Origin of the sequence: Bradyrhizobium genosp. SA-4 str. CB756, from assembly GCF_000473125.1 — a bacterium.
Lineage (GTDB): Bacteria > Pseudomonadota > Alphaproteobacteria > Rhizobiales > Xanthobacteraceae > Bradyrhizobium > Bradyrhizobium arachidis.
Genome location: NZ_KI421499.1, coordinates 7758458 through 7814096, shown reverse-complemented (window position 1 = coordinate 7814096; position 55639 = coordinate 7758458). Strand labels below are relative to the sequence as shown.

The following is a 55639-nucleotide window of genomic DNA, read 5'->3' as shown; positions in this document are numbered from 1 at the left end:
TGTCGGCCTGGGCGTGGTGGCGGTGATGGTGCGAGTGCCGGTGGTGATGCCGGGATTTGGCGGAAGCTTCGGTGGCAGTTCCACCGACGATGAGAGTTGCGGCAACAAAGGCAATCGCCGTGCGCGGCCGGGTCACGGTGCCCAGCGTCTTCAAAGACAGCATTTATCGGTCCCTAAGCTAGTATTGCCACATATGTGGCAAGTGGAGCCCCCATCAGTTTGTGAGCGGGACGGCGTTTCGATTCCCAATGAGGCGTGAATTGGGCAGTAAATCCATTATGTGTCGTCATGACATATCTTGTGACTGGCACCGATATTGCAGCGGATGTTCCGCAATTTTCCATTTTAATAATTCGTTAACCTTCAATTTACTTACGAATACTGTAAAGCGAAGTCGTTGTTCCCGATCTTTAGAATTCGATAAGTATTCGGAAGGGGGCGCAGGCCGGCCCGCTGTCACGCCTCTGCGATCCGTGTTCATGGCCGCTATGCGCTGGGGGCAGGAACGAAATGGCGAGATGTCGCCGTAAGGCTCGCGGCAATTCCGTGGCACGGCAGGTTGACTGGAAGGTTGCCTGAGAGCTCGTCATTCCGCGCGCGCGACTGCGACGAACTGGCGAACGAACCTCATGCCTTTAATTTGGCGTCATGTTGCACGTGCGCGCCTGCTATGTTAGCAAAGCCGCGATTTTAACGGACCCGGCACCTCCCGTGTCGGCCGAAAATCGAAGTCCCGCTTGAATTCCAAGGGCTTGGATCGCTAGGCGCCGCTTCGTGGCGACGGTTTTTCCCTTGCGAGTTTGACAGCAAAAAGAGCGCGTCTGTGGCTGCAGAAGATACGTCCGTTTCAGGTGTGTCGGGCCGTTATGCAACGGCCTTGTTTGAACTGGCCCGCGACCAGAAAGTGGTCGACGAGGTCAAGGCCGATCTCGATAAATTCGATGCCTTGCTGAACGAGAGCGCCGATCTCAAGCGCCTCGTCCGCAGCCCGGTGTTCGCGGCCGAGGCCCAGACCAAGGCGCTTGGGGCTGTGCTGGACAAGGCCGGCATCGCCGGCATCTCCGCCAATTTCCTCAAAGTGCTGACCGCCAACCGCCGCCTGTTCGCGGTGGCTGACGTCATCCGCGCCTATCGCGCCCTCGTCGCCAAGTTCAAGGGCGAGACGACGGCCGACGTGACCGTGGCGGAAGCGCTCTCTGACAAGAATCTCGACGCCCTCAAGGTTGCCCTGAAGTCGGTGACCGGCAAGGACGTCGCGCTGAACGTGAAAGTCGATCCCTCGATCATCGGTGGCCTCGTCGTCAAGCTGGGCAGCCGCATGGTCGATGGTTCGCTTCGCACCAAACTCAATTCGATCAAGCACGCGATGAAAGAGGCAGGCTGATGGACATCCGCGCCGCGGAAATTTCCGCGATCCTCAAGGACCAGATCAAGAATTTCGGCCAGGAAGCTGAAGTCTCCGAAGTCGGACAGGTGCTGTCCGTCGGCGACGGTATCGCCCGCGTCTATGGTCTGGACAACGTCCAGGCCGGTGAAATGGTCGAGTTCGAGAACGGCACCCGCGGCATGGCGCTGAACCTCGAAACCGACAACGTCGGTGTCGTTATTTTCGGTGCCGACCGCGAGATTAAGGAAGGCCAGACCGTCAAGCGCACCCGCGCCATCGTGGACGCGCCGGTCGGCAAGGGCCTGCTCGGCCGCGTCGTCGACGCGCTCGGCAATCCCATCGACGGCAAGGGTCCGATCCAGGCCGACAAGCGTATGCGCGTCGACGTCAAGGCGCCCGGCATCATTCCGCGCAAGTCGGTGAGCGAGCCGATGGCGACCGGCCTCAAGGCGATCGACGCCTTGATCCCGATCGGCCGCGGCCAGCGCGAGCTGATCATCGGCGACCGTCAGACCGGCAAGACCGCGATCGCGCTCGACACCATCCTGAACCAGAAGCCGCTCAACGCGCAGCCCGACGAGAACATCAAGCTGTATTGCGTCTACGTCGCGGTCGGCCAGAAGCGTTCGACCGTCGCCCAGTTCGTGAAGGTGCTGGAAGAGCAGGGCGCGCTCGAATACTCGATCGTCGTCGCTGCCACCGCTTCGGATCCGGCGCCGATGCAGTACATTGCTCCCTTTACTGCCTGCACCATGGGCGAATTCTTCCGCGACAACGGCATGCACGCCGTCATCATCTACGACGATCTGTCCAAGCAGGCCGTCGCTTACCGCCAGATGTCGCTGCTGCTGCGCCGTCCGCCGGGCCGCGAAGCCTATCCGGGCGACGTGTTCTATCTGCACTCCCGCCTGCTCGAGCGCGCGGCGAAGCTCAGCAAGGACCATGGTTCGGGCTCGCTGACGGCGCTGCCGGTCATCGAAACCCAGGCCAACGACGTGTCGGCCTACATCCCGACCAACGTCATCTCGATCACCGACGGCCAGATCTTCCTGGAAACCGACCTGTTCTTCCAGGGTATCCGTCCTGCGGTGAACGTCGGTCTGTCGGTGTCGCGCGTCGGCTCCTCGGCGCAGACCAAGGCCACCAAGAAGGTCGCCGGCAAGATCAAGGGCGAGCTCGCGCAGTACCGCGAAATGGCGGCGTTCGCGCAGTTCGGCTCCGACCTCGACGCCTCGACCCAGCGCCTGCTGAACCGTGGTTCGCGCCTGACCGAGCTCCTGAAGCAGCCGCAGTTCTCGCCGCTGAAGATGGAAGAGCAGGTCTGCGTGATCTGGGCCGGCACCAACGGCTATCTCGACCCGCTTCCGGTCAACAAGGTGCGCGCGTTCGAGGACGGCCTGCTGTCGCTGCTGCGCGGCAAGAATGCCGACCTCCTCAACACGATCCGCGACAGCCGTGACCTCTCGGACGACAGCGCCGCCAAGCTGAAGTCGGTGGTCGAAGGCTTCGCGAAGAGCTTCGCTTAAGAGGCCCGTCATGGCCGGGCTTGTCCCGGCCATCCACGCGTCGCCGCGTGGAGGGGAAAGACGTGGATGCCCGGGACAAGCCCGGGCATGACGAAAGGATAGGGTCGCGGTCGAGCCACAGGCTGATCGCTGGGGACGAAGAATGGCGTCACTTAAAGACATGCGCGTCCGCATCGCCTCCACCAAGGCGACGCAAAAGATCACCAAGGCCATGCAGATGGTCGCGGCCTCCAAGCTGCGTCGCGCGCAGACCGCGGCGGAAGCCGCGCGTCCCTATGCCGACAAGATGAGCGCGGTGATCTCCAACATCGCCAGCGCCGCTGCGGGTTCGCCCGGCGCGCCGACGCTGCTGGCCGGCACCGGCCGCGATCAGGTCCACCTGCTGCTGGTCTGCACCGGCGAGCGCGGCCTGTCCGGCGCCTTCAACTCCTCGATCGTGCGTCTTGCCCGCGAGCGCGCTTTGGCGCTGATCACGCAGGGCAAGGAAGTGAAATTCTTCTGCGTCGGCCGCAAGGGTTACGAGCAGCTGCGCCGTCAGTTCGACAAGCAGATCGTCGAGCATCTCGATCTGCGCAGCGTCCGCCAGCTCGGCTTCGTCAACGCCGAGGACATCGCCAAGAAGGTCCTGGCGCGCTTCGAGGCCGGCGAGTTCGACGTCTGCACGCTGTTCTATTCGCGCTTCAAGTCTGTCATCGCGCAGATCCCGACCGCCCAGCAGATCATCCCGCTGGTGGTCGAGGAGGGCGCTGCCGCCAACACGACGTCTTACGAATACGAGCCGGAAGAGGACGAGATCCTCACCCGCCTGCTGCCGCGCAACCTCGCGGTCCAGATCTTCCGCGCGCTGCTCGAGAACAACGCCTCGTTCTACGGCGCGCAGATGAGCGCGATGGACAACGCGACGCGCAACGCCGGTGAGATGATCCGCAAGCAGACGCTGGTCTACAACCGCACGCGTCAGGCGCAGATCACCAAGGAACTGATCGAAATCATCTCGGGCGCCGAAGCCGTCTAGCAAAGACGCATCGGTACCCATCAACGCAACATCCCGGTCAGCTGACCGTGGTCTAGAAGTTCGGATCGAAGGAGACATTCAATGGCAGCCCAGGTCGGTCGCGTCACCCAGGTCATCGGCGCCGTCGTCGACGTGCAGTTCGAAGGCCACCTCCCGGCCATTCTCAATTCGCTCGAGACCAAGAACGGCGGCAATCGCCTGGTGCTCGAAGTCGCTCAGCATCTCGGCGAGTCCACCGTCCGCACCATCGCGATGGACACCACCGAGGGTCTCGTCCGCGGCCAGGAAGTCACCGACACCGGCGCTCCGATCCGCGTTCCCGTCGGCGAGGGCACGCTCGGCCGCATCATCAACGTCATCGGCGAGCCGATCGACGAAGCCGGTCCGGTCAAGACGGAAGGCCTGCGCGCGATCCACCAGGAAGCGCCGACTTACACCGACCAGTCCACGGAAGCTGAAATTCTCGTCACCGGCATCAAGGTCGTCGACCTCCTCGCTCCCTACGCCAAGGGCGGCAAGATCGGCCTGTTCGGCGGCGCCGGCGTCGGCAAGACCGTGCTGATCCAGGAGCTGATCAACAACGTCGCGAAGGCGCACGGCGGTTACTCCGTGTTCGCCGGCGTCGGCGAGCGGACCCGCGAGGGCAACGACCTCTATCACGAGTTCATCGAGTCCAAGGTCAACGCGGACCCGAAGAATCCGGATCCGAGCGTGAAGTCGAAGTGCGCGCTGGTGTTCGGCCAGATGAACGAGCCGCCGGGCGCCCGCGCCCGCGTCGCGCTCACGGGTCTGACCATCGCGGAAGACTTCCGCGACCAGGGTCAGGACGTGCTGTTCTTCGTCGACAACATCTTCCGCTTCACCCAGGCCGGCTCGGAAGTGTCGGCGCTGCTCGGCCGTATTCCTTCGGCGGTGGGTTATCAGCCGACGCTCGCCACCGACATGGGCGCGCTGCAGGAGCGCATCACCACCACGCAGAAGGGCTCGATCACCTCGGTGCAGGCCATCTACGTTCCGGCCGACGACTTGACCGACCCGGCGCCCGCGACCTCGTTCGCGCACTTGGACGCGACGACCACGCTGTCGCGCTCGATCGCTGAAAAGGGCATCTATCCGGCGGTGGACCCGCTCGACTCGACCTCGCGCATGCTCTCCCCGCTGGTCGTCGGCGAGGAGCACTACGCGGTCGCCCGTCAGGTCCAGCAGGTGCTGCAGCGCTACAAGGCGCTCCAGGACATCATCGCCATTCTCGGCATGGACGAGCTCTCGGAAGAGGACAAGCTGACCGTGGCCCGCGCCCGCAAGGTCGAGCGCTTCATGTCGCAGCCGTTCCACGTCGCCGAAATCTTCACGGGCTCGCCGGGCAAGTTCGTCGACCTCGCCGACACCATCAAGGGCTTCAAGGGCCTGGTGGAAGGCAAGTACGACCACCTGCCGGAAGCTGCCTTCTACATGGTCGGCACGATCGAAGAGGCGGTCGAGAAGGGCAAGAAGCTGGCGGCCGAGGCCGCCTAAGCTGGCGAATAGCGAATAGGGAGTAGCGAATAGCTGCTCTCTCTTTTGCCACTCGCCATTCGCCACTCACCATTCGCAGGTTCTCCATGGCCACCTTCCATTTCGATCTCGTCTCGCCGGAAAGGCTCGCATTCTCTGGTGAGGTCGACCAGGTCGATGTCCCCGGCTGGGAAGGCGATTTCGGCGTGCTCGCCGGACATGCCCCCCTCGTGGCTGCTGTGCGGCCGGGTATCCTGACGATCATCACCGGCGGCCAGAAGCAGAAGGTCATCGTGACCGGTGGGCTCGCCGAAGTGTCCGAAGATCGCCTGACCGTGCTCGCCGACGTCGCAACGTCGATCGAGGAGCTGGATCGGGCGCAGTTCGCCGACAAGATCGCGGAACTGCAGGAAAAGCTGTCCGAGAAGGAAGGCTCCGAGCTGGATCTCGCGATCGCGCGGCTCGACCATTACAAGAGCATCCAGCACGAGCTCAACACCACGGCTATGCACTAAGCCCCGGGGCATCCGCTCCGGGGCTCAAGCTAAAATTCCTGAACAAGTTCAGCGCTCGTCACCGACCGTGGCGGGCGCTGAAACTTTGTTGCACCGCGCCGAAGATAGCGGCATTCTGCGCCCGCGAATTTGTTCCGGGGCTGGGTGCAGATGAAACGCAAGATCGCGGCGATTTTCGCAGCCGATATTGCCGGTTACTCGAGGCTGGTCGCGGAGGACGAAGAGGAGACGCTGCGGCGTCTCGCCTCCTATCGCGAGGTCGTCGACGATTTCATCGCCAAGGCGGGCGGGCGCATCTTCAACACGGCGGGCGATGCCGTGCTCGCGGAATTTCCGAGCGCGGTGGATGCGGTGCGCTGCGCGATCGACATCCAGGAGTCCTTGCGAACCCGCAACATGGCCTATCCACCGAGCCGCCAGATGTCGTTCCGCATCGGCATCACCATCGGCGACGTGGTCGAGCGCGACGGCGATCTGCTGGGCGACGGCGTCAACATCGCGGCCCGGCTCGAGGGCCTCGCCGAGGTCGGCGGAATCTGCGTCTCCCGCGCGGTGCACGAGCAGGTCGCCAACAAGCTCTCAGTGCAGTTCGCCGATATCGGCGCGCAAGAGGTCAAGAACATCCCGACGCCCGTGCACGCCTACATGGTGGCGATGCGGCGCGAGGACGGCACCTACGCCAAGCCGCAGCTGAAGAAGGCGAGTGCGAAGCTCGCCGCCGCGCCGGTGTGGATGTGGCCACTCGTGGTCGCCGTCGTCTCGATCGTCGCCATCGTTGTCTCGGGCTTCCTCTACAACACCAAGCTCAAGCAGACGGCGAACGCCGCATCGACGCCGGCGGTCACACCCAGTGCCGTGCCGAGCGCAACGCCGACTGCGACGGCCGCGTCGCCGAGCCCAACGCCGACCCAGATTGCAAAGGCGCCGATGGCCCGGATGGCGCCATCGAACGCCGGCGCTGCGATGGCGCCGATGCCGGCGCCGGCGCCGTCACCATCCGCCGCGCCGATGACGGGCAAGTTTGCCGCCGACAGCGTGCCTTTCATCAACGAGCGCATCCGCAATTACCTCGCCGGCGATTATTCGGCCGCTGGCGACTACAAGGCCTTCGCGCTCAATATCGGCGGCTTCACCGGCTCGGTGTTGAACCAGCCGAGCGAGGAGGCTGCGCGCAACGGCGCGATCGAGCAGTGCCAGAAACGCGCCGATGCGGCACAATCGCCACGGCGCTGCGAGCTCTATGCGGTCGGCAACAACGTCGTCTACGCCCACGGCAAGCCGCCGATGCCGCCGGCGCCGTACTTCCGGCATGACGCCATGACCGAACGGGCCTTCGCGTCGAAGGATTTTCCGATCGTGCGCGAACAGCAAAAGGTGCGGCTCGAGAACATGTTCGTGCCGGCGGCGAAATCCCGATCGGTCGCACTCGGCCCGGGCGGACAATATTTCATGGTGCTCGGTGCAGCCTCCGCCGAGGATGCGGCGCGGCGTTCGCTGGAATCGTGCGGCGCCATCGCCGGCGTCGCCTGCATGATCGTCGCGGTCGACGACAATTTCGTCGTGCCGATCCCGGCCCTGTTCAGGATCACCGGCTTCTTCCATGCCGCCAGCAATCCTTCGATCGTCGCCGACGCCCGCGACGACGTCGTGCGCAAGCTCGGCGATGCCATGGGCTGGAATGCGGTTGCGGTCGGTACCGCCGGCCGCCCGGGTCTCGGCCTGAAGGCCGCCGACGAGCAGACCGCCGTCAATGCCGCACTCGGCGAGTGCGCCAAGCGCGACAGCGATTGCCACGTCATTGCCATCGGCCCGTTCACGGTGGGACCGACGAATTAGGACTTGCCTGGATCAGCCCCGACTAGCGCGCCAGCGGAGGTGCGTTCCCTTTCCCCCCTTGCGGGGGAGAGAGCGGTGCCTCCCTTACACGCACCCCCGACAAAAAGATCTCTAATGATTTCAACCCCCGCTCTACTGTGCATGGGGTTGTTTTCGCAGGCTCAGTTTCCGAACGGCGCAAACTCTCGTGCCACGGCGCGATAGACCTCGCGCCGGAACGGCACCACGAGGTCGGCAACGCGGTCGAGCCGCTCCCAGCGCCAGGCGTCGAATTCGGCGGGCTGGTCGTTGCGCGGTGTCAGCGGATCGATCTCGTCGTCCTTGCCGGTGAAGCGCAGCGCGAACCATTTTTGGCGCTGGCCGCGGAATTTTGCCAGGCGATGCGTCTGCGGTCCGTCATAGGGCGGAAATTCGTAGGTGAACCAGTCGGTCTCGCCGAGATAGTCGGCGCTGACGACGCTGGTCTCCTCCCACAGTTCGCGCATCGCCGCATCGCGCAGGTTCTCGCCCTCGTCGACACCGCCCTGCGGCATCTGCCAGTCGAGGCCGGGCAGGACGATCTCGGGCCCGTCGCCCTTGAAGCGGTGGCCGATCAGCACGCGGCCGTCGGCATTGAACAGCGCGATGCCGACGTTGGGGCGGTAGGGTTTTTCGTTGGTCATCTCAGTCATTCCGGGGCGCGCAAAGCGCGAGCCCGGAATCCATAACCACAGGCCGCCGTCGGTTGAAAGCTCGTGGTTGCCATCCGTGGCAAAACTACTCCCTGGGGTTATGGGTCCCCGCCTTCGCGGGGACGACGACCGAGGGCGCGACGACTGATCTAGTCGTCCGCCAGCGCGGAAAATTCCTGCACCACGCGCTCGTAGACCGGGCGCTTGAACGGGATGATCAGCCCGGGGAGGTTCTTCATCGGCTCCCAGCGCCAGCTCACGAATTCGGCCTTGTGGCCGCCGCCGCCGGGCTTCTCGACATTGATCTCGCTGTCCTTGCCGGTGAAGCGCACTGCGTACCATTTCTGGCGCTGGCCGCGATAGCGGCCCTTCCAGGCGCGGCCCGCCACCGTGCGCGGAATGTCGTAGGTGAGCCAGTCCGGAACCTCGCCGAGCCGCTCGACCGAGCGCACGCTGGTTTCCTCATAGAGCTCGCGGCGCGCGGCCTCCCAGGTGTCCTCGCCGGGATCGACGCCGCCTTGCGGCATCTGCCAGACATGGCTGTCGTCGACATGCTCGACGCCGCCGGCGCGGCGGCCGATGAACACCAGTCCCTTTGGGTTGATCAGCATCACACCGACGCAGGTCCGGTAGGGCAGATCCTCGTAACGCGCCATTCCGCCAGACCTCTCCGCGTGCTGTCGGTAGGGCTCGAACAGGCCCCGCCGACCTCGTGCCGTACCAATCCGTTGATTTAGCTGGATTTTGATTTCAGCATCACGGTTGTCAATGGCACCAAAAGGATACCTCGGTCGCTCAATGTCCGGGTCCAGGCACTGATGCGCTCGATCGAGACAGGCAGGGCCGAGGCGGTGCCGATTGCGGCGCCGCGCTCGCGCGCTGCCGCTTCGAGCTTGTTGAGGGCGCGGTCGATCTCGGTCGGGGTCGGCACCGCGTCGATCGCGATGTCGCCCTTGCCGAACGGCATCGCCTGGCTCCCGGCGGCCTGCGGCGCGATGCTGCGCGGCGAGGAGCCGTCGTCGAAGAAGCCGAGACCGCGCTTGGCCGCCTCGCGGATGACCGGCTGCATCGCCGCGTCCGTCGCGATGAAGCGGGCGCCCATGAAATTGGTGATGCCGGCATAGCCCTGCATCCGGCTCAGGTGCCAGTACAGGCGGTCCATGTTCTGGTCGGTGGTGAGCGAGGTTAGCAGCGTCTGCGGCCCTGGATCGTTGTCCGGAAAGTCGTAGGGCTCCATCGGGATCTGGAGGAAGATCTCGTGGCGCTGGGCGCGGGCGCGTTCGGCGAGCTTGCCGGGATCGGCGCCGTAGGGCGTGAAGGCCAGCGTCACCGCGGCCGGCAGCTTCATGATCGCATCGGTGGTTTTTGCCGCGCCGACGCCGAGGCCGCCGATCACGATCGCGACCACCGGCATCTTGGCGGCCTTGGCGCGATCGGCGTCCGCCGCATAGACGTTGAACGGCTTCAGATCGCCGGCGACCACGGGGATCATGCCGTAGCGCGACTTCTCCAGCAGCTTCGTGTCGATCCCCGCCATGACGGGCGGCGGGGCTGATGCGGCCGCCGCGTCACCCTTGTCCGCGGCATCGCCGGCGCCGATCACGACGTCACGGCGCGCGCCGGTGGAGCCGTCGATCATGGTGACGGTCTTCTGCTCGCCCGCCGGCTTCGCCGCTTCCTTGGTCTCATGCTTGCTCGTCTGGGCCTGATCCTGCCCATGACCGGAGGCGACCGGCTTCTCGTCGGTCGCTTTGGGCTCGCGGATCGCGATCCGCGTCATCGGCTCGCCGCCGAGCGGATCCTTGTTGAAGATGGCGAAACCGGCGAAGGTGACGAGGAACAGGCCGAGCATGACGGCGAGGAGCTGCATAGCCGTGAACGGCAGCCGCAGCCGGCGTTTGCGGCGCGGCTTGTCCTGTCCGAGCGGGGCGCTCAGATCATCGGCCGTTTCAGTCATGCGAGATCCCGAATCACTCACCCCGACGATACCACGCCGGGGTCAAGTGGCGGCAGGCCGGGAGAGGCCGGGGGGCGTGATCGAATCGGATGGAGGTACGCCCCTCTCCCGCAAGCGGGAGAGGTGAGGAAGCGCCGCTCTTCCGGAGCCGCGGACCTGAGTTCCAAAGCAAAAAGGGCGGCTCTGGGAGCCGCCCTTTTCTTTGGATCGCTTGATGCGCTGCCTTAGTTCACCGACTTAGTTCGCGGCCTTGGGCCTGTCGGCCGTCGCCTTGTTGTCGCCGCCCGGCGTCGGCGCTGCGGAGGCGCTGTTCTTGATGCCGTGGAGCAGATCGTCGGCGAGCTTGAGCGCCTTGTCGTCCTTGGCGTCCGGCGGGACGTAGGACTGCGAGCCGGTCTTCTCGTCGCCGTCGTTCTTGAGATGGCCGCGCAGCGAAGCCTCGCCCTTGGTGTCGGTGCGCGACTTCAGCTCGTCCGGCACGTCCTGGAGCACTTCGATGTCGGGCACGATACCCTTGGCCTGGATCGACTTGCCCGACGGCGTGTAGTAGCGCGCCGTGGTCAGGCGCAGCGCGCCGTTGCCCGAGCCGAGCGGGATGATGGTCTGCACCGAGCCCTTGCCGAACGAGCGCGTGCCGACGATGGTCGCGCGCTTGTGGTCCTGCAGCGCGCCGGCGACGATTTCCGACGCCGAGGCCGAGCCGCCATTGACCAGCACGATGACCGGCTTGCCCTTGGTGAGGTCGCCCGCATGCGCGGTGCGGCGCTGGGTCTCCTCGGCATTGCGGCCGCGGGTCGAGACGATCTCGCCCTTCTCCAGGAACGAGTCGGAGACGGTGACCGCTTCCTCGAGCAGGCCGCCCGGGTTGTTGCGGAGGTCGATGATGTAGCCCTTGAGCTTGTCGCCGATCTGATTCGAGAGGTTGGCGACCTCGCGCTTCAGGCCTTCGGTGGTCTGCTCGTTGAAGGTGGTGATGCGGATGTAGGCGATGTCGTCGGCCTCGATGCGGGCGCGCACCGAGCGGACACGGATGTTGTCGCGCACCAGCGTGACGTCGATCGGATTGTCCTGGCCCTTGCGGATGATCTTCAGCTTGATCTTGGTGTTGACCGGACCGCGCATCTTCTCGACCGCCTGGTTCAGGGTCAGGCCCTGCACCGCCTCGTCGTCGAGATTGGTGATGATGTCGTTGGCCATGATACCGGCGCGCGAGGCGGGCGTGTCGTCGATCGGCGAGACCACCTTGATCAGGCCGTCTTCCATCGTGACCTCGATGCCAAGACCGCCGAACTCACCGCGGGTCTGCACCTGCATGTCGCGGAAGCTCTTGGCGTCCATGTAGCTCGAATGCGGATCGAGGCCGGTGAGCATGCCGCTGATGGCGGATTCAATCAGCTTGGTGTCATCGGGCTTCTCGACATAGTCGGAGCGGACGCGCTCGAAGACGTCGCCGAAGAGGTTGAGCTGGCGATAGGTGTCCGCAGTCGCGGCTCGCGCGCTGGAGCCCATGAACACTGCGCGCGGCTGGGTAACGAACAGCGTCAGCGCCGCACCGGTGGCCGCGCTGAGGAGAATAACTGAAGTCTTGCGCATCATCCGCGAACCTTCTCGCCTTCATTTGCGGCCCACCATGGGCCTGGATCGATTGGAGTGCCGTCTTTGCGGAACTCGACATACAGCACAGGTTGACTCGCGTTCGTGGCGAGAATGGAGGCGACTTGAGAGGTCGACCCCATGGTCGCGACTGGCTCCCCCGTGAGCACAAACTGTCCGATGTTTACCGAAATGCGCTCCATCCCGGCGATCAGGACATGATACCCGCCCCCGGCATTGAGGATCAAGAGTTGTCCATAGCTGCGGAATGGGCCGGAATAGACCACCCAGCCGTCACACGGCGTTGTGACCTGGGAGCCGGGCTTGGTGGCCAGGGAAATGCCCTTCTGGACCCCGCCGACCCCGTCGGAACCGCCAAAGTCCCTGATCTTGTTACCGTTAACCGGAAGCGGCAGGAGCCCCTTGGCCGACGCGAAGGCAATCGCAGGGGTGGTCCGGGAGCGGTCCTTGAAAGCGCCAGGGCCGGACTTTGCGCTGGCATTGGCGCTGGCGGCTGCCTTGGCCTCCGCTTGCCTTGCGGCCTCGGCTGCCTTCTCGGCGGCCTTGGCGGCGCTCTGCAGGTCCTGCTCCATCTTGGTGATCAGCCCCTGGAGATCGCCGACCTGTCTTGAAAGCGCGATGGCACGCGAGCTCTCGGCATCGAGGTCCTTTTCGCGCGAGGCCTGCTGGCGCTGCCGCTCGTCGATCAGGGCGGCGAGGCGGGTCTGGTCGTTCCTGACCCTGTCGCGGTCGGAGGCGAGCTGGTCGCGCTCGCTCGCGATGGTCTTGCGCAGCGCCACGAGCTCGCCGAGTTCGCTGGCGATCTTCTCCGCGCGGCCGCGTAATTCCGGCACAACCGCGCCGAGCAGCATCGCCGTGCGCAATGATTGCAGCGCATCCTCGGGCCGTACCAGCAGGGCCGGCGGCGTGCGCCGGCCGGCGCGCTGCAACGCCGCCAGCACCTCGACGATGTCGGCGCGGCGCGAATCGAGCGAGGAGCGCATCTCCTGCTCGCGACCGCTCAACGTGCGCAGCCGCGCTTCGGCCTCGTCGATCTTGGTCTCGACGGTGCGCACATTGGCGGCGGTATCGATCAATTGCTGATTGAGCTGGGTGCGGTCCTGGCCGAGCGAGGAGATCTCGGCCTTGAGCTTGGCCTGCGCCTCCTCCGCGCTCTTCTGCCTTGCGCGCGCGGCCTCGAGCTCCTGCTCGCGCTGCTTGATCGCGTCGGGCGAGACCGCCGCGGTCTGCGGCGCCGGCGCTGCGGTCTGAGCTTGCGCGAGGCTTATGCAAGCTTGCGCGAGGCTTGCGCCCGAGACGCTCGCAATCAGCAGCAGGTTAAGGGCAGGCGCTCGCATCGCGTTAGGCAAAGGTGCTCGTTGTGGCGCGCGTCACGCGCGGTGATAGGGATGGCCGGCCAGGATGGTGGCGGCCCGATAAAGCTGTTCCAGAAGCATGACGCGGACCATTTGATGCGGCCAGGTCGCAGCGCCGAACGCGATCGCGAGCTTGGCCTTACGGCGCAATTCGGGCGAAAGTCCGTCGGCCCCCCCGATCACGAAGATAGTATGACCGGCACCTTCGTCGCGCCAGCGCCCGAGATGCCGTGCGAATACGGTGGAGTCGAGATTCTGGCCGCGCTCGTCCAGCGCCACCAGGATCGATTTTTCGGGAACATGCGCGGAGATCGCCGCGGCCTCTTCGGCCATCCGTGTCGCGGCGTCGCGCGCGCGGCTTTCGGGGATTTCGTGGATGCTGAGCTCGCGGAATCCGAGCTTGCGACCGGCTTCGTCGAACCGCTCGAAATAGCGGTCGGCAAGCTCCCGTTCGGGGCCCTGCTTCAGCCGGCCCACCGCAATGACAGCAACGCGCATGATATCTTCAGAGTCGTTTTCGAGACCGCGCGCAGGTTGCGCGCGCACGACGCTAACATGCGCGTCAGCCGATTCGAAATCGGCTCGGTGAGCCTAGATCGCTTTCGCCGCCCCTGGGCCCTGCGTGTACAACCGCTCAAGGTTGTAGAACTCGCGGACCTCGGGTCTGAACACGTGCACGATCACATCGCCGGAATCGATCAGCACCCAGTCGCAATTGGGCAAGCCCTCGACATGGACGCTCTTGATGCCGTTTTCCTTGAGGCCCTTCGTGACGTTGTCCGCGATCGCGCCGACGTGCCGGTTCACCCGGCCGGTGGTGACGATCATGTAGTCGGAGTACGCCGATTTGCCGCGAAGGTCGATGGTGACCGTCTCTTCCGCCTTCATATCCTCGAGGCGGGAGAGGATCAGGCTCAGCGTCTTGTCGGCGTCGGGTTGCGCCTGCAAGGCCGCTTTGGTCGATGTTTTACGCGTAGGCTTGGCAACCTTGGGTAAAACAGACTTGGACAATACAGATGTGGTCAGGGACCATTCCTTTCACTGTATCGCGAACGCCGAATCCGGCGCCCACCGGTTACACTACATCATGTGGGGTTAAGGGTTTCAATATGCCAGACAGCCCCAAGCCCCACGCCGCTCCACACACGCCCTCTCACGTGGTTCCCTTCCAGCTCCCGTCCGGGTTCCGCAGGCCCGTTGAGGAGAGATTAAGCTTCAAACCGGTCAGAAAGACCCAGGCCGGCGCAGGCCGGTCCGCGAGCAATGCCGCCTTTTCCTCGGGCAGGCGGTAGCGCGCCAGGGCCCTGGCGGCGGGCGAGGCGAGGGCACGAAAACTCTTCGGCGGACGATCGATCACTGCCATCGGCACCTGGGCAGCGATGCGCCGCCAGTCCTGCCAACGATGGAATTGAGCGAGATTATCGGCGCCCATAATCCAGACAAAGCGCAGGCCCGAGAAGCGGCGGCGCAAGGTGTTGATCGTGTCGATAGTATAGCGGGTACGAATGACGGATTCGAGACAGCTCACCTCGATCCGCGGGTCATCAGCGACGTCGCGCGCGGCCTGCATGCGCTCGCCGAGCTCATGCAGATTGCCGTTCTCCTTGAGCGGATTGCCGGGGGTCACCAGCCACCAGACACGATCGAGTTGCAATCGCGTCAACGCGAAGCGGCTGATTGCGCGATGGGCCTGATGCGGCGGATTGAACGAGCCGCCGAGCAGGCCGATGCGCATGCCCTCGGTGTGGGGCGGGACCGCTTGCGCCACGAAACGCGGCACGACGAAATTGTTGCTCAATGCCCGCCCTGCGACTTTACGGCCGCGTCTGCCCGGTGCCGTGAACGCGATACTTGAAGCTCGTGAGTTGCTCGGCGCCGACCGGGCCACGGGCATGGAAGCGACCGGTGGCGATGCCGATCTCGGCGCCGAAGCCGAACTCGCCGCCATCGGCGAACTGCGTCGAGGCGTTGTGCAGCACGATCGCGGAATCGACCTCGCTGAGGAATTTTTTCGCAGCAACCTCATCCGCGCTCACGATCGCGTCGGTGTGGTGCGAGCCGTGATTCTGGATATGTGCGATCGCGCCGTCGACGCCGTCCACGACCTTCGCCGCGATGATCGCGTCGAGATACTCCGTATCCCAATCGTCATCGCTGGCAGGCTTGACACGCGCGTCGGCTTTTTGAACGGCATCGTCGCCGCGCACTTCACAGCCGGCCTCGAGCAGCATCTCGACCAGCGGCTTCAGATTTGTGCCGGCAGCGGCGCGATCGACCAGCAGCGTTTCGGCCGCACCGCAGACGCCGGTGCGGCGCATCTTGGCGTTGAGCACGATCGACTTCGCCATGGCGAGGTCGGCGCTGGCATCGATATAGACGTGGTTGACGCCTTCGAGATGCGCGAATACCGGCACGCGCGCTTCCTGCTCGACGCGCGCGACGAGGCTCTTGCCGCCGCGCGGCACGATCACGTCGATGGCGCCGTTCAATCCTGACAGCATCATGCCGACCGCCGCGCGGTCGCGCGTCGGCACCAGCGTGATCGCAGCTTCGGGCAGGCCGGCGTCGCGCAGGCCCTGCACCAGGCAGTCATGGATCGCGCGGCAGGAACGGAAACTGTCGGAGCCGCCGCGCAGGATCACGGCATTGCCGGACTTCAGGCACAGCACGCCGGCATCCGCCGCAACGTTCGGCCGGCTTTCGAAGATCACGCCGACGACGCCGAGCGGCACGCGCACGCGCTCGATGGTCATGCCGTTCGGCCGCTGCCAGCTCTCGGTGACGATCCCGATCGGATCGGCGATGCCGCGCACGATGCCGATGCCCTCGGCCATCGACTCCACGCGCGCCGGCGTCAGCGTCAGGCGATCGATGAAGGAGGCGGTCATGTTGCTCGACGCGCGGGCTTCGGCGACGTCCTCGGCGTTGGCGGCGAGGATCGCGGCGGAGTTCGCGCGGATCGCCCGCTCCATGGCTTCCAGAGCCCGGTTCTTCTGCTCCGGCGGCGCCAGCGCCAGCACGCGCGCGGCGGTGCGGGCACGGGTGGCGAGATCGGACATCAGCGCCTGGAGGTCGGCATTGCCGTCAACGGCTTTGAGGGGGGCGGCCATGGGGGTCAAAACCTTCTGCTAAGGCGGTGTCCTAGCACGGAAATCCCGCTTTTGCGAAGGGCGGGGAGGGTATGGCTGGGCTTCGGAACGCGGGTTCGGGCCTCGGCCACTGGCCCAGCCGCGGCGTCATGGCCGGGCTTGACCCGGCCATCCACGCACCACCTACGCCGTCATTCCGGGATGGTCCGAAGGACCAGGACCTCAGATGCGCAATTGCGCACCGGGGAATCTCGAGATTCCGGGTTCGGTGCTAGCGCACCGCCCCGGAATGACGGAGGCGGCCTTACCCGCCCACCACCAGATCGTCGCGGTGGATCATCTCCGACCGTCCGCTGATGCCGAGGATGGCCATCACGTCCGGAGAGGAGCGGCCCTTGATCCGCTCGGCATCGTCGGCGTCATAGGCGATCAGGCCGCGGCCGACCTCGCTGGTATCGGGGCCACGCACGATCACGGCGTCGCCGCGGGCGAACTGGCCCTCGACCTTGATCACGCCGGCCGGCAGCAGGCTGGCGCCGGCACGCAGCGCCGCGACCGCGCCGGCGTCGATGGTCAGCGTACCCTTCGGCTCCAGCGAGCCCGCGATCCAGCGCTTTCGCGAGGTGATGGGATTGGCCGGCGTCAGGAACCAGGTGCAGCGGCCGCCATTGGCGATCGCCTGCAAGGGATGCTCGATCTTGCCGGAGGCGATCAGCATATGCGTGCCGCCGGTGGTCGCGATCTTGGCGGCCTCGACCTTGGTGCGCATGCCGCCGCGCGACAGCTCGGACTCGGCGTCTCCCGCCACCGCCTCGATCTCGGAGGAGATGCTTTCCACCACTGGAATCAGTTTTGCGTTCGGATTGTTCTTCGGCGGGGCGTCGTAGAGCCCGTCGATGTCGGACAGCAGCACCAGGAGGTCCGCGCTCGCCATGGTGGCGACGCGCGCGGCGAGGCGGTCGTTGTCGCCGTAGCGGATCTCGTTGGTGGCGACGGTGTCGTTCTCGTTGATGACAGGGATCGCGCGCCATTCCAGCAGCTTGCCGATGGTGGAGCGGGCGTTGAGATAGCGGCGGCGCTCCTCGGTGTCCTGCAGCGTCACCAAAATCTGCCCGGCCCCGATGCCATGCGCCCCGAGCACCTCCGACCAGATCCGCGCCAGCGCGATCTGGCCGACGGCGGCTGCGGCCTGGCTCTCCTCCAGCTTCAGCGTGCCGCGCGGCAGCTTGAGCCGGCTGCGGCCGAGCGCGATCGAGCCCGAGGACACCACGAGCACGTCGCGGCCCTCGCGGTGCAGCTTGGCCATGTCGTCGGCGAGCGCGGCGAGCCACGAGGCCCGCACCTCGCCCTTGTCGGAATCGACCAGCAGCGCGGAGCCGACCTTGACGACGATGCGGCGGAATTGACTGAGTTCGGGGCTGGCCATGTGGGTATGTGCTGGCGCGTGTAACGAATTGCTCGGGAAACGGCGGAGCGACGGGCGGCGCCGATGAGCCCTGCTTTTGCAGCAGGATGGTGACCGGCGCAAGGCGGCCAGAATGGTAAACGGCGAAGGTCCGCGCTGTCCTTGGGCCTTGTCTTGAGCGCCGGCCCGGCTCTAATGCCGCCAACCAATAATGGGCTGGGGAGGACACGTATGGATCGCCGCAAATTCATCGCCGGATGTATGGGCCTGCCGCTGCTGGCGCAGGCGGGCGAGGTGCAGGCGCAGGCCGGGCTGAGCAAGATCATCTTTCCCTTCGCGGCGGGAGCCGGCGGCGACACGCTGTGCCGGCTGATCGCGCAGGAGATGGCGCCGGTGTTGCAACGGACCATCGTGGTCGAGAACCGCACCGGCGGCGATGGCCTGATCGGCATCAAGGCGGTGAAGGGCGCAAGCCCCGACGGCAGCATGGTGCTGGTGACGACGGGGCCGACCATGTACCTGCTGCCGATGGTGGAGACGACACCGAGCTTCGACACGGCCAAGGATTTCATGCCGGTGTCGCTCCTGGCGCGGTTCGAATTCGCACTGGTGGTCAGTCCGGCGATGGACGTCGCCGATTTCAAGGGATTTGTCGCCTGGCTGAAGGCGCATCCGGACAAGGCCTCGTTCGGCGTGCCCAGCAACGGCACCATTCCGCATTTCATGGGCTCCAAGCTCGAGAAGGATCTCGGCATTCCGCTCACGCGCGTGCCCTATCGCGGCAGTGCGCCGATCCTCAACGATCTCGTCGGCGGCCACATTTCTTTTGGGATCACCACGCTGGCGGATGCGCTGCCGCAGCATCGCGCCAAGGGCGTGAAGATCATCGCGGTCTCGAGCGCCGAGCGTTCGCCATTCGCGCCTGACGTTCCGACGCTGAAGGAAAGCGGCATCGATCTCGTTGCCGACGCCTGGTACGGCATGTGGCTCCCCGCCGGCAGCCCGCCCGACTTCGCCAGCAAGCTCAGCGCGGCCGCAAGCGCCGCGCTCGCCAAGCCCGAGGTGAAGGAGAAGCTCACCGCGATCGGGCTGATCCCGGTCGGGAGCAGCGCGGATGGGCTATCGAAGGAGCTGGCCGCCAACACGGCCTTCTGGCAGCCGATCGTGAAGGCGACGGGGTACAAGATCGAGAATTAGAGCCCGATTTTAACTGAGGTGCTGCACATGACTCGGCGCTTGCTCGGTGCTGCCCGGTTATTTGCCAGCAATTATCAGATCGTCGTGTGCGACGATCCATTGAGCTCGCTTGGCAGCGAGGATGACTGGAACTGGGATGCTGCTAAATCCAAATGCGGCTTTGCCGGCGTTCCCGCGTTCCGGATGATCGGCACGGAAGCGGACCTCAACGATCATTGGATTGAGCTGATATCAAGCGATCAGCCGCCTTCGCCGGACGAATGGCAGCGGATTACCTGTGTGCATTTTCATTCCGGAAGCGGACGGATGCATGTCATGTCGGTGATCGACAATAATGCGGCAATCACTGCGGATGTCGAGCTGGGCGATTACGCAATCTATGTGGCCGGGCGAAATCTTGGAATCGATCAGTTGAATCTCGGCGAGAAGACGAAACTCTCGGACGCCGAAATCGCCGAGCGAAAGGATATCGAGTGGTACCGACTCTTTCTGATGCGGGGTAAGCCGGAATTTGAAGGGCACGTGGTTGATCGCTAGCTAGCCGGTGCTCTATTCCTTATCCCGAGGAGCGCGCTCCTGCGCGCGTCTCGAAGGATGGAAGGCCCGGCTGTCGCAGCGGGGTCTGCACGGTTCGAGACGGCGCTGTAGCGCCTCCTCACCATGAAGTCTACATCTTCGCGCGCTGGGCGATGCCGTCCTTGATCGCGGCGAGTTCGGCTTCGTCCCAGATGCCGATCAAGACCCCGCCCTTCACCTGCAGCTGGTTGTCCGCATAGTTCGCGATCTTCTCGCGCGGCGTGGTGATGTGGTCGTTCGGATGCAGCGCCCAGTCGAACAGCTCGGCCTGGAGCCGCGCGATGATCGCGGCGCATTCCGGATCGTCGCCGCGATCGACATATTCTTCTGGATCGGTTTCGAGGTCGTACAGCATCGGGCGGAAGCCGGAGGCGTGGATGTATTTCCAGCGGCCATCGAACACCATGAAAAGGCGGCAGCGCTCGATCGGCTGGTTCAGCTTCAACCGCACGTCCTGCATGGCGTAGTCGTATTCGGAGAACGCCACCTTGCGCCAATCCGTCGGCGTTGGCCCGCGCAGCAGCGGCAGCAGCGAGCGTCCCTCGAGGATGTGGCCCGGCACCTTACCGCCGAAATAATCGACGAAGGTCGGCGCGAGATCGATGCCTTCCACCAGCGCGTCGCTGCGAGTGCCGCGCGTGGCATCCGCCTCCTGCGAGGGATCGATGATGATCAGCGGAATCTTGGCCGACTGTTCGTGGAACAGATCCTTCTCGCCCATCCAGTGATCGCCGAGATAATCGCCGTGATCGGACGTGAACACGATCATGGTGGTGTCCAAGAGGCCGCGCGCCTCCAAAAACTTCATCAGCACGCCCATCTGGTCGTCGATCTGGGTGATCAGGCCCATATAGGTCGGGATCACCTTCTCTCTCGCCTCATCGCGCGCCATGTTGCGGGAGTAGCGCATGTCCATATAGGCGCCGAACACCGGATGCGGATTCTGCCGCTCGCGCTCGGAGCGGATCACTGGGATCATGTCATCGGTCGAATACATGCTGGCGTAAGGCTCGGGCGCGATGTAGGGCCAGTGCGGCTTGATGTAGGACAGATGCAGGCACCACGGCCGGCCGTCGGTCTCGGCTTCGGCGATGAAGTCCATCGCGCGCCGCGTCATGTAGGGCGTCTCGGAATGCTCGTCCGGCACGCGGGCGGCCTTGTCGGCGTGCACCAGCAGCCAGCCGTTCTGCAAGGAGCCGTCTTCCGCGGCGCCGGAATTGGCCCAGTGCTCCCAGGGATTTGTCGCCTCGAATCCTTGGCTGCGAAGATATTCGTCATATTTGGGCCGCGGCCGTCCGGTCGGATGCAGGCCGTCGTCGCGCTCATAGGGCTCGAAGCCGCATTCGGCGACGTGCACGCCGATGACCGATTCCGGGGGGATGCCGAGCGCCTTCATGCCTTCGAGGTCGGGCGCCATGTGGGTCTTGCCGACCAGCACGTTGCGGACGCCGATCTTCTTGAGATGATCGCCGAGCGTGGGCTCGCCGACCCGCAAGGGCCAGCCGTTCCAGTGCGAGCCATGCGAGCGCATGTAGCGGCCGGTGTAGAATGACATCCGCGACGGGCCGCAGATCGGCGACTGCACATAGGCCTTTGAGAACAGGACGCCGCGCCTGGCCATGGCGTCGATGTTCGGCGTCTTCAGCGTGGGATGGCCGGTGCAGCCGAGATAGTCATAGCGAAGCTGGTCGCACATGATCCAGAGAACGTTCTTCGCGCGCGCCATGCCTCGCCCCTGCATTTTCTTGATTGTTGGATGCTGCGCTATCGCAGGCGCGATGACAAGCCAGTGATGCGCGTGCCTGTGGCCATAAAACTCCACTGTCGTCCCTGCGAAAGCAGGGACCCATAATCCCAGGGAGTGGTTTGGCGAAGACTCGTCGAGCGGGACTAAAACCGTCCGCAACCGATGGATCACGCGGTATGGGTCCCCGCGCCCCGTGCGCAATTGCGCACTAGGCGGGGACGACGAGAAAAATCAAGCCGACCACGGCTCCGCTTCGGCCGCGCTCTTGGCCTTGGCCGACACCGGGGCCTCGCCGATCACCTCGACGAGCGCGCGCAGCGCTTCCTTGACGCCGTCGCCGGTGACGCCGGAGAGCAGCAGTGGCGTCTTCTTGGCGGCGCGCTTCAGCCGGTCCTTCTGCTTCTTCAGCTCGTCCGGCTCGACTGCGTCGATCTTGTTCAGCGCGACGATCTCGATCTTGTCGGTGAGCTGCCCGCCATAGGCATCGAGCTCCTTGCGCACGGTCTTGTAGGCTTTGCCGGCATGCTCGCAGGTCGCATCGATCAGATGCAGCAACACGCGGCAGCGCTCGACATGGCCGAGGAAGCGGTCGCCGAGGCCGGTGCCTTCATGCGCGCCTTCGATCAGGCCGGGGATGTCGGCAAGCACGAACTCGCGGCCGTCGGCGTTCACGACGCCGAGCTGCGGATGCAGCGTGGTGAAGGGATAGTCGGCGATCTTCGGCCGCGCCGCGCTGACCTTGGACAGGAAGGTCGACTTGCCGGCATTGGGCATGCCGACGAGACCGGCATCGGCGATCAGCTTCAGCCGCAGCCAGATCCAGCGCTCCTCGCCCACCTGGCCGGGATTGGCGTTGCGCGGCGCGCGGTTGGTCGACGATTTGAAATGCGCGTTGCCGAAGCCGCCATTGCCGCCCTCGGCCAGCACGAATTTCTCGCCGACCTTGGTGAAGTCGTGGATCAGCGTCTCGCGGTCCTCGTCGAAGATCTGCGTGCCCATGGGGACCTTCAGCACGATGTTCTTGCCGTTGGCGCCGTGACGGTCCGAGCCCATGCCGTTCTCGCCCTTCTGGGCCTTGAAGTGCTGCTGGTAGCGGTAGTCGATCAGCGTGTTGAGGCCGTCGGCGACCTCGATGATGACATTGCCGCCGCGGCCGCCATTGCCGCCGGAGGGACCGCCGAACTCGATGAACTTCTCGCGGCGGAACGCCACGCAGCCGTTCCCGCCGTCACCGGAGCGGATATAGACCTTTGCTTCGTCGAGGAATTTCATGGGCCATAGGTAGGCCAGAGGCGGGGAAGCGGCAACCCGGACTTGTCCGTGAAAACCAGGAAATTCGGCAAATTTCGGTGCTTGCTTAACCCCAGATCCCGCTCTTGCCTCAATTTGGCGACGGCCGGTCCCGGGCCGGCGCGCCGCCAGCCGGCAGCAGGACGCAGCGAAGTGGGTGCTGACGGGCCGCCGCAAGGTTCTGGATTTTTTCGCGGAAGGCCGCGGCCTCGGTGCGGGGAAAGATCCCGCATGAGCCGCGCTTGCGCGCATGGGTGGAAAATACGATCGCGATGGCGCGCTCGCGGCTCATCCCCAGCACGTTTTCGAGAACGAAGGTCACGAACTCCGATGGCGTATAGGGATCATTGAGCAGAACGAGCTCCAGATAAGCCGCCTCGCCGCGATCGGCTTCGACATCGGCCGCGACGCCCTTGGCGATACCATGGCTCAGATAAACCAGGGCGTCGTAGCGGGTTGCGCCCTGTGCCGAAAGAAAGCGACCGACCGGCTCGGCGAACAGCTCGACGAGCATGTCGGCACCCGTCACGACCGTCCGTTCGGACAGCTGCGCCTCGTTGAAGGCAAGCTGGAGCAGATGACCGAGGCCCGTCGTTGGCTCCGTCGCGCTCGCAGCCTCGACATCCCTCCGCAGGCGCGTGAGGTCGATGCCGCAGGCCTTCAGCACAGGCGATGCGTCTTCGCCCTCGATCAATGCGATGAGCAAATCCTGCGGGCCCGGATGCGTGCGGCCTTGCGCCCGTGCGGCTGAAGTCGCGCGCTGGAGCGAACGCTTGAATGTCTCGGAGCAGGGCGGAAGCAGTGCCATCGCGGACCATCATGATGCGGAGTGTGCACGGGGTTTGTCGGCACCTTCTCCGTCGTGGTTCACGCGGTCCCGCTTGCTTCGCTCGCGCCGTGAGACGTGTCCGCTAGCCCGGCCGGCGCCGGATCAGGAATTTCTGCACGCCCTCCAGCACCAGCTCCTTGCGCTGGTTGAACACGGTGCTCTTCAGCGTCACCGCGCCGGTCGTGCGGCCCGGCACCAGTTCGGTGACCTCCAGCGCGGGATAGATCGTGTCGTCGGCGAAAACCGGTTTGAGGAACCGGCTCGACTGCTCGAGGAAGCCGACCAGGGATTCCTCGACCATGAACGGAAACAGGCCGGCGCCGGGCGCGGTGTGGATCAGGGTCTGGAAGCCGTGCGCCAGCAGATGCGGCATGCCGCGGCTGCGGCAATATTCCACATCATAGTGCACGGGATGGGTGTCGCCGCTCGCGGTCTGGAATGCCGCGAACACCGCGGTGGTCTGGGTCCGGCTCGGCAGCACGAAGCGCTCGCCGACCACGAAATCCTCAAACCAGCGTTGCGTGGGGATCATGCGATGCTGGGCTGGATCGAAGTCGGTCATGTCGATGCTCTTTCGTTCGTGGGCGGCCTATCGCTACCGCGCCGCGAAGAGTGCGACAATCCGTTCAATTCGGCGCAAGCGGGCTTGTCGCGGGTGCTCACGTCATTAAAACGACCGCAAGCGACTCTAGTCGCCGGTTTCCGCCGCTGTCTCAGCCGTCATTGCGAGGAGCGAAGCGACGAAGCAATCCAGACTGCCGCTGCGGAGACAGTCTAGATTGCTTCGCTTCCGCCTTCGCTCTTCGAGCTTCGGCGGACAAGCCGCTCGCGACGACGAACTTTCACACTCCGACCAATAGCGATGCCCTTCTTCAAAAACCTCTCCGCCTATGACGACCGCTCCGCGCGCCTGGCCGGCATCGCGCTGATGGTGCTGTCGATCTTCATGTTCTCGTTCGGCGACGCCATGGGCAAATTCCTGGTCGGGACGTATTCGGTGGGGCAGCTCCTGTTCCTGCGCGCCTGCGCGGCGCTGCTGCTGCTGACGCCGCTGATCTGGAAGCAGCGCCACCAGTTCCTGGATCTGGAGCGGCCGGGTCTGCAGCTGTTTCGCGTCGTGCTCTCGACGCTCGAGGTCGCCGCCTTCTTCCTCGCGACGGTCTATCTGCCGCTCGCCGACGTCATCACCTATTATCTCGCCGGCCCCATCTTCGTCACCGCGATGTCGGCGATCTTCTTGGGGGAGAAAGTCGGCTGGCGGCGCTGGACCGCGATTCTGATCGGCTTCTGCGGCGTCCTGATCGCGCTGCGGCCGTCGGCGCAGACGGTGAGCCTGCCGGCGCTGATCGCGCTCGGCGGCAGCCTGTCCTTCGCAACGTTGATGCTGATCACGCGGAGCCTGCGCAAGACGCCCGACATCGTGATGGCATCCTCGCAATTCATCGGCACCTTCTCGCTGGGTGCGGTGCTGTCGGCATTCCATTGGGTGCCGCCGACGCCGGGGAGCCTCGTCTTCTTTGCGCTGGCCGGGCTCATCTCGGTCACTGCGCTGTTCTGCGTCAACCGCTCGCTGAAGCTCGCGCCGGCGAGCGTGGTGGTGCCGTACCAATATTCGATGATCGTCTGGGCCGTGATCTTCGGCTTCGTCGTATTCGGGGATGTGCCACAGGTCGCCACCATCGTCGGCGCGGCCATCATCATCGGCGCGGGGTTCTACATCTATCTGCGGGAGCGCGATTTGGGGCGCGCCAGTGAAGAGGTCAATCCACCGGTGTAGCCACAACGTCGTCCCGGGGCGCGCAAAGCGCGAACCCGGGACCCATACCCCCAGGGCGTGGTTTGACGAAGACTCGGAGTGGGCGCCGCGTCCCGCACTCCTTCCTGTGGTTATGGGTCCCCGCGTGCGCGGGGACGACAGTTGTGAATGTGGTTGCGCTTCTGCCTGCCTCACGGTGATTGCGGCAGCGCCTCCGCCTACCTCATCCGTCTCGCGCTGCTCCAGCTCTTCAGCGACGACCACACGCCGCGCGAGAGACGGAAGCAGTCGACCGGCGTCGAGGAGCCCAGCGCCAGGAAGCGGTGCAGCTGCACGCCGCTCCACTGGAAGCCGCACTTCTCCAGCACCTTGCGCGAGGCCGGGTTGGTGACGCGTGCGCCGGCGTAGAGGTGGTCGTCCTCGAACTCCTCGAAGAAGAAGTCGATCGCGCCGCGCGCGGCCTCGGTGGCAAAGCCCTGGCCCCAATGCTCGACGCCGAGCCAATAGCCGAGCTCGGCATTGCCAGGCGTGGAGCAGTCGATCCCGACCATGCCGACCGGCCCGCTGTCCTGCTCGATCAGGAATACGGTCTCGCTGCCGAGCTCGGACGTGGCCCGGATGAATTCGACGGCGTCGTCCTGCGAATAGGGATGGGGGAGGCGGCGGGTGTTCTCCGCGATGCGGAGGTCGTTGGCGAGCTGGGCGATGGTCCTGACATCGGCGAGGGTCGGCCGCCGCAAGGTCAGCCGCTCGGTGGCGACGACGCTCGGTCTCGCCTCCCGCAAGGTCACGCTCGAGAAATCCTGCAACATGTCCGGCTCCGTGAAAGTCACTAAGTGAAAAGTGAGCAAGTCAAAGAAAAGGGGAGGCCGGTTTCCCGCCTCCCCTTGGAGCCTTCGATCTTTTGATCTCTGGACTCCGCCGGTTTGGTAGGACCCGGCGGACTCCAAATGATCCACCGTCTATTCAGCCGCCTCTGCGATCGGGAGTACCGATACGAAGGTGCGGCCGTTGGCTTTGGCCTGGAACGCAACACGACCTTCGACCTTGGCGAACAAGGTATGGTCCGTGCCCATGCCAACGTTAAGGCCCGGGTGCCAGGTGGTGCCGCGCTGACGCGCAATGATGTTGCCGGGAGTGACGATCTCCCCGCCGAACGCCTTGATGCCGAGGCGCTTACCCTTCGAATCGCGTCCGTTGCGCGATGAACCGCCTGCTTTTTTGTGAGCCATGGCTCGTCTCCGAAATCCTGCGTAGTTCTAGGTCAATTCCTTGACGGAATCATTTCAAAACGTCGCACGCATCAATTCGTGAATTGGCGTGATCGGTTTTCGTTACTCGGCGGCTTCCTTTGCCACCTTCTCCTTCTTCGGCCGCGGGCCCTTGGTGGGCTTGGCGTTATCCGTCAGGATCTCGCTGATGCGCAGCACCGTGATCTCGTCACGGTAGCCGCGCTTGCGGCGCGAGTTCTTGCGGCGGCGCTTCTTGAACGCGATGACCTTCGGGCCGCGCTTGTGGTCGAGCACCTCGACCGCAACGGACGCGCCTGCGACCGTCGGAACGCCCAGCACCGGCGTGTCGCCGCCGAGCACCAGAACTTCATTCAACTGCACGATCGAGCCGACTTCGCCTTCGATCTTGCCTACTTCGAGAACATCATCCGGCACGACGCGGTATTGCTTGCCGCCGGTTTTGATGACTGCGAACATCGTTTTTTTCTCCGTGTTCAATCCCGGCCTCGCGACGAGAATCGTCCGGGCCGGCTTTTTGTCAGTCGCTATGGGTTTATCTGCGTTTTGTGCGGGTGGGAGTTATCCCTTTGAAAACCCACGCAAAAACAAGCGGCGCGAGAAACGCCCCGCGCCGGCTGTGGGACTTATAGCCGCTGGTCTCCGCAAGTCAAGGAAAAGCGGGCGAAACGGCCCGGATTTGAAGGATTTGGGCCCCATCCACGGCCCCAGCGAATCTCGGTCCGCGCTGCAACCATCGGGTTCCCGGGCAGTTAGTCCGCCGGACGGTTAAGCGGGCAAGGGCTCTCATGGCAACAGACGAACTGGTGAATACGACGGGCATCGCCCAGCACGGGGCGGAGCGGCTGCCGTCGGTGGACGTCGACAGCTTCAACCTCGAGATCAAGGACGAGGACGGTTTCCTCGGCGACCGCGCCAGCAAGAGCGCGTTCCGCGAGATCCTCGACCGCTGGCGCAAGCCGCTGCGCAAGACCGGCGAGGACCCGTTCGGCAAGGAGCCGTCGGAGAACATCAGCAAGAAGACGCTGGATGCCATCCTGATCGGCGACGACACCGAGGCCTCCGCAGTGGTGCACAGCGCGATCGAGGATTTTGCCCAGGAGCTCGCCTACGTCACCCGTCGTTTCCTCAAGACTAAGGCCTGGGCCAAGACCGAGCGCATCGTGGTCGGCGGCGGTTTTCGCGATTCCCGGCTCGGCGAGCTCGCGATCGCGCGCACCGAGATCATCCTGAAATCCGAGGATTTCAAGATCGACATGATGCCGATCCGCCATCACCCCGATGAAGCCGGCCTGATCGGCGCGCTGCACCTCGCGCCATCCTGGATCTTCGAGGCCCATGACAGCATCCTCGCGGTCGACATCGGCGGCACCAACATCCGCTGCGGCCTGGTCGAGACCGGCTGGAAAAAAGCCAAGGACCTGTCGAGGGCCAAGGTCGTGGACTCCGAGCTGTGGCGTCATGCCGACGATGAGCCGACGCGCGAAGGCGCGGTGAAGCGGCTGACGAAGATGCTGAAGGCACTGATCACCGGGGCCGAAGCCGAAGGCTTCAAGCTCGCGCCCTTCATCGGCATCGCATGTCCCGGCGTGATCAACGCGGACGGTTCGATCGAGAAGGGCGCGCAGAACCTGCCGGGCAATTGGGAGAGCAGCAAGTTCAACCTGCCGGCGAGCCTGATCGAGGGTATCCCAGAGATCGGCGGGCACGACACCGCGATCGTGATGCACAATGACGGCGTGGTTCAGGGCCTCTCCGAGGTGCCGTTCATGCAGGATGTCTCGCGCTGGGGCGTGCTCACCATTGGCACCGGGCTCGGCAATGCCCGGTTCACCAACCGCCGCAAGGAGGGCAACGGCAAGGACCGGGATTCTACGGAGAACGGCAAGAAAAAGGGCAAGTCGGACTAACCAGCGTTTTCGAGCGAAGTGGATTCCGGTTCGCTCAAGAAAACGCGCAAAAAATGGATTCGGCGCCCCGTTCCGACGTCGTCGGAACAGATGCGGCGCCGGAGTAACCTTGACTGGTTAGGTTAAGGACCGCTTTGCGTTGCGGCGCACCGGCTGCACGCTAGGGTCGCATCGTCGCCTCACCCTGGCCGGCGAAGCCGCCCTTCCTGGCCAGCATTTCAATGAGCGGCACCGGGACCGCCAGTGTTTACCGCGTCTGGCGGTCCCACCCGTTTTTGGGTTTCCGCGAGCCCCAAAGCGCGATGAGATCAGGATGAATCGTCATCGCGCTTTAGGTTATTGTTTGAGCAGGATCTTTTCGGAAAACCGCTGCGCACTTTTCCGGATCATGCTCTAGCTCCAGCCGATGCGCTGAAAGAACGCCGCGATCTCCGCGGCCGCGCGATCGGGGTCTTCCCGGTGCGGGAAGTGGCCGACGCCGGGAAACATCGCGAGATCAAGCGCGCCAAACGTCTCGCCCAGCCGGTCGGTCCAGGCATAGGGAAACAGCGGATCGTGCTCGGCCCAGCGCACGCAGGTCGGCACGATGATCGGCGGGAGAAGCGGTGCTTCGCCCTTCATCATCGCGACGCGCCCGGCATGCGAGGCGCGATAATGCGCAAAGCCGCCGGCGAGGTTGCCGTCCTTGAAGAAGTTGTCGCCGAACGCGTCGAGGACATCGTCGAAGGCATCTTTCCGATGCGCCCAGCCCTTGAGGAAGTGGCTGATGTAAAGCCGGCAGGTCTCGCGGCTCGCACCAACCAGCGCCGGCGCCATCTCCATCTGGTGGAAGGACTGGTACCAGATGTGGTTGAGCCGATCAGGCGCCGCCATGCGCGGCCCGATGCCGGGATAGACGAAATCGAAGAAAAACAGCCCTGCCAGCCGCTCCGCCGCCTGCCGGGCCAGCGGCTGCATCACGGCGCCGCCGACATCATGGCCGACCACGCCGAATCGGTCGATGCCGAGGCGGTCCATCAGCGCCAGCATGTCGGCGGCGTGGCCGTCCGGACCGTACGCCCCGTCCGGCTTGTCGCTGTCGCCGAAGCCGCGCAAATCGGGCGCGATCAGCATGAAGCGGTCCGCCAGGCGGGCCATCACCGGCTTCCAGGTCAGCCAGAATTCCGGCCAACCATGCAGCAAAAGCAGCGGTTTTCCGCCTCCGGCGCGGACCACGTGGAAATTGGCCCCGTTAGCCTTGACCGTGAGATGCTCCATGGCGGTTCCTCCAGGGCTGAAGAACGGCGGGCGAAAGAGGCAGCGGATTTTCCCCTTTCGCGCCTTGTCTGGCCAGCCATCCTCGCCTATTAACGCCCCCAACCACAGGGGCCGCAGCTCCTATATGGCGCCTTCAGGAGAGGTGGCAGAGTGGTTGAATGCACCGCACTCGAAATGCGGCATAGGTGCAAGCCTATCGGGGGTTCGAATCCCTCCCTCTCCGCCAGCAGAATCGAGAACAGCCGAAACAGTGAGCCTTTTGATCCGAAAGGACTTTTTGGGCCTCGTTCCGGATCACCGTTGGTACACGGACCAGGGTCAACGCGCTGTTCATGCCGGAGGAGCGTCCGGAAAGCGGAATCTATCTCCGGTCTGGACGCCAAGTTCGCGTGAACGGCCGCGGTCGCCATCGAGGCGGCGCCGACATCCCTCGCGCCTCCAGATTCGAATACGACTTCAGGTTCGAATTCGAGCTCGCCAGCCGCTCCTTCGAGTGCACGATGCCCACCGCCGTGCGCGTGAGCTAATGCGCGGCGATGCCCGCGCTCTCGATAACCCGCTTGTAGCGTGCGGTCTCCTCGACGATGAACGGTCCCATCTCGGCCGGCCCCTTGTCGGCGATCGACACCTGGCCGTTGGTGGCGAGATCGGCAGCGATGCCGGGATCAGCGAGCACGGCGGCCAGCGCCTCAGAGAGCTTGCCCACGATTCTCGGGTCGGTTCCGGCCGGGACCGAGACCCAGGTCGAGCCGACACTGACGGCGTCCGGGTAGCCGGCCTCGAGCACCGTCGGCGCGTCGGGCAGCGCGGCCAGCCGCGCCGCGCCGGTGGTGCCGAGCACCTTGACCTTACCGGTGTCGATCAGCGGCCTGAGCACGGCGAGGTAATCGAAGGAAACGTCCAGGATGCCCGACATCATGTCGGTCATCTGGCTCGAGCCCGACTTGTAGGGCACGTGGGTCAGCTTGATGCCGGCGGCCGCCTGGAACATCTCGCCGGCAAGGTGCTGGGCGGTGCCGGGGCCGGGTGAGCCGAAATTGACCTTGCCCGGGTTGGCCTTCGCGTAGGCGACGAACTCAGCCAGCGTGCTGTAGGGCGCTGCTGCGGTCGCGACGAGGATCTGGTTCGCCGAGCTCACGCCGCGGATATGGACGTAGCTCTTGAGCGGGTCGTAGTTGAGCTTCGCCATCCCCAGGTTCGGCTGGATCGTCATCGGTCCGCCGGAGGCGTAGAGCACGGTGTAGCCGTCCGGCTGGGCCCGGGCAACGAACTCCGTCCCGATGGTCCCGCCAGCGCCGGGTCGGTTCTCCACCACCACGGGCTGCCCAAGCCGCGTCCGCAGCAGCTCCGCGATCTTGCGCGAGACGAGATCGGTGACGCCGCCGGCCCCGAACGGCACCACCCAGGTGATCGCGCGGTTCGGCCAGGATTCCGCGGCCGTCTGGGCCGCCGCGTTGCCCGCCTGAAGCACCAGCGTCGTCGCGGCGACGAGGCAGAGGAGCGCTCTCGTCACCGTCCCTGCGGGACGCCCGCTCAGGCCTGCAGCCGTACACTCGACAATCATTCGCTCATCCCATTCTTAACGATCAAAATTGCGGCAGCGTCCGCAACGAGCCCTGGAAATTGACTGGGGGATCGCCGTCGCCGCTGCGCGTCGCCGAGGTCACGTTGATGCCGACCAGCAGGCCTGGGTGGATCCATGCACAGCGAGATGACGGACCTGACCGTCAACCCGCGTCGCGCCTCGCCAACGCCGGTCGCCTCGATGGCGACGCTCGCCAGTGAGGCCGGCGCGGTGCGCCACCATCAGCAGCGGCGGCACACGCTGCAATTGTTGAAGGGATGTTCGGCATACCAGGCCGTATCGAAACCGGCGGCTTCCGCGGGGCGGTCTGCGCGACCGCGTTGTCGATCACCTGTCGCGAGGTCTCATGATAACCGCGCTGCTGCGCCAGGACGAAGACGCCGAACTCCATGGATGCAGTCCTCCCTCGTTGCAGTGTGGCCGTTTATGGCCATGTTGAGCGAAGGCTACAGTCTCGAGTCTCTTCCAACCATTGGCGCAGTTTGAGCATCTCTTTTGCAGAATATGAAAAGATCGATGGATCGCCTTCGGGCCATAAGCTGCGATCCCTTGGCTCGTTTTGCTCTTGAACTTTTGCCCGACGCGTCACCAATTCCGGCTCGCGCGTAAGTCATTGATCTTGCAGCCGCCGGCTACTGTGCATGGGGTTGTTTTCGGCATTTTTATTTGATCGGCTACGGAAGCGGCGCGCGAGCTGGTCCATCAGTCGCCGGCTGCGGTTGAAGAAGGCTATAATCGCCCCGTCTGCCCGAGGATTCCCCGATGACGGCTAAAATCGACCTCCTCACGCTGCAGTTGTTCGTCGCGATCGTCGAGGAGCAGAGCATCGCGAAGGCGGCGGAGAAAAAGAACATCGCCGCGTCCGCGGTCAGCCGCCGCATCTCTGACATCGAGGACCGCTTCCAGGTCGAGCTGCTGCATCGCCATTCCAAGGGGATCGAGCCGACGCCGGCCGGGTTCGCCCTGCTCGAGCATGCCCGCATCATCCTGGGAAACCTCTCTAGGCTCGAGAGCGAGCTGACCGGATACCGACAGGGCAAGCGCGGGCTGATCCGGGTCTGCGCCAACAAGTCCGCGATCCTCGAAGCGCTCGCCGACGAGCTCAGCCTGTTCCTGGAACGGCATCCGCTGGTCCACATCGACATCGAGGAGGACTTGAGCCCCGCGATCGTCCGCGCCGTGGTGGAGAACCGGGCCGACATCGGCATTTTCGGCGGCAACATCGACGGACAGGATCTGGAGCTGCTGTCCTATCGCAGCGACAGCCTGGTCGCGCTCGTCACGCGCGACCATCCGCTGGCGGGCCGGAGCAGCGTTCGTTTCCGCGAGCTGGTCGATTTCGACTTCGTCAGCCTCGAGAAAGGCAGCTCGATCGAGACGCTGTGCGTCAGGGCCGCTGCGGCGCTCGGGCAGCACCTCAAGGTGCGCATCCGCGTCAGCAGTTTCGATGCGCTGTTCCGCGTCATCGATGCCAAGATGGGAGTGGGGGTCGTGCCGCTCGAGATCGTTCGCGGCCGCTACGGCGTCGACAGCCTCGTCACCATCCCGCTCGATGAGTCCTGGGCGCGGCGCGAGCTGGTCATGGGCGTGCGCGATTACAAATCGCTGCCACCGGTCACGAAACTGCTGGTGGACCATTTGCGCAACCCGGATGGTGCGCGTCTCGCCGCGAGCAGCGGCTCCGACCGCCTGACGGTCGTCCGCAGCAGGAGCTGACCTCGCCCGTGCCGACGGCCAGCCATCGCCGGCCGCGATGGCCGACTGCCCAACCGTCACTGCACATTTGCGGAACGCTCTTTTATCCTCCTTCCCAACATCTCTGCCGGTCGGCATGATCGGCAGCAATACGGCACATCAGATGCCGGATAGGGAGGACGGATCGTGGACACGCACGGTCGTACGCTGCTGGCCAAAATCTGGGACCAGCATGTCGTCGCGCAGCTCAGCGACGATACCGATCTGCTTCACGTGGATCGCCATCTGCTGCACGATCTCGGCGGCTCCCGCGGCCTGATCGACCTGAAAAGCCGCAACATTCCGGTCCACAATCCCGAGCTGACCTTCGCGACGCCCGATCATGCGATTTCGACCGCGTCCGGGCGGGCCGGCACCATCAAGACCGGGTGGGAGCTGCTGGCGGCGTTGCGGACCGAGACAGCAGCCAGCAACATCCAGCTGTTCGACATCGACCAGCCGGGGCAGGGCATCGTCCATGTCATCGGGCCTGAGCTCGGTCTCAGCCTGCCCGGCTGCCTGATCGTCTGCGGCGACAGCCATACCTGCACCCATGGCGGGCTCGGCGCTCTCGCCTTCGGCATCGGCTCCAGCGAGCTAACCCACGTGCTGGCGACCCAGACCATCATCCAGCGCCGGCCCAAAACCATGCGCGTGACGTTCGACGGCAAATTGCCGTTCGGTGTCACGGCGAAGGATCTCATCCTCGCGCTGATCGGCCATGTCGGCGCCGCCGGCGGCACCGGTTATGCCGTCGAATATGCCGGCAGTGCCATCAGGGACATGCCGATCGAAGGGCGGCTCACCATCTGCAATCTGTCGGTCGAGCTCGGTGCCAAGATGGGGTTGATCGCACCTGACGACAAAACCTTCGACTACATCCGCGGCCGTCCCTATGCCCCGAAGGGCGAGATGTGGGAGCGGGCGATTGCGGCGTGGCGGGCGCTTCGGAGCGACAGCGATGCGGTGTTCGATTGCGAGGTGTCGATCGATGTCGGAGCCATCATCCCCCAGATCACCTGGGGCACCAGTCCGGAGCATGTCCTTGGTGTCGATGGCCGCATCCCGGATCCCGCTGATATCGCCGACCCGGCCCGCCGCGGCGCGATCGAGATCGCGCTCGACTATATGGGCCTGACGCCGGGCGCGCCGATCGCCGGCACGCCGGTCGACTGGGTCTTCATCGGCTCCTGCACCAACAGCCGACTCAGCGATCTGCGCGCGGCAGCCGAAGTCGCGCGCGGCCGCAAGGTTGCACCTGGCGTGCGCGCCTGGGTCGTGCCGGGTTCGGAGACCGTCAAGCGCGATGCGGTGGCCGAGGGGCTCGACAAGGTCTTCATCGACGCCGGCTTCGAATGGCGCGAGCCCGGCTGCTCGATGTGCCTTGCCGCCAACGGCGAAACCGTGCCGCCCGGTCAGCGCTCGGTGTCGACGTCGAACCGGAACTTCATCGGCCGGCAGGGGCCGCGTGCCCGCACCCATCTGGCGAGCCCGGCCATGGCCGTCGCGGCGGCGATCTCCGGCGCCATTGCCGACGTCCGGACCATGGAGCGATAGATGGCGCAAGCTTTCACCAAGCTGACCGCGACAGCGGCGCCGATCATGCGCACGAATGTCGATACGGATGTCATCATCAGCATCAACCGCATGATCGGAAATTCCGTTCGCGGCAGTCTCGGCAAATGGGCGTTCGGCTCGCTCCGCTATCTGCCTGACGGCTCTGATAATCCGGAGTTCATCCTCAATCGCGAGCCGTATCGCCAGGCGGAAATCCTGGTCACGGGTCCGAATTTCGGCTGCGGCTCCTCGCGCGAGGCGGCGGTGTGGTCGCTTCAGGAAATGGGCATCCGCGCCATCATCGGATCCGGCTTCGGCGACATCTTCTTCGCCAATTGCTTCCAGAACGGCATCCTGCCGGTGGTGCTGGACAAAGCCATCATCGACAGCCTCGCCGCGGAGATCGAAGCGAGCCAGGGCGCGGGACGCCTCAGCGTCGATCTGGTGGAGCAGACGGTCACCTCGCCGTCGGGGTCACGGCACGTCTTCGAGATCGATCCGCGCCGGCGCGCGGGTCTGCTCGAAGGCTTAGATGAGATCTCGCTGACACTGCGGCGCGACCAGGAGATTCGCGCTTTCCAGGCATCGGACCGCGACGCGCGGCCGTGGATTCACTTTGCAGGACATCAAGCATGAACACGCTCTCGAACATGATCAAGGTCGCCGTGGTCGGCGGCGAAGGCATCGGCCCTGAGGTAACCGACCAGTCGCATCGCATCCTCAAATGGTTTTCGGCGCGGCGCGGCATTCCGGTGGCGCTGCGCGAAGCGCAATATGGTCTCATCCCCTATCTGGCGACAGGCAAGGTATTGCCGGACGATACCGCCGAAGCGATGGAGGAGGCCGACGCGATCCTCTGGGGCGCGACTGGTGGCCCGGAGACCACTGAGGTCCCTGCCGCGGCGCGCAAGGCGGGAAGCCTGCTGTCGTTGCGCAGCAAATACGACCTCTATGCCAATCTCCGGCCCATCGTCGCCAGTCCCGCGCTGGCGGATTCCGCGCCGCTCAAGGCTTCGGTGCTGAAGGATGTCGATTTCATCATCATCCGCGAGCTCACCAGCGGCATCTATTTCGGCGAGCCGCGCGGCATCGAAACGCTGTCCGATGGCCAGCGCCGCGGCTTCAACACCCAGCAATACACCACCAGCCAGGTCCGCCGGGTGGCGCGAACCGCGTTCGAGCTGGCGCGGACGCGCAAGGGCCGGGTCTGCTCCGTCGACAAGGCCAATGTGCTCGAGACCAGCGTATTGTGGCGCGAGGAGGTGACGGCGCTGCATCAAGCGGAATTTACCGATGTGGAGCTGACGCATCTCTATGTCGACAACGCCGCGATGCAGATCGTGCGGGCGCCGTCGCAGTTCGACGTCATGGTGACCTGCAACATCTTCGGCGACATTCTCTCCGATTGCGCCGCGATGGCGTCGGGCTCACTCGGCATGCTGCCGTCGGTCTCGCTCGGGCCGCCGGACCGGCTGGGCCGCCGCAAGGCGCTCTATGAGCCGGTCCACGGCAGCGCGCCCGACATTGCGGGCAAGGGCATCGCCAACCCGCTCGGCTCGATCCTCAGCGTCGCAATGATGTTGCGCATCACCCTCAATCGGCCTGATGATGCGGTGCTGCTGGAGAAGGCCGTGGATACGGCCCTCGCCGCCGGCGCAAGAACGGCCGATATCGCCGAACCCGGCACAAAAAGACTTTCGACCCAGGAGATGGGCGATGCGGTGCTGAACGCGCTCGACAAGGTGGCCGGCAAGGAGAGGGAGCACGCGTGATGAGGACCAGGATCACCAGACGGTCTGCGCTGACGATTGTCGCCGGCGCAGGTGCCTCCATGGCGGCGGGGCGGGCGTGGGCGGATAATCCATCGGGCCGCGTGATCTATCCGGTGGCCATTCCCGTTTATCAATCCCAATTCGTCGCCGACCGGATCGGCTTCTTCAAGGAGGCCGGTCTCGACTGCAAGCTGATCCAGGGCGGCAGCGGCGTGAAGACACGCGAGATCATCGCCTCGTCCCAGGGCGATATCGGCATCGGCGACATCACCCACCCGATGCAGCTCAGCAATCACGGCCGCAGCGCGCGGGTCCTGATGCCGGTCGATACCCGCAGCAACGCCGCGATCTTCATCATCCGCAAGGATCTGTTCGATCAGGGCATCACCACGCTCGACGCGCTGGCGAAGTGGAAGCGGCCCGACGGACGAAAGCCGATCGTCTCGGTGTCGTCGCTGGGCGGCACCAACCACGTCTGGGCCTCCTATTACTTGGAAACCATGGGCCTGGACGACAAGGTGACCTGGATCGGCACCGGCAATGTCGACACCATGATGGGTACGCTGAAAACGAAGCAGGTCGACGTCCTCATCAACTCGCCGTCGATCCTGAAGGATTCGGTCGAGCAGGGCTGGGGCGCATTGTTGTTCGACGGAACGGACGAGGCGGTCTGGACCAAATATATCGGCGGCAAGGTCCCGGTGACGTCGCATTTCTGCCTGCAGTCGAGCATCGACAAGGATCCTCAGAAGATGCAGGCGTTCGTCACCGCGCTGTGGCGCGCGACGCAGTGGATCAAGGGGCACTCTCCCGAAGAGATCTATGACGCGATCGAGCCCTATGTCGGGAGCACGTCGCGCGACGCGAATATTTTCGACTGCGGGGTCATGAAAAAGGTCACCGACTACGATTGCATCATCGATGCGGCCAGCTTCGAACGTGGCCAGAAGGTCTGGTTCCGCGAGATGACCGGCATCAAGCCGCTCGCGATGGCTGATGTCGTCAACACGACCTTCATCGAAGCCGCACGCAAGGCCTATCCGGCTTGAGCGTCCAGGCCTTACAAGCGCCGCAGCTCGATGCGCCGCCAGACATGCGGCGCATCGACGTGCGCGGATTGTGCAAGACCTTCCAATTGGCGGGCACGTCCATCGAGGCGGTGCGCGACGTCTCCTTCAACGTCCGACGCGGCGAATTCGTTGCTCTCCTGGGACCGTCCGGCTCGGGCAAGAGCACCGTCCTCAACATGATCGCGACGCTGCTCAAGCCGACCAGCGGTCAGATCCTGATCGACGGAACGCCCGTCATTCACGGGCAGGCGACGCCGAATGTCGGCTATGTGTTCCAGCGCGATACCCTGTTCCCCTGGCGCACTGTCGCCGACAATATCGGCTACGGCCTCGAGCTCGCAGGTGTCCCGGTGGCGGAGCGGAAGGATCGTGTCAATGCGTGCCTGAAGCAGGCCGGGCTCGAGGGCTTTGGCAACGCCTACCCGTCCGCATTGTCGGGCGGCATGCGCCAGCGCGCCGCCCTGATGCGAACGCTGGTGGTCGAGCCGCAGGTGCTGCTGATGGACGAGCCGTTCGGCGCGCTCGACACCCACACCAAGATCGACATGCACGATGTGCTGCTTCGGATCTGGGAGCGCGAGCAGCAGACCGTGCTGTTCGTCACCCACGATCTCGGCGAAGCGCTGACGCTCGCCGACCGCATCATCCTGTTCTCCGCGCGGCCGGGCCGGATCAAGGAGAGTTTCGAGGTGGACTTTGCCCGTCCGCGCAACGCGGTGAAGATCCGGGAGACGCCGCGCTATGCCGAGCTGTTCCAACTGATCTGGCACTCGCTCGGCGAGGAGTTCATCAAGGGCCGCAAGCCATGAGACGATCGCGCCACGCGGGCAGGACGTTGGCATGGCAGGCGCTGATCTGCGTCGCGCTGCTGTCGATCTGGCAATGGGGCTACGACCTGCACGGCCGCCTTCCCTGGCTGGTGCCGGATCTGCTCGATCCCTATTTCATCTCCAAGCCTTCAGAGATATTCGAGCATTTCCTGATCCTGAGCTGTCTCAAATCCAAGCTCGGTGTCTTCAACGGCTGGTTCAATGGCGAATTCGCCCGCTGCATGGCGCGATCCGAGAACAATCTCTGGATCGCGACCGCCGTGACGCTGAAGAACACCTTCTTCGGCTTCGTGACCGGCGTCAGCAGCGGCTTTGCCGCAGGCCTCGTGCTGGGTCGCTCGGACCGGCTGAGCGCGATTTTCCAGCCGTTCATCACGGCGGTGAATTCGATCCCGCGCATCGCGCTGGCGCCGATCATCGTGCTCGCCTTCGGCATCGGCGATACCTCGAAGGTCGTGACGTCGTGGATCGTGGTCGTCTTCCTCGTGTTCTTCAACACGTTCGAAGGCGCCCGCTCGATCGATGAAGGCTTCATCAATGCGGCGCGGCTGCTCGGCGCCAGCGAATGGCAGATCACCCGCACGGTGGTCATCCCCTCGACCATGGCCTGGGTGTTCGCCTCGCTGACGCCGGCGATCTCCTTCGCCCTGATCGGGGTGATCGTCGGTGAGTTCATCGGCGCGGAACGGGGAATCGGGCGCCTGATCATCGAGTCCGAGGCGCGTGCAGAGGCCTCGGGAATGATGGTCGCAGTCGTCGTGCTGATGCTGGTCGGGGTTGCGCTGTCCGCGCTGATCTGGCGATTGCAGGCCTACCTGCTGCGCTGGCAGCAGCACAATCTCGCCGAATAGCCGGACCGCGGCGGCAAGTCCTTGTCACGGTCTCGCCAACACCGTCCGCGCGGTCGCGACAAACGCGTGCGCCGCCGGCGAAAGCGTGCGGCCCTGCCGCTGGAGCAGCGACACCGGACGGGTGATGGCCGGGCGCACCAGCGGCCGCGCGATCAGTGTCGGAAACTGGTCGGCCGGCAGCATGGTCGCGGGAAGGATCGCAAGTCCCAGCCCCTGAGCGGTCATGGCGAGGGCGGTGTTGATCAGTGTCACTTCATAGGTCGGATCGAGGTGCTTGCCCTGCGCGCCGAGCGCTTGGTCGATCTGGATGCGGATCCGCGTCTCGCGGCGCATCGCGATTGTCGGCATCTGCGCCAGCTCGTCCCATGTGAGAGAACGCCGCGCGGCAAAGTCGGCGGTGCGGCGGCCGATCGCGCTGAGGCGCCCGCTTGTCAACGTCTCGATCGTCATGTCGGCGAATTCGCCTTCGACGCTGCCGATCGCGAACTCCGCATCGGTCGCGGTCAGGCGCGGAACGAGATCGTCGGCGGCAACATCCCGCATGTCGATCTCGATGTCGGGATGGGCTGCGCGGAATATCGCCAGCACCTGAGGCAGCAGCGCCGAGGCGGCGCCGGCCGAGGCGAGGAAGGCGACGCGGCCGGCGCGTGCCTGCGCGAGGTCGCGCATGCGCCGCGACAGGCCCTGCGCATCGCTCAGCATGCGTTCGGCGGCGAGGAACGCCTCGTCGGCGGCCAGCGTCGGTTGCACCGACCGCGTCGAACGGTCGAACAGCTTGACGCCGAGCTGGCTCTCGAGCTGCTGGACCAGAAGGCTCGCCGCCGATTGCGTGATCCCGAGCTCGCGCGCGGCCCGCGTGATGCTGCGCGTCCGGTACACGCCGGTGAAGGCCCGCAGCTGCCGCAAGGTGACATTCATAGGCAACGCTCATGAATTGATGAGTTCTTTCTGGCTTATCTTATAAGCGAGCCTGCAATAAAATGCATGCTGTGCGGACGGTGAAGCCGCTGGGCAAGAGGAAACGAGCATGAGGACACAGGTGCTGGTCGTGGGCGCCGGGCCCGTGGGATTGACCGCGGCGATGGACCTGGCCTCGCGCGGGATCGACGTTATCGTCGCGGAGATCCGCCATGCCGGCGATCCGCCCAGCGTCAAATGCAATCACGTCTCGGCGCGCTCGATGGAGATCTTCCGCCGGCTGGGCGTCGCCGCCAAGCTGCGCGACGCCGGGCTTCCCGCCGACTTCCCGAACGATTGCTCGTACCGGACCACGGCGACCGGCATCGAACTCTGCCGCATCGACATTCCCTCGCGCGCGCGCCGTTACAGCGCCACCGGCGGCCCCGACACCTGGTGGCCGACGCCCGAGCCGCCGCACCGGATCAACCAGCTCTATCTCGAGCCGATCCTGTTCGGCCATGCCGCCGCACAGCCGCGCATCACCATTCTGGCCCGCACCGAGATCACCGACATCGAACAGGATGCCGACCATGTCGTCGCGCAGGCGCGCAATCTCGACAGCGGAGAGACACTTCGCATCGAAGCCAGCTTCGTGATCGGCTGCGATGGCAGCCGTTCCCTCGTCCGCAAATCGATCGGTGCGAGCCTGTCCGGCACGCCGGTGATCCAGCGCGTGCAATCGACCTTCATCGAGGCACCGCAACTGAAGGAGCTGATGGGCGCGCACAAGCCGGCCTGGATGGTGCTCTCGCTCAACCCACGGCGCTCAGGCACGACGGTTGCGATCGACGGCCACGACCGCTGGCTGATCCACAACCATCTGAGGCCCGACGAGCCTGAATTCGATTCTGTCGATCGCGACTGGTCGATCCGCGCCATTCTCGGTGTGGACGAGCGCTTCGAGTACAAAATCCTCAGCAAGGAGGACTGGGTCGGACGCCGCCTCGTGGCCGATCGCTTCCGCGATCGCCGGGTGTTCATCTGCGGCGACGCTGCGCATCTGTGGATGCCCTATGCCGGCTACGGCATGAATGCGGGCATTGCGGACGCCGTCGATCTCTGCTGGCAATTGGCGGCGCATCTCAACGGCTGGGCGCCGGCCGCGATTCTCGATGCCTACGAGGCGGAGCGTCAGCCCATCACCGAGCAGGTGTCGCGCTTTGCGATGGATCACGCGATGAAGATGATGGCGCAGCGCGGCGGCGTCTCAGTGGAGATTGAGGACGACACCCCGCGCGGCCACGCGGCGCGCGCGGCGTTGGCCAGAGCCGCCTACGATCTCAACGTGCAGCAATACTGCTGTGCCGGCCTCAACTTCGGTTACTATTACGATGCCTCGCCGATCATCGCCTATGACGGCGAAACTCCGCCAGCTTATACGATGGGCAGTTTTACCCCCTCCACCGTGCCGGGCGCCCGCGCGCCGCATCTGTTCCTGCGCGATGGGCGGTCGCTCTACGACGCGTTCGGGCCGGGCTACACCTTGCTGCGGCTCGACCCGGCGATCGACGTGGCTCCGCTGAAATCCGCCGCGGCGGAGCGCGGCATGCCGCTCGCGCTGGTCGACATCGCCGCAGACGAAGCCAATGGCGCTTATGCTGAAAAACTGGTGCTGGTGCGGCCCGACCAGCACATTGCCTGGCGCGGGCAGCTCGCGCCGGAAAATCCATTGGGCTTGCTGGCGCGCATCACCGCCGCGGCGGCGTAACGAGAACGCATCGAGGAGGGGAACGTGTATCACGTTGCAAGGCGCCGCATCCTGGCCATGCTGACGGCCGCGACTTTCGCCGTGCTGCCGTTTGAGGCCAGCGAGGCGGCCTATCCGGAGCAATTGATCAAGATCATCGTGACCTTCCCGCCCGGCGGCAGCGCCGACACTGTCATCCGTGCGCTCGAGCCGGTGGTCACCGCCGAGCTCAAGCAAGGCCTGGTGATCGAGAACCGCGCTGGCGCCGGAGGCAACATCGGCATGGCCGCGGTCGCACAGGCCGCGCCGGACGGCTACACGCTCGGCGTCGCGCCGGCAGGCGCGCTGACGGTGAACCCGCACCTCAATTCGTCGATGCCGTTCGATCCGAAGCAGCTCGCGCCCATCACGCTGCTTGCGGAAATCCCCTTCGTGCTCGTTGCATCCGCCAACGTGCCGGCGCATTCGGCGGCGGAGACGATCGCGCTTGCCAAGGCAAAGCCGGGTGCGCTGTCGATCGGACATGGCGGCAATTCGACGGCGATGCACCTGACGGCGGCGCTGTTCACGCAGAAGACCGGCATCGCGATGGAGCTGGTGCCGTATCGCGGGACCGCGCCGGCGACGGTCGATGTCCTTGCCGGCCACGTCCCCTTCGCGGTGCTGGATATTCCCGCATCGAAACAGCTGATCCTCGAAGGCAAGCTCAACGCGATCGGCGTGTCCTCGGCGCGCCGTCTGTCATCTCTGCCCGATGTGCCGACGCTGGCCGAGAGCGGCATCGCAGGTTTCGAATCCGTAGGCTGGTTCGGGCTCGTTGCACCGGCCGGCACTCCGCCCGACATCGTCCGCAAGCTGAACGAAGCTTTCGTGAAGGCGCTGAAGGACCCGTCGGTTGCCGAGAAGATCCGGACCCTCGGCGCAGAGCCCGCGCCGACTTCGCCGGAGCAGTTTGGCCGCTTCATCGAGAATGAAAGCACGAAATGGGGCAAGCTGATCAGCGAGGCCGGCATCAAGGCGAACTGAATGTCGTCCGCGGCGCCTTCTCGTCGGCCATCATGCCGGCGCCGCCATCAACGCGCGCCGCAGCACGTCCCAGATCCGCGGCTCGTTCATGTGCGTCACGTTGAACCGCATGAAGTTTTGCGAGGTCTGCGACACGCTGAAGACGTTGCCGGGCGCGAGCACGACATCCTCATTCAGCGCCGCGCGGGCGACCTGCGTGGCATCCTGCCCGCCCGCGAGGCGGCACCACAGGAAGAAGCCGCCGCGCGGCATCAGCCAGGGCTCGATGCTAAGGGCCTGAAGCTTTCGCGCGATGTCGCGGCGCGTGCGCGTGAGCCTTTGCCGGAGCTCGTCCATGTGCTTGCGATAGCTGCCGCCGGCCAGGACATTCGCGATGATCTCGGACGCGACCGGGCTCGGGCCGCCAAAGCTGGTTGCGACCTGGAGATCGACGAGATGCTCGATCCAGTCGGGCCGCGCGGCGATGTAGCCGCAGCGCACCGAGGCCGACAGCGTCTTGGAAAAGCTGCCGATGCGGATCACGCGGTTCAAGCCATCCAGCGCGGTCAGGCGCGGCGAGCGCTCCGGCTCGAAGTCGCCGAAGATGTCGTCCTCGATGATGGTGAGGTCGTGGCTCGCGGCCGCGGTCAGGAGCCGGTGCGCGCTCTGGAGCGAGATCGTCGCGCCGGTCGGGTTGTGCAGCGCTGAATTGGTGATGTAGAGCCGCGGCTTCTCACTGCCGAGGATCTGCTCGAAGCGCGCGATGTCAGGGCCCGACGGCGTGTAGGACACGCTGACGATCCTGACCTGATGCGCGCGCAGCAGCGCGCGAAAATTGAAGTAGCAGGGATCGTCGACCAGCACGGTGTCGCCGGGCCGCAGCAGGAAGCGGCAGATCAGGTCGGTCGCCTGCGTGCCCGAGCCCGTCAGCATCAGCTGGTTGATCGCGGCTTCGATCCCGTCCTCGGCGAGGCGCGCGAGCAGCAGACGGCGCAGCGTGAGCGAGCCGGACGTCGAGCCATAATTGGTCAGCACGCTCGCCTCGGTCCGCGCCAGTGCGCGGGTGGCGCGGCGCAGGGCTTCTTCGGGCATCCAGTCCGGCGGCAACCAGCCGCAGCCGGGTTTGGGCACGGCCGTGTCGGTATCGAGCGATTGCCTGGAGACCCAGAACGGGTCGACCTCGCGGTCGCGGCGCGGCTCGGCCTCGGCAAGTGCCAGCGGCGGCGCAGCCGTCGGCGAAACGTAAAAGCCCGAGCCGCGGCGGGCGCGGATCAGGCCTTCGGCGGCGAGCCGGTCATAGGCTTCGACCACTGTGGACGGCGAGACGCTCATCGTCGCGGCAAGGCTGCGGATCGAGGGCAGGCGATCGCCGGCACTGAGCGCGCGGCCCGCGACCTTGGCGCGGATCGCGCTCATCACATCAAGGGTGCGCGTTCCGCCGCGTCCCTTCGTCTGCGCCGTGCCGTCCAAGGTGTATTGCCTTCCATATCCATACAGTTTTGCCAGATTGTACTGGATTGTCGCTGGTCTCGCCAGCGCAGAACGCCGAGGATGGCGACCCAACAAGCGAGACGAAAATGCAATCTGCGGGCAGTGGCTGGGGCAGCGGAATTGTCGGCGTCATCATCTTCAGCGGCTCGCTGCCGGCGACGCGCGTCGCGGTCGGCGGCTTCTCCGCGCTGTTCCTGACCTCCGCGCGCGCGATCATTGCCGCGCTGATCGGTGCGGCCGTGCTCTTCCTGCTTCGTCAGGCGCGGCCGGAGCGCAAGGATCTCGCCTCGCTCGCGATCGTCTCCATCGGTGTCGTGGTCGGCTTCCCCCTTCTGACCGCACTCGCGCTCCAGCACATCACCTCGGCACATTCGATCGTCTTCATCGGTCTCCTTCCGCTGTCGACTGCCATCTTCGCCGTGCTGCGCGGCGGCGAGCGGCCGCAGCCGCTGTTCTGGCTGTTCGCCGTGCTCGGCAGCGCGACGGTGGCGGGCTTTGCCATGTCCAGCGACGGCTCGGCTTCGCTCATCGGCGATCTCTTGATGGTCGCCGCGATCGTGCTGTGCGGCCTCGGCTATGCGGAAGGCGCCGCGCTGTCGCGCCGCCTCGGCGGCTGGCAGGTGATCTCCTGGGCACTGCTGCTTGCGTTGCCGCTGATGCTGCCGGTCGCGATCTGGGCATGGCCGCCGACGTGGAGCGGCGTCGGTGCGCCGGCCTGGATCGGGCTCGCCTATGTCTCGGTCTTCAGCATGTTCGTCGGCTTCATCTTCTGGTACCGGGGCCTTGCGATCGGCGGTATCGCGCGCGTCGGTCAGTTGCAGCAGCTCCAGCCGTTCTTCGGCCTCGCGCTCGCGGGTCTGCTGCTGCACGAGCCGGTCGCCTGGAGCATGATCGCCGCGACCGCGCTCGTGGTCGCCTGCGTGTTCTTCGCACGGCGGTACGCGTGAGCTCGATACGGCGCAATTTCGGACCAGGCATTGCGAGCACCAACGTTGATCTAGATCAACGTCCGTGCCAGCGCGCGATATCTCATTGCACGAGGAGAGTGACCTCCCCGATGCATCGCGTGCCTTCTTCGCAATGACGTAACAGCACATGGCCGGTAACACCCTGCAGGTTTGCTGATGGGGCTGTGATCGGCATCCTCGCTCGACTGACAGAAATCCGCCTATCGCTGCGGGGGTGTCCATGGTCAGTTTGAGCTTTCGAGATCAGACCAGGTTTGGGAGTAGCGTCATGAACATGACTCGTCGGAATCTCTTGTCTGGCAGTTTGGGAAGCGCGATCTCGGCACTTGCACTCTCGGTCGGCCGAGCGGATTACGACGGTCCTTTGTTGAGCGCGGTCGAAGGTGGCGAAGATTTCTGGCTTGCCACTGATGCCTACGTCTTCGGCTATCCACTCGTGACAATGGAGGTAACGCGACGGGTCATGACCAATGTGGCCTCCGTCGAGGGCACGCGCGGGCCTATGGGGCAATTCATCAAGCTGCGGACCTATCCCGACGCAAGCTTCAGGGATGTGACGGCTCCGAACGCGGATACGCTCTACACCAGTGCGTGGATCGACGTGGGAGACGAGCCCTGGGTCGTCGGGATTCCCGACATGAAGGACCGCTATTTTCTGTTTCCAATGCTTGATGGCTGGACAAACGTATTCCAGGTCCCGGGCAAGCGCACGACGGGTACCAGGGCGCAGACTTATGCGATCACAGGCCCGGGGTGGAAAGGCAAGCTGCCTGCCGGCGTGAAGGAATACAAGTCGCCCACGAGCATCGTATGGATTCTGGGTCGCATCTACTGTACCGGCACACCTGAGGACTACGCGGCGGTGCACGCCGCCCAGGATGAGTGCAAGCTCTTCCCCCTGAGCGCCTACGGGAAACCCTACACGCCTCCAGCTGGCAAAGTCGATTCGGCGATCGACATGACCACCGCGGTGCGCGAGCAGGTCAATCGTATGGACGCCGTGGCCTATTTCAGCCTTCTGGCTCAACTGATGAAGCGGAATCCGCCGGCGGCCGCCGACGCTCCTGAGCTGGCCAAATTCGCGAAGATCGGTCTCGTTCCGGGCAAGGATTTTGACGCCAGCAAACTCGACGCCGATTTTGCGAAGCGCATCCCGCAAGTCGGTTTCGACCGCATCATGATCCAGTTCAAGGTCAACAAGGCCATCAGGAACACGAACGGCTGGGCATTCGACACGGAGACCGGCGTCTACGGCACCGACTACCTCAATCGCGCCCTGGTCACAGCCATCGGGCTCGGTGCCAACCGGATCCAGGATGCCTGCTATCCGACGTCGCAGAAGGACATCGATGGCAAAGATTACGTCGGCAGCAACAAGTATGTGATGCGCTTCCCGAAGGGGCAGCTTCCTCCTGTCGGCGGCTTCTGGTCGCTGACGATGTACGACGAGAAGTATTTCTTCGTCGCCAATCCGATCAACCGCTATTCGATCAGTGCTCGTCAGAATCTCAAGTCGAATCCGGACGGAACGATCGACCTCTATATCCAGAAGGACTCGCCCGGAGCGGACAAGGAATCGAACTGGCTCCCCGCACCCGCCGGCAAGTTCGTGCTGATGCTGCGGATGTATTGGCCGAACGAGAAGGCGCCTTCGATCATCAACGGCAGCTGGTCTCCGCCGGCCGTCAGGAGGGTTGCGAGCAGCTGATCGCAAGGGGCCAGCAGGGCGGAGCCACGCCGGCAGCAGCTCCAGCTTAAGGTCTGGCAGAACCTGAGGAGCTCAGGATGAAGGTTGCGCTTTTGTCGGCGGCACTTCTCGCAGGCCAACCGGTCACGCCTGTTTCTGACCGCGTCCCCCATTTGAATGTGGAGGTGCTGTGCAAGGCGACGGTGGCTGATGACAAGGCAAATGGAGTCGTTCTGGGTCAGAGCCTCCAGGAATGCATGAGCGATGAAACAGACGCGCAGCAACAGCTGAGCGCCCTTTGGACCGCAAATGCCGGTCCTGTCCGGGATCGCTGCGAAGCCGAGGCAACTTCAGTCCCCTACGCTCAAAGCTACGTTGATCTTCTGTCTTGTATTCAGGCTGCTGAATCGGCGAACCCGCGGCCCTCGGCGCCTCTCAAGGGCGCAAGCAAGAACCGAAATGCGAAATAGCTCTGTCAGAAACCTGAAGCGAAGGAGGGCGTCATGCGACACGGAACTCATTTCTGGTTGGCCGGTGCCATTATCGTCTGCGCAGCCATGGGCGCGGTGCAGTGGTCGGAAGACGGTGGCCTTTCATTCTCGATCCAGAGCGCAGAGGCCCGCGTCGGGCGACCGGCGACTCCAGCGAGTGTCGCCGGCGTCGCGCGTCGAACGACGCGCCGTGCCGTCGTCGGTGGAGCAGCGGTGGGCGCAGCGGCCGCGGGAGCCGCTGTCGCGGCGCCAGCTTGTGCCCGCGTGCTGGTCAATGGCGTCTGGGTCTGCCGCTAGGGCATGATCCGGAAAAGTGTGCAGCGGTCTTCCGAAAGATCAGGCTCAAACAACCAGCCGAGCTGTCCTTGAGAGTTGATCGCCGCGACCGCGCGCGCCGCCCTCTGCGTCGCGCGGCGGTTTGAATGAGGCGATAGCCTCACTCCCCTCCCATCACGGTCCGCGTCAGCGCGCTCCGTGCAAACTTCTTCAGTGGCATCGGCTTGCCGAACAGGTAGCCCTGCACGTGGTCGAAGCCGAGCTCGTTCGCGGCGACGAGGTCGGCGCGGCTCTCGACGCCTTCGGCGATGGTGCCCGCGCCGTAGCCGTGCGCGAGCTCGACAATGTGGCGGCACACCGTGCGCTTGAGGCGATCATTGCCGCTGCCGGTAACGAAGTGCCGGTCGGCCTTCAGCTTGATGAAGGGAATCTTGTCGAGGTCCATCAGCGACGGCCAGTTGGCGCCGAGATTGTCGATCGACAGGCCGATATTGTGCAGGCGCACCTCGCGCGCGACCTCGGCGAGAAGATCGAGGTCGCGGATCGCTTCCTCGCTGTCGATCTCGATCGTCAATCCGCCGAAGGCCGGATGCGTCGGCATGCGACGGCAGAGGTCGCGCGCGGCTTGCGGCTCCTTCAGATATGATGCCGGCAGGTTGATCGAGAGATCGACCGGGCTCTGCTGCTCCAGCAGATAGTGCCAGTCCTGCACGGCGCGCTCGATCACGAATTCCGACAGGTCGCGCAGATGCGGATCGTGGGGCTCGGGAATGAAATAGGCGGGCGGTACGACGCCCCAGGTTGGATGCCGCATCCGCACCAGTGCCTCGGCGCCGCTGCGGATCAGCGTGCGCGCGTCGATCTTGGGCTGGTACCAGAGCTCGAGCCAGCCGGCATGCAGGGCCTCGCCGACATATACGGCCGGGCTCGGCGCCGGCTCCTCCGGCAGCAGCATCGCGATGCGCTCGCGCAGCGTCTCCGCGGCAAAGGGCGTCGTCAGCGGCGGCAGCATCGCAAGGCCATATTCCTCGCCGACCTGCTGCACCGCCTTGACGATGATCGACTCGCGGGCGCCCACGGCAAGAACCTTGCCGTCGAAGGCCTCGCGCACCAGCGTCTCCAGGAATTTCCCGGGCTCGATGCCGTCGGCGGCGATGCCGAGCAGGATCAGGTCCGGCAAGTCGGCGGTCAGCACGGCTTGCAGCTCTTCGGCGTTGGCGCATTCGCTGGTGACGAAGCCGAGATCCTCCAGCACCTCGGCGAGGAAAGCGCGCAGATGGCGCTTGCTGTCGGCGACGCATGCGCGCGGCATCATTTTTCGCCGCCCGAAGGTTTTGGGCCTTCGTCCGGCGAGCTCTACAAGTTCATCGTTCATCGCAACCACTCCCGTTCCGCGACCGGTGTTAGCGATGGGAGCAGTTTCAAATATGGAGAGCTTCAGCCGATTGTTGAATTATCTGGGTAACGTTAAAGCGCTCAGCACGTCTAAAATTGTACGGATGTCGCTAGAGAAGTTTTTACGTCTGAGCGTGCGTGACGGTTGCGTGACACCGTCATCGCCGAAGATTCCCGCGCGTCGCGGTCCGTGCGCAGGAAGCATCGGTGTCCTGCAATAGGACGAAGCCGTTTGCGTTTCGCCCAATTGAATAATGGACGCCTCAATTGCTTGTGGCCTTGTCGTGTTGCGCCATCCCGACCGCCTTGTAATCGTAGGTCGGATAGAACTCGGTGCGGTAGGGACCCCACGCGGTGTCCTCGATGACGCGATTGACCTCGCGTAAGCGCGAGGCCGGCAGGCGCAGCGTGATCACCTGGCCGATCCCCATCATCACGTACCAGCTCACGACTTCGACGCCGGGCGGCGGGAAGGATTTGTAGTAGCCTTGCTTCTCGAGCTGTGCGTTCAGCTCGTTCAGCGGGCGGGACTGGTCGTGTTTGAAGAAGACGGTGAGCAGCACAGCGTTGTCCGCGGTCGGCGCCGCATTGCCCTGCGGCGGCGACGTCTGCGCCGTCGTCGCCGATGTGAGCGCCAGCGCGCCCGTGAGCAGCGCCACCATCGTCAATGTCAATCGAGCCGGTCTCATCGCGACCTCCTTCTCAATGCTTCTGCGGAGCATCGGAGGATAGTTGCAGCGGCCGTGAGCGACGAACTCATTTTCGCGCGATGCGCGCATGTTCCGTCTGCGCTCGTGACAGTTCTGCGACAATGCGTCCGGCCGCGACGGCCGAAGTGTGAAATACCTCACATGCGCCTTGCTGCACCTGCGCTATTGCTCCGCACAGCCGGTGGTGGGCTGTCGAGGATTACAGCTATGTCGATGCGGCGAATGGTCTATTGGTGGTTCAGATTCGTGCTGTCAGGGCGATTTATGGATCGCTTCCTGTGCCTGCCGCGTTAGCTGCGCGCCTTATCGTTTGAGCATGATCTCGTCGGAAAACCGCTGCACACTTTTCCGGATCATGCTCTAGGTCTGCCCGATCAATTTGCGAAACGCCGCCGCGCCGTCCTGCACGGCGTCGCGTCCCTTCCAGGCCAGATAGGAGAGCTTGCCGCCGAGCGTGTCGTGGCTGCGTAGCCGTCGTGAGCCGAGGATGTGACCGACATTGGAGGGGAAGCGGCTCACCTCGGCGGACACCAGTGCCGCGATCGCGTCCATCAATTGCTGAAGGCGGACGCCCCATTCGCTGGTCTCGATGCCGTCGATGCGGATCTTGAGCGCATGCTCGGTGTCGTAGATCTCGGCAAGCAGGTCGCGCGCGACCAGCACGCGGTTGTGCCGGAGCGCGACCCGCAGGGCGAGGCGCTTGTCGTCGAGCCTGTCGAGCACCATCGGCACAACGCAAGCATAGGGCGTCGCGGCGACGTCGGCGGCGCTCTTGCTGGCGGCCGCCTTGGTGGCGAGGCGCACCAATTGCCAGGACGTCTTCAGGCGCCGTGCCACCAGCGTCAGTGCGTAGGGCAGCGCTTCGGGATGGGCCTTCTTGAAGGCGTCGAGCTGCGCGGTAATCTGCGCGACCTGGCCATCGTCGAATTTCGCGATCTTCTCGGGCAGCTTCTCGTTGAACTTCGGCAGCGCGTCGCCGGCGCGCAGCACATGCTGCATCTTTCTTACGTCGTCGAAGGCGGCGCGCGAGGCGGTGTACTGCGCGAGCTTGCCGCGCGCGAACTCGGTGCTCTCGGCTGAAGCCAGCGTGTTCTCGAGCACCTTGATGACCTTTGTCTGGAAGATCGAGGCCGTCTTCAGCACTTCCTTCGGGTTGTTGGCGGCGACCTGGTCGTTGATCGCCTTGATGTAGTCGCGCGCCATGGTCGGCAGCAGGTCGCGGCAGATCCACTCCCAGATCGGGGTGAGGGTGTTGCGCGAGATCCGCCCGATATTGGCATGCTCGGGCGCGCCGTCGATCAGCAGCAGCTCGAGCGGCGCGAAGAAATAACGCGACGGGCTGGTGGCGCGCGCCTGGTTGGATCCGTCCTTGCGAAACTCGGCGCGCAGGCGCGCCTGGATCTCGGCCGAGCCCGGCATGTCGATGCCGCAGAGCTCGAGCCGCTCGAGCTCGCTGAGCAGGCAGCTGCGCGACAGCGGCGTCAGCCTCTGCAAGAACTCGGACAGCCGATTGATCTCGTTCATGGCACGCAATTCTTTCGCAGCGTTTCCCGCAAGAACCCTGCAGGCCCGAGGCGGGGAGGCATTTGCGCGCTCTCAATCCTGCCAAGAGAAGCAAGTCATTGTTAATTAATCCGTAAAAACCAGGAGCCGCGCGGTCCGGCCGGGACGCCGTGGTTAAGGCGGTTGCCGCGCGCCGGTTCGGGCTTTGACCGGAAATCTCAACTCTGGCGCGGTGAACAGCGGCGACCCGCAAGCACAAATTGTGCCGATGTCGACATTTCAGCACAAAACGGTCAAAATCACCGTAGTCTTACGGAGCAAAAAGTTAACCACAGACCGGGGTGGGTTCCGGTAAACGGATCACATGGGGTCACAGAATGATACGGCCACTGATTCGCGGCCGTCGGAATGGTATGAGAGCGGCGCTGCTCCAACTGATGAGCTCGATTTCGTCCGCCTGCACGCGGCTCGGGCCAAGGCCGCCGACGAAATGGCCGCCGCCATCGCCCGCGAGCTCAACGGGCCCCTGACTGCGCTGCTGCTCTACATGGGCGAGATCAAGCATCACAGCGATCAGCTCGCGCCTGTCACCAGCGACCGCGCCTATTTGCAGCGGGTGGTGGAGAATGCGCTGGCGCAGACCGAGCGCGTTTGCGGCCTCGTCAAGCAGCTTGCCGGTCCTCACAAGGGCGTCCTGCCGGCCCCTTCCAGCACCGAAGACGCCGAATTGAAGCCCGCCCGCGCCGCGCAGCCGCAGCGCCTGCCCAGCGCCGAGCTTATCGGCCTGTCCGGTCAGAAGCGGCTGACCAAGCGCGAGCGCGAAGTTCTGCGGCTGATCAGCGAGGGCTATTCGAACAAGCAGGGCGCGCTGCGGATGCAGATCAGCCCGCGCACGTTCGAGAGCCATCGCGCCGAGGCGATGCGCAAGCTCGGCGCGCGCAACACCGCGGACCTCGTCCGTGCGGCGCTGCTGCATTCGATCGATTGAGATCCTTGTATTGCCCGGGCCTGAGACAGGCCGGAAACCCCGACCGCGCTCAGAAATAGTCTTCCGCGAAGGGACGCGCGCGCGAGCCGGACCGCAGCGGCTTGGGCTCTTCCTTCGGCGCGTTGGGGATGATCGTGATGGTCCAGCGCGGCGGCATGCTCGATTCCTGCTCCAGCACCGAACGGACGAAACCAGTCACCGTCGCCTCGCCAGACTTCACCGTCGCCATGCGGCCGTTGAACTGCGCGATGCGGAAGCGACGGACCTCTTTCTGGTCCGCGGTCTCATAGGTGAACATGGAAACCCTCCTGGTTTCCGGCGACTATCACCACCTATGATTAGCCATCTCTAAAAATCCCAAACCGTAGAAGTACGGCGGGCTTTGCACGCAGTTTTCTACCTCTGCGTCTCCTGCGCGCGCGCCGCGTCAAAGGCGGCATCCATCCGGTCCAGCAGATCGTGGAATTCGCTCTCCTCAAGCGTCTCCGCCGTTTTCTCCAGTCGCAGCGCCAGCGCCGCGAGCCTGATATAGCCGAACGTCCCGGCCGCGCTCTTCAGCGAATGCGCTTCGCGCGCGATCCTGGCGTGCTGCTGCGCGAGCGCGAGCGTGCGGAACGATTGCAGGCGTGCGCAGGTCTCGCTCCAGAACACGGTGCGCACTTCCTGGGCACCGTCCTCGCCGATCTCCGCCACCAGCGCCTCATACGCTCCTGGCTCGCGCGCGGGCTCGGCATCGACCGCTTTCCGAACAGGCGCGACGGTCACTTCAAACATGGCTTTGCCTGTCCTGATTGCGGTTCATCGATCGCGCGGCGCGTGCGGCGCGAGCCCCGTGTCTACGGCATTCGCATTTCAGTTCCGGTAGCAGGACGGAGCGTGTTTGCGCGCCGGCGTTAGCCTGGGGTTTACCATGCGCGGGCGCCGGTCAGTGCGGGCCGAGCAGCCGGTCGTACTGGGCCTTCACGGTGGCGTAGCATTCGCACGCGGTCTGGCGCAGCCCGTCCAGATTGAGGATCTGGATGTGCCCGCGGCTGTAATGAATGAAATTGGCCTGCTGGAGGGTGTTGGCGACCAGCGACACGCTGTTGCGCCGAGCCCCGATCATGTGCGCCATCGCCTCCTGGGTCAGCAGCAGCCGGTAGTCGCCCGACAAATCGTGGGTGTGCAGCAGGCAGCGCGACAGCCGCGACTCCACCGGATGGGCGACGTTGCAGCCCGCGGTCTGCTGCACCTGGGCGTAGACCGCCAGCCCGTGGCGCGTGAGCAGCGTTCGCAGGCTGTTGCTCTGCTCGGCCGCGCCGCGCAACCGGTCGAGATCCATTACCGAGGCGACGCCGGGAACCAGCACGATGGCGGTGTTCAGCGCGCAGGCATCGCCCATGGTCGAGAGCGTCCCGAGCAGGCTGTCGCGGCCGATCATGGCGACCTGCACATGCTCGCCCTTGGCGAGCTTCACCACCAGCGAGATGACGCCGCGGTGCGGGAAGAAGGCGTGCCTGAGCGTCTCGCCGGTCTCGACCAGCACCGCGTCATGCGGCAGGTCCACGGTGCGCAGATGCGGGCGGATCAATTCGTAATCGTCTGCCGACAGCGCGGACAAGAAACCGTTGGATGGGCGCACCATCGTTTCCAAAGCTGTCTCCCGTCTCCCGCACCAGCAAAGTCGGGGCAAGCGAAATCGCTCCCCGCACAGGTAGTTTCATCATCTGCCCGTCGGGATATATTGGCAATTGGGACAAGACGTCCGGTCGCGCCGATCGCCGCGACGCTGTGTGCATCACGGCATGCAGCCGGCGCCATCGTCACGGCAGGGCGCCGACCAGGCGCATATGCTGGGCTTTCACCGCCGAATAGCAGCCGCAGGAGGTCGTCTCCAGCGCCTGCAGGTCGACGATTTCGATCTGGCCGCGGGTGTAGTGGATGATGCCGGCCTGCTGGAGCGCATGTGCGACCAGCGAAATGGCGTTGCGCCTGACGCCCATCATTTGCGCCAGCGCTTCCTGCGTCAGCGGAAGCATCTCGCTGTTGGAGAGGTCGCGGGCCCGCAACAGCCAGCGCGCCAGCCGCGCCTCGACAGGGTGGAGCGTGTTGCAAAGCAAAGATTGCTGGGCGTGCGCGAGGATGGCCTGCTCATGGCGGACCATGAGGCTGCGAAACGGCGCGCTCGCGGCCGCCACCGCCCGGAATGCCGCGATCTCCAGCATGGAGGCAGTTCCAGGGAATAAGACCACCGCGTGCGCCGGCGCGATGCCGTCGGCCAGCGCCGCGCCGGCGCCGACGACGCTGTCGCGGCCCAGCATCGCGACCTCGATCCTCTGTCCTTCGGACAGACCCACCGTGATGGAGACGGAACCGTCATGCGGGAAGTAGACGTGTTTCAGCGCGACGCCCGCCTCGCCCAAGACAGACTCCCTGACCATTGCCACCGTCGCCAGATGAGGACGCAGCAGATCGAAATCGGCCGCGTCGAGCCTTTCCAGCAATTGATTGGGTGGGCGGCTGCTCGCGGTCATGCAGGTCAATCCGGCACATGCGACGGATGATTGGCGCCGCGCACGTTCGTCATCCAGTTGCACGGCGATAAATTCTATTGCAAAGGTTGTGTATCGTCCATATCGCCGTTAGGGGCAGACAGCCTGCCGCATTCGCGGCGAAACAAGAACGGGCGCTGATTCGCTCAAGGGTCTTGCGCACCGCTTCCTGCAGCCATCGCAGGAAAAAGCGGCAAGGGGCTTTCATGCGCCGGGATTACTGCCCGGCGGCGGCGTTGCCACGGCGCGCGGCTGGGTTAGCGCGGGAATGGGCGCCGCGGCCGCGGGGTAACCGTCCGTTTACCGCAAACGCGAACTTCGCAAATCCAGGCAAGCGGGGAACCGATGGCCGCGAGAGCGCTGCCGCTTGCGGGCCGCGCGATCCGGTGTCGCGCGCCTCACGCGTATCGCCCTTCAGAGGCACGGCTTTCTCGCGCGGCTCAGCCCGCCATTGTCATTGCGTTTACCTCACGCGCTTTGCCGCCGCAGCGCGGCGCCGGTTTTGTCGAAAAACGTTTTCGCATCCGGCCGAACGGCAAACTTCTCTTCAATATCCGTATTAGGACGGAGGCTGAAATTAACGGGACCGTGAAAGGGGATGTCTAACGATCCAGAAGCGGACTTCCGTCGATTGCCAGGCGCGACGGCTCGGGCGTCCAGGTGCAGGTCCAGGTCAGTAAGGCGTAGCTCATGGATGATCTGTTGCGGGAGTTTTTGACGGAGACCAGCGAGAGCCTGGACACCGTCGACAATCAGCTGGTGAAGTTCGAGCAGGAGCCGAACAACGCCAAGATTCTGGATAACATCTTCCGCCTCGTCCACACCATCAAGGGCACCTGCGGCTTCCTTGGCCTGCCGCGGCTCGAAGCGCT

The 55639-nt window shown here is 64.7% G+C and carries 54 protein-coding genes, 1 tRNA gene and 1 pseudogene (1 of these 56 only partly in view); 26 read left to right on the top strand and 30 right to left on the bottom strand.

The window, feature by feature from the left end; all coding sequences use genetic code 11:
• On the bottom strand, positions 1–163 hold the start of the coding sequence (locus BRAGE_RS0137750; protein ID WP_027561876.1) for a septal ring lytic transglycosylase RlpA family protein. It extends 344 nt beyond the left edge of the window; 163 of the gene's 507 nt are visible here — the first part of the coding sequence; it begins with the start codon at positions 161–163; its stop codon lies off the left edge, out of view.
• Between the two features lie 660 nt (positions 164–823).
• On the opposite strand from BRAGE_RS0137750, the gene BRAGE_RS0137745 reads away from it, so the two are divergent.
• From BRAGE_RS0137745 to BRAGE_RS0137720, 6 genes are all read left to right on the top strand, one after another.
• Positions 824–1384, top strand: a complete 561-nt coding sequence (locus tag BRAGE_RS0137745; protein WP_027561877.1) for a F0F1 ATP synthase subunit delta — start codon at positions 824–826, stop codon at positions 1382–1384.
• A complete protein-coding gene (gene atpA / locus BRAGE_RS0137740; RefSeq protein ID WP_027561878.1) occupies positions 1384–2913 on the top strand; it encodes a F0F1 ATP synthase subunit alpha in 1530 nt (509 codons plus the stop codon). The genes BRAGE_RS0137745 and atpA overlap by 1 nt, the downstream gene beginning before the upstream one ends.
• A 142-nt stretch (positions 2914–3055) precedes the next feature.
• Positions 3056–3928 (top strand): F0F1 ATP synthase subunit gamma, encoded by an 873-nt coding sequence (locus BRAGE_RS0137735; RefSeq protein ID WP_027561879.1) that lies wholly within the window; start codon positions 3056–3058, stop codon positions 3926–3928.
• Between the two features lie 81 nt (positions 3929–4009).
• Complete coding sequence (gene atpD / locus BRAGE_RS0137730; protein ID WP_027561880.1) at positions 4010–5443, top strand: F0F1 ATP synthase subunit beta; 1434 nt, start codon at positions 4010–4012, stop codon at positions 5441–5443.
• Between the two features lie 86 nt (positions 5444–5529).
• Entirely contained in the window at positions 5530–5937 is a 408-nt protein-coding gene (locus tag BRAGE_RS0137725) for a F0F1 ATP synthase subunit epsilon (RefSeq protein ID WP_027561881.1), read from the top strand.
• A 150-nt stretch (positions 5938–6087) separates the two neighbouring features.
• Entirely contained in the window at positions 6088–7773 is a 1686-nt protein-coding gene (locus tag BRAGE_RS0137720; RefSeq protein WP_027561882.1) for an adenylate/guanylate cyclase domain-containing protein, read from the top strand.
• Positions 7774–7934: 161 nt separating this feature from the next.
• On the opposite strand, the gene BRAGE_RS0137715 is transcribed toward BRAGE_RS0137720, so the two are convergent.
• From BRAGE_RS0137715 to proB, 10 genes are all read right to left on the bottom strand, one after another.
• Positions 7935–8435: an RNA pyrophosphohydrolase gene (locus tag BRAGE_RS0137715; RefSeq protein ID WP_027561883.1), complete on the bottom strand. Its 501-nt coding sequence runs from the start codon at positions 8433–8435 to the stop codon at positions 7935–7937.
• 158 nt (positions 8436–8593) lie between these two features.
• Positions 8594–9100, bottom strand: coding sequence for an RNA pyrophosphohydrolase (locus tag BRAGE_RS0137710; protein ID WP_027561884.1), 507 nt, complete (start codon positions 9098–9100; stop codon positions 8594–8596).
• A 77-nt stretch (positions 9101–9177) separates the two neighbouring features.
• Positions 9178–10401, bottom strand: coding sequence for a divergent polysaccharide deacetylase family protein (locus tag BRAGE_RS0137705; RefSeq protein ID WP_027561885.1), 1224 nt, complete (start codon positions 10399–10401; stop codon positions 9178–9180).
• Between the two features lie 237 nt (positions 10402–10638).
• Positions 10639–11997 (bottom strand): S41 family peptidase, encoded by a 1359-nt coding sequence (locus BRAGE_RS0137700; RefSeq protein ID WP_027561886.1) that lies wholly within the window; start codon positions 11995–11997, stop codon positions 10639–10641.
• Positions 11994–13352 (bottom strand): murein hydrolase activator EnvC family protein, encoded by a 1359-nt coding sequence (locus tag BRAGE_RS0137695; protein WP_027561887.1) that lies wholly within the window; start codon positions 13350–13352, stop codon positions 11994–11996. Before BRAGE_RS0137695 ends, BRAGE_RS0137700 begins: the two co-directional genes overlap by 4 nt.
• Positions 13353–13385: 33 nt before the next feature.
• A complete protein-coding gene (rlmH, locus tag BRAGE_RS0137690) occupies positions 13386–13868 on the bottom strand; it encodes a 23S rRNA (pseudouridine(1915)-N(3))-methyltransferase RlmH (RefSeq protein ID WP_027561888.1) in 483 nt (160 codons plus the stop codon).
• 93 nt (positions 13869–13961) lie between these two features.
• Complete coding sequence (gene rsfS, locus BRAGE_RS0137685) at positions 13962–14318, bottom strand: ribosome silencing factor (RefSeq protein ID WP_027561889.1); 357 nt, start codon at positions 14316–14318, stop codon at positions 13962–13964.
• 205 nt (positions 14319–14523) lie between these two features.
• Positions 14524–15168, bottom strand: coding sequence for a nicotinate-nucleotide adenylyltransferase (locus BRAGE_RS0137680; RefSeq protein ID WP_027561890.1), 645 nt, complete (start codon positions 15166–15168; stop codon positions 14524–14526).
• 16 nt (positions 15169–15184) lie between these two features.
• Positions 15185–16480: a glutamate-5-semialdehyde dehydrogenase gene (locus BRAGE_RS0137675; RefSeq protein WP_027561891.1), complete on the bottom strand. Its 1296-nt coding sequence runs from the start codon at positions 16478–16480 to the stop codon at positions 15185–15187.
• A 283-nt stretch (positions 16481–16763) separates the two neighbouring features.
• On the bottom strand, positions 16764–17885 hold the full coding sequence (proB, locus tag BRAGE_RS0137670) for a glutamate 5-kinase (protein WP_027561892.1): 1122 nt from the start codon (positions 17883–17885) through the stop codon (positions 16764–16766).
• 210 nt (positions 17886–18095) lie between these two features.
• On the opposite strand from proB, the gene BRAGE_RS0137665 reads away from it, so the two are divergent.
• Positions 18096–19061, top strand: a complete 966-nt coding sequence (locus BRAGE_RS0137665) for a Bug family tripartite tricarboxylate transporter substrate binding protein (RefSeq protein ID WP_027561893.1) — start codon at positions 18096–18098, stop codon at positions 19059–19061.
• 27 nt (positions 19062–19088) lie between these two features.
• Positions 19089–19598, top strand: a complete 510-nt coding sequence (locus tag BRAGE_RS0137660) for a hypothetical protein (RefSeq protein WP_028146487.1) — start codon at positions 19089–19091, stop codon at positions 19596–19598.
• 130 nt (positions 19599–19728) lie between these two features.
• Here the strand turns inward: BRAGE_RS0137660 and BRAGE_RS0137655 are convergent, their stop codons facing one another.
• From BRAGE_RS0137655 to BRAGE_RS0137640, 4 genes are all read right to left on the bottom strand, one after another.
• The gene (locus tag BRAGE_RS0137655; RefSeq protein WP_027561895.1) at positions 19729–21363 is read right to left on the bottom strand and encodes an alkaline phosphatase family protein; all 1635 of its coding nucleotides are present in this window, start codon (positions 21361–21363) and stop codon (positions 19729–19731) included.
• Positions 21364–21615: 252 nt separating this feature from the next.
• Positions 21616–22656, bottom strand: a complete 1041-nt coding sequence (obgE, locus tag BRAGE_RS0137650) for a GTPase ObgE (RefSeq protein WP_027561896.1) — start codon at positions 22654–22656, stop codon at positions 21616–21618.
• A 109-nt stretch (positions 22657–22765) separates the two neighbouring features.
• Positions 22766–23482: an ATP-dependent Clp protease adaptor ClpS gene (locus BRAGE_RS0137645; RefSeq protein ID WP_027561897.1), complete on the bottom strand. Its 717-nt coding sequence runs from the start codon at positions 23480–23482 to the stop codon at positions 22766–22768.
• 103 nt (positions 23483–23585) lie between these two features.
• Positions 23586–24065 (bottom strand): MaoC family dehydratase, encoded by a 480-nt coding sequence (locus BRAGE_RS0137640; protein ID WP_027561898.1) that lies wholly within the window; start codon positions 24063–24065, stop codon positions 23586–23588.
• A gap of 300 nt (positions 24066–24365) precedes the next feature.
• Here BRAGE_RS0137640 and BRAGE_RS0137635 point away from each other — a divergent pair, with 300 nt between their 5' ends.
• Positions 24366–25280: a DMT family transporter gene (locus BRAGE_RS0137635; protein ID WP_027561899.1), complete on the top strand. Its 915-nt coding sequence runs from the start codon at positions 24366–24368 to the stop codon at positions 25278–25280.
• Between the two features lie 197 nt (positions 25281–25477).
• Here BRAGE_RS0137635 and BRAGE_RS0137630 read toward each other — a convergent pair whose 3' ends face one another.
• From BRAGE_RS0137630 to rplU, 3 genes are all read right to left on the bottom strand, one after another.
• Complete coding sequence (locus BRAGE_RS0137630; RefSeq protein WP_027561900.1) at positions 25478–26071, bottom strand: GNAT family N-acetyltransferase; 594 nt, start codon at positions 26069–26071, stop codon at positions 25478–25480.
• A 150-nt stretch (positions 26072–26221) separates the two neighbouring features.
• Positions 26222–26491 carry a 50S ribosomal protein L27 gene (gene rpmA / locus BRAGE_RS0137625; RefSeq protein ID WP_018643862.1) on the bottom strand — a complete coding sequence of 90 codons (270 nt, stop codon included), beginning with the start codon at positions 26489–26491 and terminating at the stop codon, positions 26222–26224.
• 102 nt (positions 26492–26593) lie between these two features.
• Positions 26594–26968, bottom strand: a complete 375-nt coding sequence (gene rplU, locus BRAGE_RS0137620; protein WP_027561901.1) for a 50S ribosomal protein L21 — start codon at positions 26966–26968, stop codon at positions 26594–26596.
• 329 nt (positions 26969–27297) lie between these two features.
• Here rplU and BRAGE_RS0137615 point away from each other — a divergent pair, with 329 nt between their 5' ends.
• A complete protein-coding gene (locus BRAGE_RS0137615) occupies positions 27298–28419 on the top strand; it encodes an ROK family protein (protein ID WP_027561902.1) in 1122 nt (373 codons plus the stop codon).
• A gap of 393 nt (positions 28420–28812) precedes the next feature.
• On the opposite strand, the gene BRAGE_RS0137610 is transcribed toward BRAGE_RS0137615, so the two are convergent.
• Positions 28813–29676 carry an alpha/beta fold hydrolase gene (locus BRAGE_RS0137610; RefSeq protein WP_027561903.1) on the bottom strand — a complete coding sequence of 288 codons (864 nt, stop codon included), beginning with the start codon at positions 29674–29676 and terminating at the stop codon, positions 28813–28815.
• A 136-nt stretch (positions 29677–29812) separates the two neighbouring features.
• On the opposite strand from BRAGE_RS0137610, the gene BRAGE_RS0137605 reads away from it, so the two are divergent.
• A tRNA-Ser gene (locus BRAGE_RS0137605) sits at positions 29813–29902 on the top strand.
• A gap of 297 nt (positions 29903–30199) precedes the next feature.
• Here the strand turns inward: BRAGE_RS0137605 and BRAGE_RS50910 are convergent.
• Positions 30200–31240 (bottom strand): Bug family tripartite tricarboxylate transporter substrate binding protein, encoded by a 1041-nt coding sequence (locus BRAGE_RS50910; protein WP_051378269.1) that lies wholly within the window; start codon positions 31238–31240, stop codon positions 30200–30202.
• A gap of 216 nt (positions 31241–31456) precedes the next feature.
• A pseudogene (locus tag BRAGE_RS57365) lies at positions 31457–31652 on the bottom strand (LLM class flavin-dependent oxidoreductase); the annotation flags it as partial.
• A 371-nt stretch (positions 31653–32023) separates the two neighbouring features.
• Between BRAGE_RS57365 and BRAGE_RS0137590 the strand changes: the two are divergent.
• The 7 genes from BRAGE_RS0137590 to BRAGE_RS0137560 all read left to right on the top strand — a co-directional run bounded on the left by BRAGE_RS0137590 (position 32024) and on the right by BRAGE_RS0137560 (position 39075).
• Complete coding sequence (locus tag BRAGE_RS0137590; protein ID WP_027561904.1) at positions 32024–32977, top strand: LysR family transcriptional regulator; 954 nt, start codon at positions 32024–32026, stop codon at positions 32975–32977.
• Between the two features lie 165 nt (positions 32978–33142).
• Positions 33143–34552: a 3-isopropylmalate dehydratase large subunit gene (gene leuC, locus BRAGE_RS0137585; protein WP_027561905.1), complete on the top strand. Its 1410-nt coding sequence runs from the start codon at positions 33143–33145 to the stop codon at positions 34550–34552.
• The gene (gene leuD / locus BRAGE_RS0137580; protein ID WP_027561906.1) at positions 34553–35188 is read left to right on the top strand and encodes a 3-isopropylmalate dehydratase small subunit; all 636 of its coding nucleotides are present in this window, start codon (positions 34553–34555) and stop codon (positions 35186–35188) included.
• On the top strand, positions 35185–36324 hold the full coding sequence (gene leuB, locus BRAGE_RS0137575) for a 3-isopropylmalate dehydrogenase (RefSeq protein ID WP_027561907.1): 1140 nt from the start codon (positions 35185–35187) through the stop codon (positions 36322–36324). The genes leuD and leuB overlap by 4 nt, the downstream gene beginning before the upstream one ends.
• The gene (locus tag BRAGE_RS0137570) at positions 36324–37373 is read left to right on the top strand and encodes an ABC transporter substrate-binding protein (RefSeq protein ID WP_027561908.1); all 1050 of its coding nucleotides are present in this window, start codon (positions 36324–36326) and stop codon (positions 37371–37373) included. The genes leuB and BRAGE_RS0137570 overlap by 1 nt, the downstream gene beginning before the upstream one ends.
• Before the next feature lie 44 nt (positions 37374–37417).
• Positions 37418–38203: an ABC transporter ATP-binding protein gene (locus BRAGE_RS0137565; protein ID WP_027561909.1), complete on the top strand. Its 786-nt coding sequence runs from the start codon at positions 37418–37420 to the stop codon at positions 38201–38203.
• Positions 38200–39075, top strand: a complete 876-nt coding sequence (locus tag BRAGE_RS0137560) for an ABC transporter permease (protein ID WP_027561910.1) — start codon at positions 38200–38202, stop codon at positions 39073–39075. The genes BRAGE_RS0137565 and BRAGE_RS0137560 overlap by 4 nt, the downstream gene beginning before the upstream one ends.
• A gap of 24 nt (positions 39076–39099) precedes the next feature.
• Here the strand turns inward: BRAGE_RS0137560 and BRAGE_RS0137555 are convergent, their stop codons facing one another.
• Positions 39100–39993: a LysR family transcriptional regulator gene (locus BRAGE_RS0137555; protein ID WP_027561911.1), complete on the bottom strand. Its 894-nt coding sequence runs from the start codon at positions 39991–39993 to the stop codon at positions 39100–39102.
• 109 nt (positions 39994–40102) lie between these two features.
• On the opposite strand from BRAGE_RS0137555, the gene BRAGE_RS0137550 reads away from it, so the two are divergent.
• Complete coding sequence (locus tag BRAGE_RS0137550; protein ID WP_027561912.1) at positions 40103–41743, top strand: FAD-dependent oxidoreductase; 1641 nt, start codon at positions 40103–40105, stop codon at positions 41741–41743.
• Between the two features lie 24 nt (positions 41744–41767).
• Positions 41768–42748 carry a Bug family tripartite tricarboxylate transporter substrate binding protein gene (locus BRAGE_RS0137545; protein ID WP_027561913.1) on the top strand — a complete coding sequence of 327 codons (981 nt, stop codon included), beginning with the start codon at positions 41768–41770 and terminating at the stop codon, positions 42746–42748.
• 30 nt (positions 42749–42778) lie between these two features.
• On the opposite strand, the gene BRAGE_RS0137540 is transcribed toward BRAGE_RS0137545, so the two are convergent.
• Positions 42779–44197: a PLP-dependent aminotransferase family protein gene (locus BRAGE_RS0137540; protein WP_027561914.1), complete on the bottom strand. Its 1419-nt coding sequence runs from the start codon at positions 44195–44197 to the stop codon at positions 42779–42781.
• Between the two features lie 107 nt (positions 44198–44304).
• Here BRAGE_RS0137540 and BRAGE_RS0137535 point away from each other — a divergent pair, with 107 nt between their 5' ends.
• The 4 genes from BRAGE_RS0137535 to BRAGE_RS50905 all read left to right on the top strand — a co-directional run bounded on the left by BRAGE_RS0137535 (position 44305) and on the right by BRAGE_RS50905 (position 47661).
• On the top strand, positions 44305–45165 hold the full coding sequence (locus BRAGE_RS0137535) for a DMT family transporter (protein WP_027561915.1): 861 nt from the start codon (positions 44305–44307) through the stop codon (positions 45163–45165).
• A gap of 289 nt (positions 45166–45454) precedes the next feature.
• Positions 45455–46894 (top strand): DUF1254 domain-containing protein, encoded by a 1440-nt coding sequence (locus tag BRAGE_RS0137530; protein WP_027561916.1) that lies wholly within the window; start codon positions 45455–45457, stop codon positions 46892–46894.
• Positions 46895–46971: 77 nt separating this feature from the next.
• Positions 46972–47343 carry a hypothetical protein gene (locus tag BRAGE_RS53830; RefSeq protein ID WP_084334622.1) on the top strand — a complete coding sequence of 124 codons (372 nt, stop codon included), beginning with the start codon at positions 46972–46974 and terminating at the stop codon, positions 47341–47343.
• A gap of 33 nt (positions 47344–47376) precedes the next feature.
• Positions 47377–47661, top strand: a complete 285-nt coding sequence (locus tag BRAGE_RS50905; protein ID WP_035730514.1) for a hypothetical protein — start codon at positions 47377–47379, stop codon at positions 47659–47661.
• A gap of 139 nt (positions 47662–47800) precedes the next feature.
• On the opposite strand, the gene BRAGE_RS0137525 is transcribed toward BRAGE_RS50905, so the two are convergent.
• From BRAGE_RS0137525 to BRAGE_RS0137515, 3 genes are all read right to left on the bottom strand, one after another.
• On the bottom strand, positions 47801–49015 hold the full coding sequence (locus BRAGE_RS0137525; RefSeq protein WP_027561917.1) for an EAL domain-containing response regulator: 1215 nt from the start codon (positions 49013–49015) through the stop codon (positions 47801–47803).
• A 283-nt stretch (positions 49016–49298) separates the two neighbouring features.
• Complete coding sequence (locus tag BRAGE_RS0137520; protein WP_027561918.1) at positions 49299–49724, bottom strand: hypothetical protein; 426 nt, start codon at positions 49722–49724, stop codon at positions 49299–49301.
• 381 nt (positions 49725–50105) lie between these two features.
• Positions 50106–51269, bottom strand: a complete 1164-nt coding sequence (locus tag BRAGE_RS0137515; RefSeq protein ID WP_027561919.1) for a hypothetical protein — start codon at positions 51267–51269, stop codon at positions 50106–50108.
• Positions 51270–51612: 343 nt separating this feature from the next.
• Between BRAGE_RS0137515 and BRAGE_RS0137510 the strand changes: the two genes are divergently transcribed.
• Positions 51613–52236: a helix-turn-helix domain-containing protein gene (locus tag BRAGE_RS0137510; RefSeq protein WP_027561920.1), complete on the top strand. Its 624-nt coding sequence runs from the start codon at positions 51613–51615 to the stop codon at positions 52234–52236.
• Positions 52237–52285: 49 nt separating this feature from the next.
• Here the strand turns inward: BRAGE_RS0137510 and BRAGE_RS0137505 are convergent, their stop codons facing one another.
• The 4 genes from BRAGE_RS0137505 to BRAGE_RS0137490 form a co-directional block, all read right to left on the bottom strand.
• Positions 52286–52534, bottom strand: a complete 249-nt coding sequence (locus tag BRAGE_RS0137505) for a hypothetical protein (protein ID WP_027561921.1) — start codon at positions 52532–52534, stop codon at positions 52286–52288.
• Positions 52535–52632: 98 nt separating this feature from the next.
• A complete protein-coding gene (locus BRAGE_RS0137500) occupies positions 52633–53010 on the bottom strand; it encodes an Hpt domain-containing protein (protein ID WP_027561922.1) in 378 nt (125 codons plus the stop codon).
• A 151-nt stretch (positions 53011–53161) separates the two neighbouring features.
• The gene (locus BRAGE_RS0137495; protein ID WP_181411738.1) at positions 53162–53860 is read right to left on the bottom strand and encodes a Crp/Fnr family transcriptional regulator; all 699 of its coding nucleotides are present in this window, start codon (positions 53858–53860) and stop codon (positions 53162–53164) included.
• Positions 53861–54038: 178 nt separating this feature from the next.
• Positions 54039–54749, bottom strand: coding sequence for a Crp/Fnr family transcriptional regulator (locus BRAGE_RS0137490; RefSeq protein WP_027561924.1), 711 nt, complete (start codon positions 54747–54749; stop codon positions 54039–54041).
• Positions 54750–55457: 708 nt separating this feature from the next.
• On the opposite strand from BRAGE_RS0137490, the gene BRAGE_RS57360 reads away from it, so the two are divergent.
• Positions 55458–55639 (top strand): Hpt domain-containing protein (locus BRAGE_RS57360; protein ID WP_035730510.1); only part of this gene is annotated, 182 nt, incomplete at its 3' end.

Excerpts from the sequence above, each read along its gene's own strand:
- atpA (WP_027561878.1), top strand. The coding sequence starts at position 1,384 with ATGGACATCCGCGCCGCGGAAATTTCCGCGATCCTCAAGGACCAGATC.
- BRAGE_RS0137735 (WP_027561879.1), top strand. The coding sequence starts at position 3,056 with ATGGCGTCACTTAAAGACATGCGCGTCCGCATCGCCTCCACCAAGGCG.
- atpD (WP_027561880.1), top strand. The coding sequence starts at position 4,010 with ATGGCAGCCCAGGTCGGTCGCGTCACCCAGGTCATCGGCGCCGTCGTC.
- BRAGE_RS0137725 (WP_027561881.1), top strand. The coding sequence starts at position 5,530 with ATGGCCACCTTCCATTTCGATCTCGTCTCGCCGGAAAGGCTCGCATTC.
- BRAGE_RS0137720 (WP_027561882.1), top strand. The coding sequence starts at position 6,088 with ATGAAACGCAAGATCGCGGCGATTTTCGCAGCCGATATTGCCGGTTAC.
- BRAGE_RS0137715 (WP_027561883.1), bottom strand. The coding sequence starts at position 8,435 with ATGACCAACGAAAAACCCTACCGCCCCAACGTCGGCATCGCGCTGTTC.
- BRAGE_RS0137710 (WP_027561884.1), bottom strand. The coding sequence starts at position 9,100 with ATGGCGCGTTACGAGGATCTGCCCTACCGGACCTGCGTCGGTGTGATG.
- BRAGE_RS0137705 (WP_027561885.1), bottom strand. The coding sequence starts at position 10,401 with ATGACTGAAACGGCCGATGATCTGAGCGCCCCGCTCGGACAGGACAAG.
- BRAGE_RS0137700 (WP_027561886.1), bottom strand. The coding sequence starts at position 11,997 with ATGATGCGCAAGACTTCAGTTATTCTCCTCAGCGCGGCCACCGGTGCG.
- BRAGE_RS0137695 (WP_027561887.1), bottom strand. The coding sequence starts at position 13,352 with ATGCGAGCGCCTGCCCTTAACCTGCTGCTGATTGCGAGCGTCTCGGGC.
- rlmH (WP_027561888.1), bottom strand. The coding sequence starts at position 13,868 with ATGCGCGTTGCTGTCATTGCGGTGGGCCGGCTGAAGCAGGGCCCCGAA.
- BRAGE_RS0137675 (WP_027561891.1), bottom strand. The coding sequence starts at position 16,480 with ATGGCCGCCCCCCTCAAAGCCGTTGACGGCAATGCCGACCTCCAGGCG.
- proB (WP_027561892.1), bottom strand. The coding sequence starts at position 17,885 with ATGGCCAGCCCCGAACTCAGTCAATTCCGCCGCATCGTCGTCAAGGTC.
- BRAGE_RS0137665 (WP_027561893.1), top strand. The coding sequence starts at position 18,096 with ATGGATCGCCGCAAATTCATCGCCGGATGTATGGGCCTGCCGCTGCTG.
- BRAGE_RS0137660 (WP_028146487.1), top strand. The coding sequence starts at position 19,089 with ATGACTCGGCGCTTGCTCGGTGCTGCCCGGTTATTTGCCAGCAATTAT.
- BRAGE_RS0137655 (WP_027561895.1), bottom strand. The coding sequence starts at position 21,363 with ATGGCGCGCGCGAAGAACGTTCTCTGGATCATGTGCGACCAGCTTCGC.
- obgE (WP_027561896.1), bottom strand. The coding sequence starts at position 22,656 with ATGAAATTCCTCGACGAAGCAAAGGTCTATATCCGCTCCGGTGACGGC.
- BRAGE_RS0137645 (WP_027561897.1), bottom strand. The coding sequence starts at position 23,482 with ATGGCACTGCTTCCGCCCTGCTCCGAGACATTCAAGCGTTCGCTCCAG.
- BRAGE_RS0137640 (WP_027561898.1), bottom strand. The coding sequence starts at position 24,065 with ATGACCGACTTCGATCCAGCCCAGCATCGCATGATCCCCACGCAACGC.
- BRAGE_RS0137635 (WP_027561899.1), top strand. The coding sequence starts at position 24,366 with ATGCCCTTCTTCAAAAACCTCTCCGCCTATGACGACCGCTCCGCGCGC.
- BRAGE_RS0137630 (WP_027561900.1), bottom strand. The coding sequence starts at position 26,071 with ATGTTGCAGGATTTCTCGAGCGTGACCTTGCGGGAGGCGAGACCGAGC.
- rpmA (WP_018643862.1), bottom strand. The coding sequence starts at position 26,491 with ATGGCTCACAAAAAAGCAGGCGGTTCATCGCGCAACGGACGCGATTCG.
- rplU (WP_027561901.1), bottom strand. The coding sequence starts at position 26,968 with ATGTTCGCAGTCATCAAAACCGGCGGCAAGCAATACCGCGTCGTGCCG.
- BRAGE_RS0137615 (WP_027561902.1), top strand. The coding sequence starts at position 27,298 with ATGGCAACAGACGAACTGGTGAATACGACGGGCATCGCCCAGCACGGG.
- BRAGE_RS0137610 (WP_027561903.1), bottom strand. The coding sequence starts at position 29,676 with ATGGAGCATCTCACGGTCAAGGCTAACGGGGCCAATTTCCACGTGGTC.
- BRAGE_RS50910 (WP_051378269.1), bottom strand. The coding sequence starts at position 31,240 with ATGATTGTCGAGTGTACGGCTGCAGGCCTGAGCGGGCGTCCCGCAGGG.
- BRAGE_RS0137590 (WP_027561904.1), top strand. The coding sequence starts at position 32,024 with ATGACGGCTAAAATCGACCTCCTCACGCTGCAGTTGTTCGTCGCGATC.
- leuD (WP_027561906.1), top strand. The coding sequence starts at position 34,553 with ATGGCGCAAGCTTTCACCAAGCTGACCGCGACAGCGGCGCCGATCATG.
- leuB (WP_027561907.1), top strand. The coding sequence starts at position 35,185 with ATGAACACGCTCTCGAACATGATCAAGGTCGCCGTGGTCGGCGGCGAA.
- BRAGE_RS0137570 (WP_027561908.1), top strand. The coding sequence starts at position 36,324 with ATGAGGACCAGGATCACCAGACGGTCTGCGCTGACGATTGTCGCCGGC.
- BRAGE_RS0137565 (WP_027561909.1), top strand. The coding sequence starts at position 37,418 with ATGCGGCGCATCGACGTGCGCGGATTGTGCAAGACCTTCCAATTGGCG.
- BRAGE_RS0137560 (WP_027561910.1), top strand. The coding sequence starts at position 38,200 with ATGAGACGATCGCGCCACGCGGGCAGGACGTTGGCATGGCAGGCGCTG.
- BRAGE_RS0137555 (WP_027561911.1), bottom strand. The coding sequence starts at position 39,993 with ATGAATGTCACCTTGCGGCAGCTGCGGGCCTTCACCGGCGTGTACCGG.
- BRAGE_RS0137550 (WP_027561912.1), top strand. The coding sequence starts at position 40,103 with ATGAGGACACAGGTGCTGGTCGTGGGCGCCGGGCCCGTGGGATTGACC.
- BRAGE_RS0137535 (WP_027561915.1), top strand. The coding sequence starts at position 44,305 with ATGCAATCTGCGGGCAGTGGCTGGGGCAGCGGAATTGTCGGCGTCATC.
- BRAGE_RS0137530 (WP_027561916.1), top strand. The coding sequence starts at position 45,455 with ATGAACATGACTCGTCGGAATCTCTTGTCTGGCAGTTTGGGAAGCGCG.
- BRAGE_RS53830 (WP_084334622.1), top strand. The coding sequence starts at position 46,972 with ATGAAGGTTGCGCTTTTGTCGGCGGCACTTCTCGCAGGCCAACCGGTC.
- BRAGE_RS50905 (WP_035730514.1), top strand. The coding sequence starts at position 47,377 with ATGCGACACGGAACTCATTTCTGGTTGGCCGGTGCCATTATCGTCTGC.
- BRAGE_RS0137525 (WP_027561917.1), bottom strand. The coding sequence starts at position 49,015 with ATGAACGATGAACTTGTAGAGCTCGCCGGACGAAGGCCCAAAACCTTC.
- BRAGE_RS0137520 (WP_027561918.1), bottom strand. The coding sequence starts at position 49,724 with ATGAGACCGGCTCGATTGACATTGACGATGGTGGCGCTGCTCACGGGC.
- BRAGE_RS0137515 (WP_027561919.1), bottom strand. The coding sequence starts at position 51,269 with ATGAACGAGATCAATCGGCTGTCCGAGTTCTTGCAGAGGCTGACGCCG.
- BRAGE_RS0137510 (WP_027561920.1), top strand. The coding sequence starts at position 51,613 with ATGGGGTCACAGAATGATACGGCCACTGATTCGCGGCCGTCGGAATGG.
- BRAGE_RS0137505 (WP_027561921.1), bottom strand. The coding sequence starts at position 52,534 with ATGTTCACCTATGAGACCGCGGACCAGAAAGAGGTCCGTCGCTTCCGC.
- BRAGE_RS0137500 (WP_027561922.1), bottom strand. The coding sequence starts at position 53,010 with ATGTTTGAAGTGACCGTCGCGCCTGTTCGGAAAGCGGTCGATGCCGAG.
- BRAGE_RS0137495 (WP_181411738.1), bottom strand. The coding sequence starts at position 53,860 with ATGGTGCGCCCATCCAACGGTTTCTTGTCCGCGCTGTCGGCAGACGAT.
- BRAGE_RS0137490 (WP_027561924.1), bottom strand. The coding sequence starts at position 54,749 with ATGACCGCGAGCAGCCGCCCACCCAATCAATTGCTGGAAAGGCTCGAC.